The 48,815-nt window shown below is 36.1% G+C and carries 46 protein-coding genes; 19 read left to right on the plus strand and 27 right to left on the minus strand.

Annotated features, from left to right (window positions below; genetic code table 11):
• Positions 1–457: 457 nt before the first annotated feature.
• The 6 genes from I5M32_RS14750 to I5M32_RS14775 form a co-directional block, all read right to left on the minus strand.
• Positions 458–607: a lmo0937 family membrane protein gene (locus I5M32_RS14750; RefSeq protein ID WP_200587713.1), complete on the minus strand. Its 150-nt coding sequence runs from the start codon at positions 605–607 to the stop codon at positions 458–460.
• A 179-nt stretch (positions 608–786) separates the two neighbouring features.
• Complete coding sequence (locus tag I5M32_RS14755) at positions 787–1,008, minus strand: DUF2795 domain-containing protein (RefSeq protein WP_017258669.1); 222 nt, start codon at positions 1,006–1,008, stop codon at positions 787–789.
• A 78-nt stretch (positions 1,009–1,086) separates the two neighbouring features.
• Positions 1,087–1,635 (minus strand): cob(I)yrinic acid a,c-diamide adenosyltransferase, encoded by a 549-nt coding sequence (locus tag I5M32_RS14760; protein WP_200587788.1) that lies wholly within the window; start codon positions 1,633–1,635, stop codon positions 1,087–1,089.
• Positions 1,636–1,901: 266 nt separating this feature from the next.
• Entirely contained in the window at positions 1,902–2,624 is a 723-nt protein-coding gene (locus I5M32_RS14765; protein WP_200587715.1) for an ABC transporter ATP-binding protein, read from the minus strand.
• A 64-nt stretch (positions 2,625–2,688) separates the two neighbouring features.
• On the minus strand, positions 2,689–2,979 hold the full coding sequence (gatC, locus tag I5M32_RS14770) for an Asp-tRNA(Asn)/Glu-tRNA(Gln) amidotransferase subunit GatC (RefSeq protein WP_200587717.1): 291 nt from the start codon (positions 2,977–2,979) through the stop codon (positions 2,689–2,691).
• A gap of 109 nt (positions 2,980–3,088) precedes the next feature.
• Positions 3,089–3,817, minus strand: coding sequence for a lysophospholipid acyltransferase family protein (locus I5M32_RS14775; protein WP_200587719.1), 729 nt, complete (start codon positions 3,815–3,817; stop codon positions 3,089–3,091).
• 41 nt (positions 3,818–3,858) lie between these two features.
• On the opposite strand from I5M32_RS14775, the gene trpS reads away from it, so the two are divergent.
• The 3 genes from trpS (at position 3,859) to kdsB (ending at position 6,314) form a co-directional block, all read left to right on the plus strand.
• Complete coding sequence (trpS, locus tag I5M32_RS14780) at positions 3,859–4,854, plus strand: tryptophan--tRNA ligase (protein WP_200587721.1); 996 nt, start codon at positions 3,859–3,861, stop codon at positions 4,852–4,854.
• 96 nt (positions 4,855–4,950) lie between these two features.
• On the plus strand, positions 4,951–5,565 hold the full coding sequence (locus I5M32_RS14785) for a deoxynucleoside kinase (protein WP_200587723.1): 615 nt from the start codon (positions 4,951–4,953) through the stop codon (positions 5,563–5,565).
• 8 nt (positions 5,566–5,573) lie between these two features.
• On the plus strand, positions 5,574–6,314 hold the full coding sequence (kdsB, locus tag I5M32_RS14790; RefSeq protein WP_200587725.1) for a 3-deoxy-manno-octulosonate cytidylyltransferase: 741 nt from the start codon (positions 5,574–5,576) through the stop codon (positions 6,312–6,314).
• 116 nt (positions 6,315–6,430) lie between these two features.
• Here the strand turns inward: kdsB and I5M32_RS14795 are convergent, their stop codons facing one another.
• From I5M32_RS14795 to I5M32_RS14805, 3 genes are all read right to left on the minus strand, one after another.
• Entirely contained in the window at positions 6,431–6,925 is a 495-nt protein-coding gene (locus I5M32_RS14795) for an FKBP-type peptidyl-prolyl cis-trans isomerase (protein ID WP_200587728.1), read from the minus strand.
• Between the two features lie 30 nt (positions 6,926–6,955).
• On the minus strand, positions 6,956–8,962 hold the full coding sequence (locus I5M32_RS14800; protein WP_200587730.1) for a thioredoxin domain-containing protein: 2,007 nt from the start codon (positions 8,960–8,962) through the stop codon (positions 6,956–6,958).
• Between the two features lie 278 nt (positions 8,963–9,240).
• The gene (locus tag I5M32_RS14805) at positions 9,241–10,461 is read right to left on the minus strand and encodes an ABC transporter permease (RefSeq protein WP_200587732.1); all 1,221 of its coding nucleotides are present in this window, start codon (positions 10,459–10,461) and stop codon (positions 9,241–9,243) included.
• Between the two features lie 64 nt (positions 10,462–10,525).
• On the opposite strand from I5M32_RS14805, the gene I5M32_RS14810 reads away from it, so the two are divergent.
• The gene (locus I5M32_RS14810) at positions 10,526–11,764 is read left to right on the plus strand and encodes an exo-beta-N-acetylmuramidase NamZ family protein (protein ID WP_200587734.1); all 1,239 of its coding nucleotides are present in this window, start codon (positions 10,526–10,528) and stop codon (positions 11,762–11,764) included.
• A 43-nt stretch (positions 11,765–11,807) separates the two neighbouring features.
• Here the strand turns inward: I5M32_RS14810 and I5M32_RS14815 are convergent, their stop codons facing one another.
• Together I5M32_RS14815 and I5M32_RS14820 are read right to left on the minus strand one after the other, a co-directional pair.
• A complete protein-coding gene (locus I5M32_RS14815) occupies positions 11,808–13,604 on the minus strand; it encodes a MutS-related protein (protein ID WP_200587736.1) in 1,797 nt (598 codons plus the stop codon).
• An 83-nt stretch (positions 13,605–13,687) separates the two neighbouring features.
• The gene (locus tag I5M32_RS14820; protein WP_200587738.1) at positions 13,688–14,287 is read right to left on the minus strand and encodes an OmpA family protein; all 600 of its coding nucleotides are present in this window, start codon (positions 14,285–14,287) and stop codon (positions 13,688–13,690) included.
• A gap of 185 nt (positions 14,288–14,472) precedes the next feature.
• Between I5M32_RS14820 and I5M32_RS14825 the strand changes: the two genes are divergently transcribed.
• Both I5M32_RS14825 and rlmH read left to right on the plus strand, forming a co-directional pair.
• Positions 14,473–14,841: a response regulator gene (locus tag I5M32_RS14825; protein WP_200587740.1), complete on the plus strand. Its 369-nt coding sequence runs from the start codon at positions 14,473–14,475 to the stop codon at positions 14,839–14,841.
• Between the two features lie 57 nt (positions 14,842–14,898).
• Positions 14,899–15,372 carry a 23S rRNA (pseudouridine(1915)-N(3))-methyltransferase RlmH gene (gene rlmH / locus I5M32_RS14830; RefSeq protein WP_200587741.1) on the plus strand — a complete coding sequence of 158 codons (474 nt, stop codon included), beginning with the start codon at positions 14,899–14,901 and terminating at the stop codon, positions 15,370–15,372.
• A 317-nt stretch (positions 15,373–15,689) separates the two neighbouring features.
• On the opposite strand, the gene I5M32_RS14835 is transcribed toward rlmH, so the two are convergent.
• The 6 genes from I5M32_RS14835 to I5M32_RS14860 form a co-directional block, all read right to left on the minus strand.
• Positions 15,690–17,567: a DEAD/DEAH box helicase gene (locus tag I5M32_RS14835; protein WP_200587742.1), complete on the minus strand. Its 1,878-nt coding sequence runs from the start codon at positions 17,565–17,567 to the stop codon at positions 15,690–15,692.
• A gap of 625 nt (positions 17,568–18,192) precedes the next feature.
• On the minus strand, positions 18,193–19,188 hold the full coding sequence (gene bioB, locus I5M32_RS14840) for a biotin synthase BioB (RefSeq protein WP_200587743.1): 996 nt from the start codon (positions 19,186–19,188) through the stop codon (positions 18,193–18,195).
• Positions 19,189–19,266: 78 nt separating this feature from the next.
• On the minus strand, positions 19,267–20,616 hold the full coding sequence (gene mgtE / locus I5M32_RS14845; RefSeq protein ID WP_200587744.1) for a magnesium transporter: 1,350 nt from the start codon (positions 20,614–20,616) through the stop codon (positions 19,267–19,269).
• A gap of 164 nt (positions 20,617–20,780) precedes the next feature.
• Positions 20,781–21,236: a 50S ribosomal protein L27 gene (rpmA, locus tag I5M32_RS14850; protein ID WP_200587745.1), complete on the minus strand. Its 456-nt coding sequence runs from the start codon at positions 21,234–21,236 to the stop codon at positions 20,781–20,783.
• Between the two features lie 54 nt (positions 21,237–21,290).
• Positions 21,291–21,602, minus strand: a complete 312-nt coding sequence (rplU, locus tag I5M32_RS14855) for a 50S ribosomal protein L21 (RefSeq protein ID WP_200587747.1) — start codon at positions 21,600–21,602, stop codon at positions 21,291–21,293.
• Positions 21,603–21,697: 95 nt separating this feature from the next.
• Positions 21,698–22,144: a hypothetical protein gene (locus tag I5M32_RS14860; RefSeq protein ID WP_200587749.1), complete on the minus strand. Its 447-nt coding sequence runs from the start codon at positions 22,142–22,144 to the stop codon at positions 21,698–21,700.
• Between the two features lie 181 nt (positions 22,145–22,325).
• Here I5M32_RS14860 and I5M32_RS14865 point away from each other — a divergent pair, with 181 nt between their 5' ends.
• The gene (locus tag I5M32_RS14865) at positions 22,326–22,529 is read left to right on the plus strand and encodes a hypothetical protein (protein WP_200587751.1); all 204 of its coding nucleotides are present in this window, start codon (positions 22,326–22,328) and stop codon (positions 22,527–22,529) included.
• An 80-nt stretch (positions 22,530–22,609) separates the two neighbouring features.
• Here the strand turns inward: I5M32_RS14865 and I5M32_RS14870 are convergent, their stop codons facing one another.
• The gene (locus I5M32_RS14870; protein ID WP_200587753.1) at positions 22,610–22,831 is read right to left on the minus strand and encodes a hypothetical protein; all 222 of its coding nucleotides are present in this window, start codon (positions 22,829–22,831) and stop codon (positions 22,610–22,612) included.
• Positions 22,832–23,065: 234 nt separating this feature from the next.
• Here I5M32_RS14870 and I5M32_RS14875 point away from each other — a divergent pair, with 234 nt between their 5' ends.
• The 3 genes from I5M32_RS14875 (at position 23,066) to nhaA (I5M32_RS14885) (ending at position 26,477) form a co-directional block, all read left to right on the plus strand.
• Positions 23,066–23,692, plus strand: a complete 627-nt coding sequence (locus I5M32_RS14875; protein WP_200587755.1) for an L-threonylcarbamoyladenylate synthase — start codon at positions 23,066–23,068, stop codon at positions 23,690–23,692.
• Positions 23,693–23,830: 138 nt separating this feature from the next.
• Positions 23,831–25,018, plus strand: a complete 1,188-nt coding sequence (gene nhaA / locus I5M32_RS14880) for a Na+/H+ antiporter NhaA (RefSeq protein ID WP_200587757.1) — start codon at positions 23,831–23,833, stop codon at positions 25,016–25,018.
• 217 nt (positions 25,019–25,235) lie between these two features.
• The gene (nhaA, locus tag I5M32_RS14885; protein WP_200587759.1) at positions 25,236–26,477 is read left to right on the plus strand and encodes a Na+/H+ antiporter NhaA; all 1,242 of its coding nucleotides are present in this window, start codon (positions 25,236–25,238) and stop codon (positions 26,475–26,477) included.
• Here the strand turns inward: nhaA (I5M32_RS14885) and trpA are convergent.
• The 5 genes from trpA to trpD are packed head-to-tail and all read right to left on the minus strand — an operon-like array spanning position 26,467 to position 31,186.
• Entirely contained in the window at positions 26,467–27,240 is a 774-nt protein-coding gene (trpA, locus tag I5M32_RS14890) for a tryptophan synthase subunit alpha (protein ID WP_200587761.1), read from the minus strand. The genes nhaA (I5M32_RS14885) and trpA overlap by 11 nt on opposite strands.
• A gap of 6 nt (positions 27,241–27,246) precedes the next feature.
• Complete coding sequence (locus tag I5M32_RS14895) at positions 27,247–28,359, minus strand: PDDEXK nuclease domain-containing protein (protein WP_200587763.1); 1,113 nt, start codon at positions 28,357–28,359, stop codon at positions 27,247–27,249.
• Positions 28,360–28,370: 11 nt separating this feature from the next.
• Positions 28,371–29,552: a tryptophan synthase subunit beta gene (gene trpB / locus I5M32_RS14900; protein WP_200587765.1), complete on the minus strand. Its 1,182-nt coding sequence runs from the start codon at positions 29,550–29,552 to the stop codon at positions 28,371–28,373.
• Complete coding sequence (locus I5M32_RS14905) at positions 29,553–30,188, minus strand: phosphoribosylanthranilate isomerase (protein WP_200587767.1); 636 nt, start codon at positions 30,186–30,188, stop codon at positions 29,553–29,555. It lies immediately after the preceding gene.
• The gene (trpD, locus tag I5M32_RS14910; RefSeq protein WP_200587769.1) at positions 30,188–31,186 is read right to left on the minus strand and encodes an anthranilate phosphoribosyltransferase; all 999 of its coding nucleotides are present in this window, start codon (positions 31,184–31,186) and stop codon (positions 30,188–30,190) included. The genes I5M32_RS14905 and trpD overlap by 1 nt, the downstream gene beginning before the upstream one ends.
• A gap of 198 nt (positions 31,187–31,384) precedes the next feature.
• Between trpD and I5M32_RS14915 the strand changes: the two genes are divergently transcribed.
• A complete protein-coding gene (locus tag I5M32_RS14915) occupies positions 31,385–32,356 on the plus strand; it encodes an ion channel (RefSeq protein WP_200587770.1) in 972 nt (323 codons plus the stop codon).
• Between the two features lie 144 nt (positions 32,357–32,500).
• Here I5M32_RS14915 and I5M32_RS14920 read toward each other — a convergent pair whose 3' ends face one another.
• The 4 genes from I5M32_RS14920 to I5M32_RS14935 form a co-directional block, all read right to left on the minus strand.
• Entirely contained in the window at positions 32,501–34,093 is a 1,593-nt protein-coding gene (locus I5M32_RS14920; RefSeq protein ID WP_200587771.1) for a peptide chain release factor 3, read from the minus strand.
• 104 nt (positions 34,094–34,197) lie between these two features.
• The gene (locus I5M32_RS14925; protein WP_200587772.1) at positions 34,198–34,833 is read right to left on the minus strand and encodes a response regulator; all 636 of its coding nucleotides are present in this window, start codon (positions 34,831–34,833) and stop codon (positions 34,198–34,200) included.
• Positions 34,834–34,857: 24 nt separating this feature from the next.
• The gene (locus I5M32_RS14930; protein WP_200587773.1) at positions 34,858–36,840 is read right to left on the minus strand and encodes a tetratricopeptide repeat-containing sensor histidine kinase; all 1,983 of its coding nucleotides are present in this window, start codon (positions 36,838–36,840) and stop codon (positions 34,858–34,860) included.
• Positions 36,841–36,881: 41 nt separating this feature from the next.
• On the minus strand, positions 36,882–42,752 hold the full coding sequence (locus tag I5M32_RS14935) for a T9SS type A sorting domain-containing protein (protein WP_200587774.1): 5,871 nt from the start codon (positions 42,750–42,752) through the stop codon (positions 36,882–36,884).
• Between the two features lie 612 nt (positions 42,753–43,364).
• On the opposite strand from I5M32_RS14935, the gene I5M32_RS14940 reads away from it, so the two are divergent.
• The 8 genes from I5M32_RS14940 to I5M32_RS14975 all read left to right on the plus strand — a co-directional run bounded on the left by I5M32_RS14940 (position 43,365) and on the right by I5M32_RS14975 (position 48,744).
• On the plus strand, positions 43,365–44,597 hold the full coding sequence (locus I5M32_RS14940; RefSeq protein ID WP_200587775.1) for a nucleoside recognition domain-containing protein: 1,233 nt from the start codon (positions 43,365–43,367) through the stop codon (positions 44,595–44,597).
• An 8-nt stretch (positions 44,598–44,605) separates the two neighbouring features.
• Complete coding sequence (locus tag I5M32_RS14945; RefSeq protein WP_200587776.1) at positions 44,606–44,974, plus strand: methylglyoxal synthase; 369 nt, start codon at positions 44,606–44,608, stop codon at positions 44,972–44,974.
• Between the two features lie 326 nt (positions 44,975–45,300).
• Entirely contained in the window at positions 45,301–46,347 is a 1,047-nt protein-coding gene (locus I5M32_RS14950; RefSeq protein ID WP_200587777.1) for a tyrosine-type recombinase/integrase, read from the plus strand.
• Positions 46,348–46,495: 148 nt separating this feature from the next.
• Positions 46,496–47,110, plus strand: coding sequence for an RDD family protein (locus I5M32_RS14955; protein WP_200587778.1), 615 nt, complete (start codon positions 46,496–46,498; stop codon positions 47,108–47,110).
• A gap of 45 nt (positions 47,111–47,155) precedes the next feature.
• Complete coding sequence (locus tag I5M32_RS14960) at positions 47,156–47,350, plus strand: hypothetical protein (protein ID WP_200587780.1); 195 nt, start codon at positions 47,156–47,158, stop codon at positions 47,348–47,350.
• On the plus strand, positions 47,347–48,198 hold the full coding sequence (locus I5M32_RS14965; protein WP_200587782.1) for an SDR family oxidoreductase: 852 nt from the start codon (positions 47,347–47,349) through the stop codon (positions 48,196–48,198). Before I5M32_RS14960 ends, I5M32_RS14965 begins: the two co-directional genes overlap by 4 nt.
• Position 48,199: 1 nt before the next feature.
• A complete protein-coding gene (locus I5M32_RS14970; protein WP_200587784.1) occupies positions 48,200–48,598 on the plus strand; it encodes a (R)-mandelonitrile lyase in 399 nt (132 codons plus the stop codon).
• Complete coding sequence (locus I5M32_RS14975; protein WP_200587786.1) at positions 48,595–48,744, plus strand: hypothetical protein; 150 nt, start codon at positions 48,595–48,597, stop codon at positions 48,742–48,744. Before I5M32_RS14970 ends, I5M32_RS14975 begins: the two co-directional genes overlap by 4 nt.
• Positions 48,745–48,815 lie beyond the last annotated feature (71 nt).

Consider the following 48,815-nt stretch of genomic DNA (forward strand, 5'->3'; position numbering starts at 1 on the left):
TTCTAATAAAATTAACCCTGTTTGTTTTTGGTTTGCAATTAAGCAAAGCAATTAACTAGCAACTTGAATTAATTATATAAAAAACCAGAAAAGCCATCATGCTAAAAAAACATTTGAAAATGAATATAATGGTTTATTGAAATTAAATGGTTTGGTTTAAAATCCTAAAAACGTTGACACATAAAACCCCAAGGTTGGAACCATGGGCTATGGTCGCTTTGCAATTAATAACCCATGGCTTTAGCCGTGGGTTATGACATATAAAACCCAAGGTTGAAACTTGGGCTATGATCGCGTTGCAAACATAACCCAAGGCTTTAGCCTTGGGTTATGACATATAAAACCCAAGGTTGAAACTTGGGCTATAATCGCCCTGCGATTAATCTACAACAGGTTTGACTTGAGCAAAAAAAACCCATGATCTAACAACCATGGGGTTCTAAATAAATTAAATAGCCTAGGCTCCTTTGATCACTCTTAATAAAATTGCGATGATTGCAATTACTAAAAGGATATGGATTAAGCCGCCACCAAAAGGTGTAACAAAAGCTCCAAAAATCCAGACGATAATTAAGATTACTGCGATTAAATAAAGTAAGTTTCCCATGATTGATATAATTTTAAGATTTAACAATTAATTTAATAAGGTTATTCCTAAAATTGCACCAAAGATGAAAAAATGCCCCAAAATAGTTTAAATGACTGTTTTACGTTAATACTTAAAATTTTAACCGTATATTAATTAAGACAAAAAAAAAAGACCCAAAGTAATTTCGGGTCTTTTCTCTAATATTCATCTTCATTAAAGAAGAAATCATCCTTGGTAGGATAATCAGGCCAAATCTCTTCTATGTTCTCATAAGGCTCGCCATCATCTTCTAACGCCTGTAAGTTCTCTATAACTTCAACAGGTGCGCCAGAGCGAATTCCGTAATCAATCAATTCATCTTTGGTAGCTGGCCAAGGGGCATCTTCTAAGTGAGATGCTAATTCTAACGTCCAATACATAATCTTAGAATTTATTTTTTTATATTTTGCAAAAGTATATTAATATTCAATCTTTACTAAAAAAGTTTTCAACAATTTTTAAACCCTTGGAATCCAATTATTTTCCTCGTTTTTATTGTCGAAAATCACTTTTCTGCTTAGCGTAAAAAGATAATCTGATAGTCTGTTCAAATAGATAAGCACATTTTCATCCATCGGGTTTGTTTCTGCCAAATGTACGGTATTACGTTCGGCCCTTCTGCAAACACACCTTGCAATATGGCAAAAAGAAGCGATCTGATTTCCTCCCGGCAAAACAAAGTGCTTTAATGGGGGCAAAACTTCGTTCATTTTATCCATCTCTTTTTCTAGCAAGATTACGTCTTCTTCTTTTAGATCGGGGATTTTCATTCTGGATTTTTCTGGATCAGATGCCAAAACAGAACCTATCGTAAACAATCGGTCCTGTATTTCTTTTAAAACCAGTTTATCGTTTCCAGAAATCTCTTGGTCTCTGATTAAACCGATATAAGAATTTAGCTCATCAACTGTTCCGTAAGCTTCTATCCTTAAATTATATTTCGGCACTCGTGTTCCTCCTATCAAAGAAGTTTGGCCTTTGTCGCCGGTTTTGGTATATATTTTCATTGATATTTTAACGATGTTTTTGATGAAAGTTTGGGAAATAATATTTGGTAAGAATAGTTTTGCGTTAACGATAGCAGCGACATCCTTTTTGCTCTTTTTTGCCATCCATGCAAATAGCAAAAAAGATATAGCGAATAGCGTGTTAAAACGCCCAAATAAAAAAATTAATCTATAAAATTTTAAATGAGATGATTTTAATATTCATCATTATCATAATAAAACATACTATTTGATTTAAATTTCTAAATTTTAATAAAAAGCATTTCTTACATGGCTTCTAACTTAGAAGAAACCGTTTTAATATCTTGGTTTTGATAATCTTCCTCGATCAAACCATCACGCATACGCACAATCCTATGAGCGTGTTGTGCAATATCCTCTTCGTGGGTTACAATAATGATGGTGTTTCCTTTAGAATGGATTTCCTCTATCAAGCCCATAATCTCGATGGATGTTTTGGTATCTAGGTTACCCGTGGGCTCATCTGCTAAAATGATAGATGGATTATTGATCAATGCCCTGGCAACTGCCACTCTTTGCCTTTGCCCGCCAGAGAGTTCATTTGGTTTATGATGGACCCTGTTCCCCAAACCTACATTTTCTAGGGCTTGCACCGATCTTGTATCCCTATCCTTCTTTTTAATACCGGCATAGATAAGTGGTAAGGCAACATTATCTTGTGCAGAAGACCGTGGCAAAAGGTTAAAAGTTTGAAAAACAAAACCGATTTCTTTGTTCCTTACGGTTGCCAATTCGCTATCCGTCATTTGGCTAACATTGATGCCGTTTAGAATATATTCGCCTTTTGTTGGGGTATCTAAGCAACCTAAAAGGTTCATCAAGGTAGATTTTCCAGAGCCAGAAGGCCCCATCAATGCAACAAACTCTCCTTTATTTATAGTTAGAGAAACCGATTTTAACGCATGAATAGTTTCTGCACCAATTACATATTTTCTTCCTAGATCATTAATGGTGATGAGTGGTTGCATATTGTTTTTCTTGTAAGACCTTAAAAAGCATTGTTTTGTTACAGCTTAACCTAAATTATTTCACTCACTTTTGGATAACCTTAGAAACTTTAAAGTATTCGTGATTTTTTAGCGGTGCATTGGATAAGGCTTCTTCCCTTGTCATTTCTTGTATTACCTCATCCTTACGTAAAACATTTACCGCATCGTTCATATAAATCAAAGGTTCTACGCCTTCTGTATCAAGCTCATTAAGTTTCGCCATAAAGCTTAATATTTCACTTAGCTCTTCAATAGAGCGTTCTTTCTCGGCCTCGGTTAATTCTAAACGAGCCAAATGAGCAATTTTATCTACCGTTTCTTTATCTATTTGCATTTTTTAAGTTTTAAGTTTTGGGTATGTGAGCTTCACATCTTAAATATCTGAACTAACTAACCACCCACAAAACAAGTAATAATGAACTAATGACTAATTAATTAACTAACTAATAATCAAGTTTAGAAGCAATCTTATCGTAAACCATTTGTTTCAAAACCTCATCATCCTTTACATCCATCCCGATAGTTTCAATAGGTTTGTGGATACAAATATGCGAAACTCCCGGCTTGCATCCATATTTAATTCCATCATCCCAAAATAATTTCCAGTTATCTTTTATGGTAACTGGTACAATTGCTATTTGATGTTCTATCGCTAACCTAAAAGGGCCACTCTTGAAGTGGTGCAAGATCGGTGGGTATTCTTCCCCAATCTTTCCTTCGGGGAAAATTATCGGAGACATTCCTGCCTCTATCCGTTCAGAGGTTTTTTTAAAGGCCCTAAAAGCAGAAATATTGCTCTCTCTTTTTAAAGGAATATCAATGGTCTCAAAAAATATCTTCGTAGCTGGGTTTTTCAATAATTCATCTTTACCTAAAAAAAAGAAATTGTTTTTAATCACTACGCTCATGGTAAAAATATCCAAGTTTGATGCGTGGTTGGGGCAAAAAATATAAGTTTTACCCCAATCAATGGGTTCCTCGTATTGCACCTTATATAAAAACCCACTTAAAACCGATGGGAAAAGCGCACATATTCTTCTTACCTTGTTCAATAACGGATACCTACTTTCTTTTCTAGAGAAATAATAAACAAAGGGATAGGTAAAGACAAATATCAATCCCACCATCGCTAAATGCCAATATCTTAAACCTTGCTTTAAAATTGCTTTCATCTTCAATCAAAAATAGAAATTTTCTGTACTTTCGCCACAATATGGAAACTGTTGTTAGCGGAATCCGGAGTACCGGAAAATTACATCTTGGAAATTATTATGGAGCGGTAAACAATTTTGTGAAGATGCAAAACGAATATAATTGCTTCTTTTTTATCGCCGATTATCATTCATTAACTACGCACCCTACCCCACAAGATCTGCATGGAAACATCAAACAAGTTTTGGTAGAATATTTAGCCGCAGGTTTAGACCCAGAAAAAACCACGCTTTACATCCAATCTGATGTACCAGAGATTGCCGAGCTATATTTATACATGAACATGAACGCTTATGTAGGCGAGCTGGAACGTAGCGCATCTTTTAAAGATAAAATTAGGGCAAACCCCAACAATGTTAACGCAGGTTTATTAACGTACCCTGTTTTAATGGCTGCCGATATTTTGATCCACCATGCTACAAAAGTGCCCGTAGGAAAAGATCAAGAACAGCATTTGGAGATGAGCCGTACCTTCGGCAATCGTTTTAACCATTTATACCAAACAGAATACTTTAGAGAGCCTTATGCCTTCAATTATACCAATGATCTAATTAAGATACCGGGTTTAGACGGAAAAGGTAAAATGGGCAAATCTGAAGGAGAGATGAACGCGGTTTATCTTTCTGATTCTCCAGAAACCATCAGAAAAAAGGTAATGAGGGCGGTTACGGATGCCGGGCCAACCCAAGAAAATCAGGAAAAACCGCAAGAGATACAAAATCTTTTTGATTTGATGAAAGTGGTCTCGCCCGCCGATACTTTGAGCCATTTTGATGATCTTTACGCAAAGTGCCAGATAAGATATGGCGATTTTAAAAAGGCTTTGGCCGAGGATATGATCATCGCAACGCAGCCTATCAGAGAAAAAATCGAAGATATATCTAAAGATAGCAAGCTATTAAGGCAAGTGGCCAAGCATGGAGCTATTAAAGCAAGGGAAAGCGCTCAAAAAACAATTAAAGAAGTTAGGGAAATAATTGGCTTTAAATCTTTTTAATAATTAGATTTAAAAATCATAAAGTTTTTAAACTATCATTTTGAAACTTATTGTTCAAAACTTTCTACTTTTAACCTTATACTTTAACTCACAAAAATGCACATAGCAATTGTAGGAAACATCGGAGCGGGAAAAACAACCCTTACAGAACTTTTAGCCAAGAATTATGGCTGGGAAGCCATGTATGAAGCGGTTGATCAAAACCCCTACCTAGAAGATTTTTATAGCGATATGAAAAGATGGAGCTTTAACCTTCAGATCTATTTTTTAAATAGCCGTTTTCAACAGATTAGGGAAATCCAAAGTGGGCAAAAAGACATCATTCAAGATCGTACAATTTATGAAGATGCGCATATTTTTGCAGAAAACCTACATGAAATGGGGTTAATGACCACCCGTGATCATGATAATTACAGGGCTATTTTTGATAACATTACTTCTTACATTAACGCCCCGCATTTATTGATCTATTTAAAAGCATCGGTACCTACTTTGGTAGAAAATATACAACGCAGGGGAAGAGAGTACGAGGCGGGGATAAGGATTGATTATCTGCAAAAATTAAACGAAAAGTATAACAACTGGATCAAAGGTTACCAAGAAGGTAAATTGTTGATCTTGGATAAAGATAAATTAGATTTTGCCAACAATCCTGAAGATCTGGGTTTTGTGATCGATAGCATAGAGAGAGAAATAAACGGATTGTTTTAAAAAAATAGATGAAAATACTGGGAATTATCCCTGCTAGATACGATTCTACCCGATTTCCGGGTAAACCCTTGATTGATCTTGCAGGAAAAAGCATGATCCAAAGGGTTTACGAACAAGCAAAAAAAGCATCTTCTTTGGCCGATGTAGTTGTGGCCACTGATGATGAGCGTATTTTTAAGGCCGTAAAGAAATTTAAAGGCAACGTGATCATGACTTTGCCAAGCCACAAAAGCGGTACAGACCGTTGTGCAGAGGTTTCTAAAAAGATGATCGGTTTCGATGCGATCATCAACATACAAGGCGATGAACCCCTTATTGATCCCAAACAGATTAATTTATTGGCCAATTGTTTCAATGATATATCTACAGAACTGGCCACTTTGGTAAAAAAGATTGAAACCGATGAAGAGCTATTCAATCAAAACACCCCAAAAGTGATCATCAATAAAAATTCTGAGGCTATTTATTTTAGCCGACAGGTTATCCCTTTCATTAAGGGTGTATCCACTGATCAGCTCTTAAAGACCCACATTTTTTATAAACATATAGGCATATACGGTTACCGCACCACCACGCTAGGTATTATTTCTAAGCTTAAATTAGGGAATTTAGAGCAGTCAGAACAGCTAGAACAATTGCGTTGGATAGAAAACGGTTATACCGTTAAGGTTGCGCTAACCAAAAAAGAAAGTTTGGCAATTGATGTACCAGCCGATGTGAACAAGGTATTAGAAGCCCTAAAAAAATAGTTTATAAACCCCAAAAGCAAATCGGGTTTTATCAAAAACGGCGATCTAAATATTCATAAAATAATATTTGATGTCGATTTGATATTTCGCAAACCAACATCAAACATTGATTTATTTTAGTGTTGGTGGCCACCTTCGCCATGTACATGGCCATGTTCTAATTCTTCTTTTGTTGCTGGGCGTACATCTTGGATGGTTCCGTTAAAATGCAACTCGTGGCCAGCCATGGGGTGGTTTAAATCTGCCAGAACAGCATCTTCTGTAATAGAAACAACCCTAGCTTGAAACTGACCCCCGTTGTTATCTTGCAAAGGCAAAATAGTGCCTATTTCTGGTAAAGGCTGGTCGCCAAACATATCTTTTGGAAGCGGCGCAACCGCCTTTTCATCGTATTCCCCATAGCCTTCTTCTGCAGAAAGAGAGAAAGAATAATCATCTCCAATGGCCAAACCGCTCAAATGCTCTTCAAACTTGGGCAACATCATGCCTACACCATATAAAAACACCAAAGGTTGTTCTGTTGTGGCACTTTCTACGTGTTTTTTTTCCCCATTTTCTGTTACGTACAAATCGTAAGTTACACTTACTACATTATTATTGTCAATTTTCATGTTTTGTTTTTTCAGAAACCAAATCTGTTTCTATTCAAAAATTTGTTTAATTACTTCACTAACATCACTCACTGGCAGTTTACAACTTTTATCTTTACAAACAAAAATTTTAGTCTCTCCAACAAACTTGTCTTGCAACAAAGGTAAATTTCCATCCTTACCCCCCAAAATTATCTTGTTAGGAATGTAAAGTTTTTCTATTTCTTTACGTTTAAGTGAAGCTTCGGGGCCTGTAATGGCAATTTCAAAGCTCCCCGTTATCTCTTCCAATAATAATGATGCCCAATTTGAATAACCAGACGCATAAGATTTTATCTTTGGGAATACCATCATCAGCATTTTTTGATAAGTTTTTTGATAATGTTTATTATCGAAAAATAAACCCAGTTTTTTAAGGTTCCATGCCATTACAGAGTTTGAAGCTGGGATTACATTATCTAAAACTTCATATTTCCTGGCAATTAATGCTTCGTCTTGGTTAGAGGTGTAGAAAAACATTCCAGAACTTTCATCTGTAAAATGATCTAAAACGTAATCTGTTAAGGCCTTCGCCGATGTTAGGTAGGTTTGGTTAAAAGTGGCTTCGTATAAACTGATGAGTGCATCTATCAGCAAGGCATAATCATCCAAAAAACCGCTGATGCTGGCCTTTCCGTCCTTATAATTTCTATATATTACGCCATCTTCTTTCATCAAATTATTTTGGATGAAACTGATGTTCTGCAAAGCTAGATCCAAAAATTTTTCATCGGCGAAAGCCTGATAAGCATTTACCAAACCTTTTAACATCAAGGCGTTCCAAGATGTTAAGATCTTATCGTCCAAACCCGGATGTATCCTTTTATTTCTTACTGTCAAAAGTTTATCCCTGCAGTTCTTGAGCAAACGGTTAAGATCATTTTCTGTTAGATCAAAGGCACCGGCAAATTCTTCCTTTTCTTTTCTTACCCACAAATTATTGATGTGTTCTTCGTCCCAATTTCCTTCGTCTGTTACCTGATAAAAAAGATCAAATATCTCTGCATCTTTTCCTAAGATTTTATCAATTTCCTTTTTATCCCAAGTGTAAAACTTGCCTTCAACACCTTCGCTATCTGCATCTAAAGCAGCATAAAAACCACCTTCAGATGATGTCATCTCTCTTTTTAACCAATCGTAGGTTTCATAAACTACCTCTTTATATCGCTCTTCTCCGCACCATTTATAAGCATCAGCATAAAGCGAGATTAACTGCCCGTTATCATAAAGCATTTTTTCAAAATGTGGGATATGCCATTTACCATCAACAGAATAACGGGCGAAACCACCGCCCAAGTGATCATAAATACCCCCTGCCGCCATTTTATCTAAGGTTAAGCGCACAATTACGTGGGCGGCTTCATCTTTTAAGATATGTGCGGTTTTCATTAAAAAGCTCCAATTGTTTGGCATCGGGAATTTTGGCGCTCTGTTATGGCCGCCTTCGGTAAAATCGAAAAGCATTTTCCAAGGCTCTAAAATATCTTTTAAATCTTTTTCAGTATAAGCTTCTTCTTTATTTATAAAATTCAATTTATCCGATTGTTTGATGCCATCGGTAAGTTTTACCGCATAATCTTCTGCTTCATCTGGCTTGGTTTCATAGAAATGCGCCAGATTGGTCAGCAGGTTTATCCAATCTTGTTTGGGGAAATAAGTTCCTCCGTAAATAGGGCGTTGATCTGGTAAACAGAAACAGTTTAGTGGCCAGCCTCCTCTTCCTGTCATCAACTGAACGGCCGTCATATATATTTGGTCAATATCCGGGCGTTCTTCCCTATCAACCTTTATACAAACAAAAAATCGGTTCATCAGTTCTGCAACTTCTTCGTTTTCAAAGCTTTCATGCTCCATTACGTGGCACCAATGGCAAGCAGAATAGCCAATGCTCACCAAAATCAATTTGTTTTCTTTTTTAGCTTTTTCTAAAGCTTCTTTACCCCAAGGAAACCAATTTACGGGGTTGTTTGCGTGTTGTAAAAGGTAGGGAGAGCTAGAATTTTTGAGTTGATTGGACATATTACCTAATTAACCACCAAAATTATGATGTGTTTTTATTTTGTTTAAATGGGTTTTGGACAAAGGTAAAATACTAATTAAAATTTAGCCACTAATTTACCAATGCTCACAAATGTTATTGAAAAGATTGATCACAAAAATATTTGTTAAGCTAAAGATCATAATTTAACATTAGGGCATTAAGAAAAATGAAGCTTTTAATGATTCAATAATTTAAAACTGCTTAAATTATTGAAATTACAGCCTTTGAAGATTTAGAGAATTGGCGGCAAAAAAACCTATTTAAAAGCAATCGCTTTTATTGGGGTAATCTTGGTAACCAACATAGATGGTATTAACAAAACCAACAAACAAATAGCCAATGTTCCTGCGTTTATTAAAAGAACATCAACAATATTAAATTGAACTGGTATAAACTTCATGTAATAAGAAGCTTCGTCCAGTTTAAAAAAATGGGTTTGTTGCTGTAAAAAACCTAAACCCAGGCCAAAAATATTGCCCAAGAGCATCCCCACCCCTACCAAATAAAGGGCATTGTAAAGAAAAATTTTTCTTACACCCCAATTGGTCTCTCCCAAAGCTTTCAATAAACCTATCATATTGGTGCGTTCTAAGATCATGATCAATAAAGCAGAAATCATGTTGATAACGGCAACCACCAGCATTAAAATTAAGATGACCTGCGCATTTACATCCAACAGGGAAAGCCAATCAAATATGAGCGGATAATTCTCTTTAACAGAAACGGTTTTGATTTGTGGCGGTAAATAATTACCGAGTTCTACGGCAAAATGGTCTAATCTGGCAAAATCAGAAATCTTTATTTCATAACCTCCAACTTCGTCCTTTTTCCAATCGTTTAATCTCCTTATCAAAGAAATATCGCCAACTACGTAGGTTTTATCAACTTCTTCTACTCCGGTGTTGTAAATCCCAACTATTTCAAATTTCCGCTTTCTTAAAGCTTCTTGTATAAAATACATCAGAAAATCGTCGCCAATTTTAAGATTTAAACGTTTAGCTAATTTTTCTGAAATGATGATCTGTTTTGAAGCGGCCGTACTATCAGAAAAATCTATGGTTTTGCCGGCAACCAAGATGTTTTTAAAATAAGACCAATCGTAAGTAGGATCAACACCTTTAAAAACCACGCCTTCAACCTCGTTATTTGCCTTAATGATTCCGGGTTTTGTGGCAAACGGCACAATATGCTCTACTCCTTTTTCTTTTTTTGCAGCCAGTAAATTTTTGCTCTGCAAGGTAAAGGGAGAATTTTCATAAGACGAGTTTAAATCGTATTTAATAAATTGAATATCACCGCTAAACCCCCTAACTTTTTCCCTTATTTCACTTTTAAAACCTTTAACAATTGCTACCGATAAAATCATTACGCCCAAACCTAACATAATGCCTACAATGGCAATGCGCACAATCAATTTAGAGAAAGTCCGTTCTGCTTTTAATGAAATCCTGTTTGCTATAAATAATCCTAAATTCAAAAGCTTTTTGTTAATTTGATAATCGCAAATATGCAATCAATTCTATAAAAACATTCTTTAAAAGATGATAAATATAAAGTTTAATCTGTTCTTTTTGTTGATAATGACTTTAACAATGGCCTGCAACAGCTGTAATACGGCAAAAGTAGAGACCATAAAAAGGGATATAAGGCCAACAAACAACATTGGGTATGATCATAAGATACTTACGGGAGCCGATCAAACCAATAAGTATCTGCAAATTTTAAAAGGAAAGAAATTAGGATTAGTAGTAAACCAAACCGCAGAAATAAATGGTATTAATTTGGTAGATTCTTTTAAAAACTTAGGCCTAAACATCAAAGCTATCTTTGGCCCAGAGCATGGTTTTAGAGGAACAGCAGATGCCGGAGAAAATGTTGGGAACTACATCGATAAAAAAACCGGCATTCCCGTTATTTCGCTTTATGGAACTAAAAGTGCGCCCTCAAAAGAAGATTTGAAAAATATTGACCTGATGATTTTTGATATTCAAGATGTGGGTGCAAGGTTTTACACTTTTACCATTACCATGGCTAAAATTATGCAGGCTTGCGCCGATAACAACATCCCATTGATGATTTTAGACCGACCAAACCCTAACGGGAATTTAATTGACGGGCCGGTTTTAAATCCCAATTTTAAATCTGGAGTTGGGATGCACCAAATACCAATTGCCCATGGACTGACCGTTGCCGAATTTGCCCAAATGATCAATGGGGAAGGTTGGTTAAATGGCAATAAAAAATGCAAGCTAATCATCATAAAAAACGCTAATTATAAGCATAACGATGAATATATTTTACCTGTAAAACCATCTCCAAATCTTCCAAATAACCTTTCTATTTATTTATATCCAAGTTTATGTTTGTTTGAAGGGACGGTAATAAGCCAAGGAAGAGGAACTTTATTCCCTTTTCAGGTTTTGGGCCATCCGCTTTTAAAAGGGAAATATAATTTTACTTTTACCCCCAAAAGCATTGATGGGATGAGCAAAAACCCACCATTAGAAAATCAGGTTTGTTATGGTATCGATTTTAGAAAAATGGATGTAGAAAAAATCAGGAATGAGAAAGAGCTAAATATTAAATTGTTAATCGATGTTTACAATGCCTTTCCCGATAAGGCTCATTTTTTTAATGCTTTCTTTAATAAATTGGCAGGAAACGATATTTTGATGCAACAAATTAAAGATGGTAAAACCGAAAAAGAAATTAGGGATAGTTGGCAACCAGCCTTAAATAATTATAAATCGATGAGAAAAAAATATCTTTTGTATAATTGATTCGGGTGCTTTTTGCTTTCAGCCTTGAGCTTTTAGCTTAATTCTATTCTTCAATTTCGATCCCTATCGCTTTTAAAAGCATAGATGCGTTAAACGTTTTGCACTCGCCAATTTTAATTTTGTAATCAAAATACATCTCTTGTTTTTCTACCGTAATATCGAAATGGTAGTTTCTTAATTGTTTTGGGTATTCTTTTTCTAAGTCGGCAATTTGTAGATCATGGGTGGCTATTAAACCTGGTGTTTTTTGAGTAATCAGTTTTTTGATCAATACCTTAGATCCTAGGTATTTATCTTTGCTATTTGTTCCACGCAGCATTTCATCAATCAAAACAAAGCTATTTTGGTTAGCTGTGGTAAAGTCTAAAATCATTTTTAAACGGTCAATCTCTGCCTTAAAAGTAGAAGTTTGATTAGCCAAAGAATCTTTGATCCGCATGTAGCTGATCAAACTAAAAATAGAAGTTTCCATTTTTTCTGCGCAAACTTTTGCCCCTGCAAAAGCCAAAACCATATTAATCCCAATGGTTCTTAAAAAAGTAGATTTACCTGCCATGTTAGACCCCGTAATTATATCAATGGTTATATTATCTGTTAAGTGAAAATCATTAGCTATACGCTTTTGATCAGTAATTAAAGGGTGCCCAATTGCAACGGTATTTAGATGATGGCTATTTAAGATTTTAGGGTAAACCCAATCAGAATGATTGTGGCCCAATGTTGCTAGGCTCAAAAGAGATTCAAAATTTACAAGAACATCAAAAGCATTTATTATTTCTAGTTGATTTTTTGCTTCCCAAACAGCTAATCTTTTCAACGTTTTTAAATCCCATTGAAAAAACAGATTAAGAAAAATGCCAACTATGGGGTTTAACCTACTATTTAAACTGTTCAATATTTTGGATAACTCAAATATTTCTTTGCTGATCAGGTTATCTCCTTTTTTTATCGATGATTTTAAATTGACCAGTAAACTACTTGCCCATTCCACCTGCTCTATCCACTTTAAGTTTTCGGCATAATTTTCTAATCCACTCACGCTTTTGCTAATTTGTTCATGTAAGGCATCAATGTCTTTTTTGTAAAACATGTAGCCAGCTCCACTAAGCAAAAGCGTTAAGCCTAAAATATTCCATAAAATCCCGTTAAAAATAACTGCAGCAAATAAAACACCCGTAGTAATTATCGGAATTGCGGCAACAAAAACCTTGGTGGGTTTTTTCTTTAAGAAATCGAGTTTATTGGGTAAATAATCTTTAAAAAAAAGTTTTAATGTTGGTATTTCATTTAAGTTTAAACCAAATAACCTAGCCCTAAAATTTAGGTTATTTTCTTGTTTTCCGCTCAATTCTTCCACAGCTTTTTGTCGCTCTTCAATAATGGTTTTCTCGGCATAAACGCTAAGCCATTTTGCCAACAAATTTTGGGCATCTAAAGTACTGCACCTATTTAAGTAGGCAAATAAAGAATGTTCACCAAAAATATCCAGATCATCTGTATAAGGATGGTTGGGGTTACAAAACCTTGTACCATCATCATAAATGTTAGTTTTACCATCTTTAACATTGATCTCATTTTTTACCAAAAGTTCTTTAGTGATCAAGAATTTTAAATGGTTTTGATGATTTGTTTGCACTTTTACCAAATACAAAAAACCTATTAACGATAAAGTAGTGATAACAATTAATGCTTCAATCCCTTGATTAAAAAATAGGTAAACCAACAAAATATCCAAACCAAACAGAAAAAGCCGGGCAAAAGAATATTGGTTGATCAATTTTTTAAAGGCCCTGATCTCTTTCTCTAAATTTTCTCTTTGTACTATATAGTCTTCTATCATTTTAAATTTTTAAGCCAATTATATTATAAAAGAAAAACCGTCTGTTTTCACATACGGTTTTCTGGTTTGGTCTTAGGGTGTTTTTAATTTTCTGGCTCAATCTCTACTCTTCTGTTCAAAATCCTACCTGCTTCGGTATTATTGTCTGCAATAGGATTAGACTCTCCAAATCCTTTGGTAATCAATCTATTAGATGCAATTCCGTTGTTAACCAAATACGCTTTAACAGCATTTGCCCTATCAATAGATAACATCATGTTCCTTTTTTCTGTTCCTTCTGCAGAAGAATTACCTTTTAATAAATATTTAGTGTCGCCAGATTTTTTAATTTGTTGTGCAATTTTCTCTAAAGTTTCATAAGACGATGTTTTCAAAACAGATGAGTTAAACTCGAATTGAATGTTTTTATAGTCAAAAGCTTTTTCTATAACCTTTGGGCAGCCGCCATTATCTGCATCACCTTTAACTTCTGGGCAATCGTCTTTATCGTCTGGTACACCATCGCCATCGGTATCAATGGGTTTAACGGGTTCAATCTTTTTTGGTGGTTCTACAACTTCTTTTACCGGCTCCGGAGCAGGAGGTGCAACCGGTTTTTTTGCTTTACAAGAAGTGTAAAAAATAGATACCGCACATAATGCGATCAAAATAACGATTTTACTAATGTTGTGTTTAATATTCATGTTCAATGATAACGAAAATTGAGAACTTAAATAAAAATCTTTAAATATATTTGGGATAATTTAACATTTATGATGTGGATAAAAAAAAGCAAGATTTTGGTCATTCTTTTTCCCCGTTTAAAATAATTCCATACATTTATTGTTTAAACCTATAATTATAAAAGAGGGTATTTTTGGTTGATATTATGAATAATATATTAATTATAGACGACGAGATTGGGATTTGCCTTATTATGTCTAAATTCTTAACCAAGAATGGATACCATACCACTACAGCAGAAAGTGGTGCCACCGCCTTTGAAGAACTTAAAAAAAAGAAATTCGACCTTGTTTTAAGTGATTTTAGGTTAGAGGATACAGACGGAAGGGAAATATTAAGAAGGATAAAAGCAGAATATCCAGAGCTGATTGTAATTATAGTGAGTGGTTTTGGAGACCCAAATTTAGCTGCTGAATTGATAAGAATGGGTGCTTATGATTTTATCAATAAACCTATTTACCCAAATGTTATCTTAGAAACCGTAGAGAGGGCCTTGGCACAAAAATCTGTGTGAGAGAAGTCTCTGATGATCTTTCAAATACCAAAACCAGGTTTAAATTATCTTTGAATCATGAAAATAACACTGTTGGTAATAGGAAAAACCGATGATGCATATTTGATAGAAGGCTTGGATAAATACCTGAAGCGTTTAAAACACTATATCAAATTTGAACTACAGGTTTTACCAGATTTGAAAAAAACAAAAAATTTAACCGAGCAAGAACAAAAAATAAAGGAAGCAGCGCTTTTTTTTAAATTTATACAACCACAGGATGATATTATACTGCTAGATGATAAAGGCTCCGAATTAAGTTCGACCCGTTTTGCAGATTTATTGAACAAGAAGATGATCGCAAATGTTGGGCACCTGATATTTCTAGTTGGTGGCCCTTATGGTTTTGACGCTTCTATTTACCAACGGGCAAACCAGAAATTATCTTTGTCTAAACTTACTTTCTCGCATCAAATGGTAAGATTATTTTTTGTAGAGCAGGTTTACCGGGCTTTTACCATCTTAAAAGGAGAACCCTATCATCATGAATAGTTAATAGTTATGGATTTATTTGGGATAAAAAGAAATTATAGGTTTAAAGGAAACCAGCCAAATAACGAAAATAGGTTATTCTGGATTTTGGCTATTTTGGTAAGTGCTATTTTTCTGCTCATTTATATTTACAGGTAACCTGTTATCTATCAAATTTTTGCAAAATTAAAATACTGGTTATTATCAATAATTTAAGCAATCTTTAATAATTGGCAACTATAAGCCCAATTATATAACCGGTAATATTAAAGAGCATAAAAGCAAAAAAAGAGGCTCCTCAAAAGTGAAACCTCTTTCTAATATATAATAAACAATACTTAATCGTTATTTCTGCGTCTTCTTCCTCCGCCACCAAAACCACCTCTATCACCACCGCCATCGCTTCTTCTGCTTCCTCCACCAGAAAAATCTCTAAAACCACTTCCCCTCTCACCGCTACTGCGTCCGCCGCTACTTCTTCTTCTCTCGCCACCGCCATAGCCGCCGCCACCACGTCTTTCGCCACCACCGTAACCGCCGCTTCTTCTTTCGCCTCCACCACGTCTCTCGCCGCCGCCGGTAGATTCACCAGAAACTTCAATCCTAACATCCCGGCCGTGAAAATCTATAGGTTTAAAGGCCTCTGTAATTTTTTCTACAAATTCTGTCTCAACTTCAAAGAAAGAGAAAACACCTTTCATATCTATTTTACCAACAGATTTACCCGAAATACCTGCATTATTGCAAATATAACCCAAAAGGTCTCCTCTGCTAAAGTCATCTACGGCACCTAAGTTGATGAACAAACGGGTAAAACCTTCGCTGGCCGATCTAGAACCTCTTTCGCCACGCTCACCTCTTTCCCTTCTATCTCCACCCCTATCATCGGCATCGGCATTAAGGTCTCTTGCGCTTTTGTAATATTCTAAAAACCTGTTAAACTCTAAAGACACAAAACGTTTGATAATATCCTCTTTGCTCATATCGGCAAATTCATCCATTATCCTTGGCAAATACTGGTCAATTTGCTTATCGTTTACTTCAACCTCGTTTACTTTATGAACCAAACCAAACAGTTGCTTTTCAACAACATCAAACCCGCTTGGGATTTCTGCCTTTGTAAATTGTTTTCCAATGGTTTTCTCTATCTGCCTTATTTTACCTACCTCCCTAGAGTTGATGATGGCGATAGAAATGCCTGATTTTCCTGCCCTACCGGTTCTACCGCTACGGTGTGTGTAATTTGCAATTTCATCTGGTAAAGAGTAGTTGATCACGTGGGTAACCTCGTTTACATCTATACCACGGGCGGCTACATCAGTTGCGATCAACAATTGTAAACTTCTATCGCGGTAACGCTTCATTACCTTATCACGCTGTTGCTGAGATAGATCTCCGTGTAAAGCATCGGCATTGTAACCGTCTTTTACCAAAGATTCTGCAATTTCTTGGGTTTCTATCTTGGTACGGCAAAAAACGATCCCAAAAATATCAGGCGTATAATCTACTATACGTTTAAATGCGGCATATTTATCACGAGCTTTAACGATATAATACTCATGTTCTATATTAACGTTACCTGTGTTTTTGGTTCCCATGGTCAACTCTTTCGGGTCGGTCATGTAGTTTTGGGCAATCGCCCTCACTTCACGTGGCATGGTAGCCGAGAATAACCAAGTTTTCTTGGTTTTTGGAGTAGTCGATAATATATCATCGATATCCTCCTGGAAACCCATGTTCAACATCTCATCGGCTTCGTCTAAAACAACGTAACTAACTTCAGAGAAGTCTATGGCTTTTCTGTTCAAAATGTCTTTCATCCTACCTGGGGTAGCAACTACAATCTGAACGCCTCTTTTAATGTCGCGTAATTGGTTAACGATGTTGGCACCGCCATATACGGCAACCACGTTTACATTAGAAAGGTTTTTTGCATAATTTTTAATGTCGTTGCTGATCTGCAAACAAAGTTCGCGGGTTGGGCAAAGAATTAAAGCTTGAGGGAAATTTTTCTTGTAGTCTATTAGTTCTAAAAGTGGAAGACCAAATGCTGCGGTCTTTCCGGTTCCTGTCTGGGCTAATCCGACAAAATCGTTGCTGCCTGATAACAAAACTGGAATGGCACTTTCCTGAATCGGAGTTGGGCTTTCAAAACCTAACTCGGTTATCGCATTAACAATATCTTCACGGATCCCCAATTCATTGAATGGGTTCATGATAATAAATAAGATTTAACAACATCGCTAAATCGGGCGCAAAGATAGCGTTTTCTTTTTATATAAGCAAAGTTGTGGGATTAATAGTTGGATGCGAGAATTTTGACGGTTACCCTGATGGGATGATTGCTTTCAAAATTGGAGGAGCTGGATCAAGCCATTCCAAATAATTTTTATTGCTTTAACATACGGAATAATCAGCTTAAGTTTTAAGCAGAATCATCGAACTTGCAACAAGAGGAAGTAAATCAATTCGGAATTTCTGACATCACAAGTCTCAAAGCCATAAAAATTGTAGATAAAAAAGCGGGAAACCTTTACAGATGATTTTTATAGAAAACGCTTCAGATGCAACGGATACCTCTTACAAACGGGTGATTACCATGCTGATGCTATGATGGGTTTTCGCTTGGAGACCAGCTTGGACGGACATAAAATCAATTATGATTATTAGCTGTTAGATAAAAGAGAACATCTTTTTAAATTCAATCCGCAACCTTCTACTAGGTTTTGATCAAACTTTTAGACAAGGTTAATCTGGCTCTTGGCAAAATAAAAAGGCCCAGCAAAAAAATGTTTACAGGGCTTTTAATTTAATATGATTTAATAAATTTTAAACAGGCTTTTATACCTGATCTAATATTTCCTTTTCTTGAGGCCTACCATTTTTGAATGCCTTACGTGGCGTTAAACCTAATAGCTCAAACATCGCCATATCATCTTTAAACTCTGGATTTGGAGTGGTTAAAAGTTTATCGCCCGCAAAAATAGAATTTGCACCAGCCATAAAGCAAAAAGCTTGTTCTAATGTGCTCATTTCGTTTCTACCTGCAGATAAACGTACAACGGTTTTAGGCATCACAATCCTAACGGTTGCGATCATCCTAACCATATCCCAAATACTTACCCTAGGTTGATCGGCCAATGGTGTTCCTTTAACAGGCACCAAAGCATTTACCGGTACCGATTCTGGATGTTGGGCCATATTGGCCAAAACTTTAATCATGGCAATTCTATCATTTACGGTTTCCCCTAAACCAATAATCCCACCGCTACAAACGGTCAGTTTTGCCTTACGAACGTTTTCTATGGTTTTTAAACGATCGTCATAGGTTCGGGTAGAGATTATGCGTTTATAATCCTCTTCGGATGTATCTAGATTATGATTATAAGCATATAAACCCGCATCGGCCAATCTCTGGGCTTGGTTGGCATTTAGCATGCCCAAAGTACAGCAAACTTCCATATCCATTCCATTAACCGCCTTAACCATCTCGATCACCTTATCAAAATCGCGGTTATCACGCACCTCACGCCATGCGGCCCCCATACATAACCTAGAAGCTCCGCCATCTTTTGCTTTTTGGGCAACGGCAATTACCTCATCAACCTTCATCATGGCCTGCACCTCCAAATCTGTTTGGTAGCGGGCGGCTTGAGGGCAATAAGCACAATCTTCTGGACAGCCTCCGGTTTTTATTGAAATAAGTGAGCTAATCTGCACTTCTGAATAATCTTTATTTTCACGATGAATACTAGCGGCCTGATAAACCAAATCTAAAAATGGTTGATTATAAATAGCTAATATTTCTTCTTTTGTCCAGTTGTGTTTTGTTTGCATTTGTTTTATTTAAAAATTATACCAACTAAGGTAAATTGTTTATGAGCTTATCTGTTGAGACATTGTTTACCGCTACAATTATAGCAATAATTTAGAGGCTAGGCCTAATAAAAGTAAGAATCCAAATACGTCGGTAAAGGTGGTTATGATAATTGATGAAGCTACTGCGGGATCTATCCCTACTCGTTTTAATATTAATGGAATTCCTGCCCCGGTAATGCCGGCAATTAATAAGTTACCTGTCATGGCGATGAAAATCACCAATCCCAAAAGCAAATTATCATCATAAAAATAAGCGAATAAAAACACTATCAATCCATTTACGGCGCCATTAATTAGCCCCACCGTTAGCTCTTTTAATACTGTTTTATAAGCCTGGTTATCAGTTAAATCACTTAAAGTTATTCTACGAACGGTTACTGCCAAGGCTTGTGTTGCGGCGTTACCTCCCATCCCTGCAATAATTGTCATGTACCCTGCTAAAACCACTATTTTTGTTACGGTAGGTTCAAAATATCGGATTACGGATGAAGCCAAAAAGGCGGTTCCTAAATTCAATATCAGCCATGGCAAGCGAGATTTAACGGCTTCTATCCAATTACCGCTTAGTTCCTCATCTTCAGATACACCAGAGAATTTCAGAATATCCTCTGTGTTTTCCTCTTGCATTACATCTATCACATCATCAAAGGTTACCCTACCCAACAGTTTCATGTTTAAATCTACCACTGGTATGCTGGTAAGGTTATATTGAGAAATTAGATCTGCTACTTCTTCTTGATCGGTGCTGGTTTTAACAAACACAAATTCTGTGTTTACTATATCGGCTATTTTGGCATTTGCCTTCGCTTTAATGATGTCTTTTAAAGAGACTATTCCTTTTAAAATATCATCATGATCTACAACATATATGGTATAAAATTCTTCTATCTCTTCGCTTTGTAGAATGATCTGGTCAATCGCCTGTTTTTTAGACATATCAGCATCAACCTTAATTACCTCGGTATTCATCAAACCACCTGCCGTGTCTTCGGCATAGGTCATTAAATTTCTGATGTTTACCGCATCCTCCTTATCTAGCTCTTGTAAAATATCATGCTGGTCTTGCTCATCCATTTGGGAGATGATGTCCGTAGCATCGTCATAATCCAGCTCTTCAACAATTTCTTGTCTTTTTTCTGGCTCAAGGTCTATTAAGAGTTCTTCTGGATGTGCCTCATGGCTCATTTCTGAAATAATCTCAGAAGCTAAATCAATCGGAAGAAGGTTGATGATTTTCTTTTGAGATTCTAAGGATATGGACTCAAAAAGAATGGCAATCTCAGAGGCATGATAATCGGCCAATAGCAACAAGAGGTCTTGATCACCGCCTTCTAAAGCTTGTTTAACTTTGAGTATATCTGTCTTATCTAGCTCAAAAGATTGCATATTGGCTAAATTAATTCTAAAGCTTTAAAATAAAGTATTTTTTGGAATATAATTTTAACAACCTATTATTTGACCAACAAAAATGTTCTTTTAAAACACGTAAAACAAAAAAGTCTCAACTTTTTAAAACGTTGAGACTTTTTTGCACTGTTGGTTAAATATTCTTATTCTGCAGCATCAGTTTTTTTTGCAGCTGTTTTTTTAACGGTAGCTTTCTTTTCTTTTGGCTCTTTAACCTCTGCCACCTTAGCTTTGGGTTTTGCCTCCTTTTTAACCGGAGTCTTATCTTCTACCACCTTTTTAGGGGCAACTTCTTTAGTTTCTACCTTTTTATTTTTTAAAGCCTCTAAAATTGGTGCAGAAAAATCTACGGGGATAATAGAAACATAAGATTTGTTATCTGCTTTTTTCCTAAAAGAAACTTTGCCATCAACCAAAGCAAATAATGTATGGTCTTTGCCTATACCCACATTTTTTTCTGGGTGGTGTTTAGTGCCACGTTGGCGAACGATGATGTTACCGGCAATTGCAGCCTGACCACCATAAATTTTAATACCTAAACGTTTGCTATGCGATTCTCTACCGTTGTTAGAGCTACCGGCTCCTTTTTTGTGTGCCATGTTTTATCTATTTAACTAGGTATAAACCCAGTATAATTAAATTAATGTAAATAATTAGATCGAAATATTATCGATTTGGATCTTAGTGAAAGACTGACGGTGACCGTTTTTCTTTTTATAACCTTTTCTTCTCTTTTTGTGGAAAACTATTACTTTTTCTCCTTTTAAATGAGACACGATCTTGGCAGAAACCTTAGCACCTTTAACAGCAGGCAAACCCACTGATATTTTACCTTCGTTTTCTATCAATAACACGTTGTCAAATTCAATACTAGCGCCTTCTTCTCCTTGTAACCTGTGTACAAAAAGATGCTGGTCTTTAGCAACTTTAAATTGCTGCCCTGCTATACTTACTATTGCGTACATTGTTTAAAAATTATTGTTTAAAAATTTGAGGTGCAAATATAGGGATAAAGTTTTGTTTATCAAATCTGATTTGTGTTTTTATCAAAGGAGAATGATCAATAATTGGGTCTGTTTAAAATAACCTGATAAATTATTGCGCTTCTAATATCAAAATCTATCCTATCATCTTCAAGTGGTGGCGGAAATTCAAATTGATGATGATGTTTTTGATGGATTAACCTACCCGCCATCACTTGCGCCGATGGCACTTCTGGATTGTAATAATCTTTTACGGCCAACTTATCTGCCTTATTTACGTTTTCGGCTTCGTTCCTCAATTTTTCCCTTTCTAAACGCCTCTGTTCTAAATAAGCCTGTACATCTGTTGTATCTTCTCTCATCTGCGGTGGTTTTGCTTCCGCAGTTGCCGATTGGGCATTTTGGGGAATATGAGGATTTTCGGAAATCCTCTTTGCTGCCTTTTCTTTTTCTTTTTTAAAGTTGAGATAAGCACTATAAAGAAAATAAGCAATAGGTAATAGAATAAATATGATTTTTTCCACGATGTAATTTATCAAAAATTAAAAAGAAACTTAAATAGCCGGCTATTATATTACCTAATAATTTGTTTATTGTTAATTATACAAATATTAATACACAATTTTATGAATTATTTATACAATTTATCGAATATTTATATATTTGGTCAAAAATTAATCAAATTAAAAAACAAAAAGTATTAGCATGAAAAATTTATTCAAATTCGGATTTTTTGCTTTAGCAATCTCATTATCTGTTGTTGCTTGTAACTCAAACAAAGCTACAGACTCATCAGCAGATTCTGCAAAGGTTGATTCTACTATGATGGATTCTACGATGATGGATTCTACCAAAATGGATTCTACGATGACAGACTCTACTAAAATGGATTCAACTGCAAAAATGTAATCGTTAGTTTTAAAGAAAAAAAATCCTGCATTTAATTATAAGTGCAGGATTTTTTGTTTTATATGATAGGGTTGATAAATTTAACTTGCTTGGGCTAGACCATGTGAGGCGTTGCAAATTTGAGATTTAAGAAAGTTTAGGTCTTCTCTAAGGATATTTAGCAATTCATTATCGTAAGCTTTGGTGGCCATACTGATGAGTTTTGCTTTCACTTTTGAACGCTGCTCTTGAATATCGCTTTTTAAAATCGATAATAGTTCTGAGTCAAAATTTGATGGTATTCTAGTTAAGTCATTTTTCATAATCGTGTTTTTTTAAATGGTTATTGAGCTTAATACCAAATAAGTGCCAAACAATTTTTGATGAGAAATAGATCTATTTTAGTAAAATACGGCAGTTTTAAAGTTAGTTTCTATTAAAACGAGATGGTTTTAGTTTCTAAATCATCAAAATATGTTCTTTTTTTAAGACAGTTTGTTGTATTAATATCATGAGGGGGATATTTATTAAGCTTAAATGTTTATTTTTGGAGTAAGATGCTCGTACGCCTTTATCCAGAAAATCCCAATGAAAAAATTTTAGAACAGATCGTTGATGTTCTTAGAAAAGGTGGGATCATCATTTACCCAACCGATACCATTTATGGTTTGGGTTGCGATATCACCAACCAGAAAGCCATTGAGAAAATCGCAAAATTAAGAGGCTTAAAACCCGAAAAAGCAAATTTTTCTTTTATATGTTATGATTTGAGCCACATATCTGATTATATTAAGCCCATTGATAACAGCATATTTCGAGTTTTAAAAAAGGCTTTGCCCGGGCCATTTACCTTTATATTTAACGCTAGTAATAATGTTCCTAAATTATTATCCAAAAACAAAAAAACGGTGGGCATCAGGGTCCCTGATAATAACATAGCAAGACAAATTGTTAAAATGTTGGGCCACCCTATTTTATCTACATCTATACATGATGAAGATGAAATTATAGAATACACCACAGATCCCGAACTGATCTTTGAAAAGTATGAAGACCGTGTAGATTTAGTTATTGATGGAGGTTATGGCGATAATGTACCTTCAACCGTGATCGATTGTACCTCTGGCGATTTTCAAGTTTTAAGGGAAGGGAAAGGAAATATTGAAGATTATATTTCATCATAATACTGTTTAGGTCGATAATCTAATTTTAAATAAAGCATACCAGCCAAACAAAAATTATTGATGGATAACCAAACTCGGCCTATTTTTATTTACAGTTTCTAAATCTTTTAGGCTAAATTTTTTCTTATTTTAGCGAATATGGCCAAAATAATCAACTTAAAACCTTATAAAGACTTTTTCAAATCAGAATCTACCGGGGGCATCCTTTTAATGCTTTGTGTAGTTGTTAGTTTGATCATTGCCAATTCTGGTATTGGCAATAATTTCAATAATTTATTATCTACAAAAATAGGCTTTGAAAACTCTGTTATTGATCTAAGATACAGTATTTTATTATGGATAAACGATGGCCTAATGGCCATCTTCTTTTTGATGGTTGGTTTAGAGATAAAAAGAGAATTAGTAGAAGGAGAGCTATCTAGTATCAAACAAGCCAGCCTACCAATTATCGCGGCAATTGGAGGTATGCTTGTTCCGGCCTGTATATATATCATCTTAGATTCATCGGCACAAACAGGCCATGGCTGGGGTATTCCTATGGCCACAGACATCGCTTTTGCTATTGCTATCCTTTCTATATTGGGCAGCAAAGTTCCTAATTCCTTAAAAGTTTTTTTAACAGCTTTAGCCATCGTTGATGATTTGGGTGCCATCTTGGTGATTGCATTATTTTATTCTAATGAGATACATTTTGAATACCTTTTATATTCTGGTGCCATCATGGTTTTATTGATAGCTTTCAATTATTTTGGCGTAAAGAAGCTTGCATTTTATATCATCCCGGGTATTTTGATGTGGTATTTTATCCATCATTCTGGCATACATGCCACAATTGCTGGTGTTCTTACCGCCTTAACGATCCCAACTAATGCAACTGATAATGCCTCTCCATTAGAAAAATTAGAGCATTTGCTGGTAAAACCCGTCAATTTTATCATCATGCCCTTATTTGCGATCGCAAATACAAATATCAGGTTTGAATCTGAGATGTTGAACAACATTACATCGGGCTTGAGCATTGCCATTATTTGTGGCTTATTAATAGGCAAGCCCCTGGGCATATTATCCTTTTCTTGGCTTTCTGTAAAACTAAAAATCAGTAAACTCCCGCAAACGGCAACATGGGCACAAATTGGAGGGCTTGGCTTATTAGGCGGCATTGGTTTTACCATGTCGATATTCATAGCGTTGCTCTCTTTGCCCCAACCAGAGTACCAAACACAGGCAAAGTTCTCTATTTTAATTGCTTCTGTTTGTGCAGGTATTTTAGGCTATTCGGTATTGAAATTCTTAGGGAAATCAAAAAAAAGAATGATTTTAAAATAAATTACCTATTAAAAACCTCAAATTCCCTAGAATTAAAACCATTTACATTAAATAATCTTTAATTATCTTGTGTTTTTCTAATATCATTTTAATAATTTGATATTTTAAGCTTTATTATTCTATTTTTATTCTAAAAAATGCTTTAAATCATTTTTTTGTTTATTTTTATTCAAATAATATTTAATTTTATGTTAATTATTAGAAAATAACAATCAAAATGAGAGAAATAAGCAAAAAAGTATATAAAAAGTTTTTAAAAACAGAATCTAAGGCAGGTATTATTCTAATTTTTTGTGTACTAATTTCAATTCTTGTTGCTAATTCTTCTTTAGGGGGTTATTTTAATGAATTATTAAATTTTAAGTTAGGCATAGCAACTAACGGAATTGATTTAAACTTTAGTTCTTTAAGTTGGATAAACGATGGCTTAATGGCCATTTTCTTCTTATATGTTGGTTTGGAAATTAAAAGGGAAGTAATTGATGGAGAGTTAAAATCCATTAAGCAATCGTCATTACCGATAATTGCCGCATTGGGCGGTATGTTAATGCCAGCATTGCTCTTTGCATTAATTAACATTGGGTCTGTAACATCTAAAGGTTGGGGAATTCCGATGGCAACTGATATTGCTTTTGCTATTGGTATTTTATCTGTTCTTGGTGATAGGGTCCCAAAATCTTTAAAGGTGTTTTTAACCGCCTTGGCCATTGTTGATGATTTAGGAGCTATTTTAGTTATTGCCGTCTTTTACACCTCAGATTTACATTTTACCTATTTGATGTTGGCTGCCGGGGTTTTTGCGTTTCAGATGGCTTTAAATTATTTTGGGGCTAAAAAACTTATCTATTATATTATCCCGGGTATGGTTTTATGGTATTTGATCCACCACAGTGGGATACACGCTACCATTGCCGGTGTTTTGACGGCTATTGCCATACCTGCAACAAGCGAAAAGAGGAAACATTCTCCATTAGAAAAATTGGAAGGTTTATTAAGCAACCCTGTAAGTTATATCATTATGCCATTATTTGCTTTGGCAAATACCAATATAAGGTTTGAATCTGAAATGATCAAAGGATTAACCAACCCTTTAGGCTTGGGAATTTTAGCAGGATTATTTTTGGGAAAACCACTTGGAATAACATTAGCCACATGGATCGCCATTAAATTTAAAATAGCCAAAAAACCTAGGTTAGCTAGTTGGAAGCAAATATCTGGGGTTGCGATGTTGGGCGGCATAGGTTTTACCATGTCTATATTTGTATCGATACTTTCTTTTGGCGCACCTATATTTCAGTTGGAGGCTAAATTCTCTATCCTTATTGCATCAATTATCTCTGCAACTGCAGGTTATGTTTTCTTAAATTATTTGAGCAAAAAACATTCTCCGGTTATAATTAAACAAAAGGTTAAAGAAGAAACATATTCTGGCAAAGAAAAACTAGAGCTTAGTCTCTAATTTTTCTGATAAATTGTGGGATATGACTTAAATAATCTTTTGCATTTCCAATTGTTTTAACAAAAGCAGAACCTACAATGGCTCCATTTGCATACTGATTTGCTCTCATAAAACTATTTTTATCAGAAATACCAAAACCTATAATGAGTGGGTTTTTTGGGTTTAAGCTTTTTACTCTTTCATAATATTCTCCAATTTCATCAGATACGTTTAAACTTTTACCCGTTGTAGATGACGATGATAACAAATAGATAAAGCCGTTAGAAAGCTCATCTATTTTTTTTATCCTTTCATTAGATGTTTGAGGGGTTACCAAAAAAACATTACTTAAGCCGTTTTTAATAAAATCATCTTGATAGATCTCTTCATATTCATTAAGTGGTAAATCTGGTACAATTACACCATCCACGCCAGCATCGGCGGCAGCCTTACAAAAATTAGCTACACCGTATTGGATCATTGGGTTTGCGTACCCCATCAGCAAAACTGGGATAGTAACCCTAGTTCTTAAATCTTTTAATTGCTGAAACAAAAGCTTTAAAGTCATGCCGTTTTCTATCGCAACTTGCGAGCTGTTTTGGATAACGGGGCCATCTGCCAAAGGGTCTGAATAAGGGAAACCTATCTCTAAAAAATCGGCCCCAGCTTTTTCTAAAGCTTCGGCAATTTTTATGGTAGCGCCAATTTCTGGGTAACCTGCCGTAAAATAGATGGATAAAATATTGTTTTTCTTTTTCTCAAAGAGTTGTTGTAATCTGTTCATTTGGTTCTAATCTTCTAATTTCTTAAGTTCATCTTCTAATTCTTGAATAGTAGGCAGACTGCTTTTTAAATTATCTGGTAAATTTTCTACTAATCTCAATTCGCTAATTCCCATAGGTTTATTCATATCACGTAGTGCAAACTCTGCCTCTATATTATTTTTATCTTTGCATAACAAAATGCCAATAGATGGATTATCACTTTTATCCTTGATCATGCTATCTACCGCCGATAAATAAAAATTCAGTTTTCCGGTAAATTCTGGAATAAATTTGGTGTTTTTTAATTCTATAACCACATAGCATCTAAGTTTTATATGATAAAAAAGTAGATCTAGGTAATAATCATTATCCGCAATTTGTAAATGATACTGATTTCCAATAAAAGCAAAACCTTTGCCCAATTCTAAAAGAAACTTTGTAATATGTTCTATCAATTGCCTCTCAATGTCTAGTTCCCTATATTTTACATCTAAACTTAGAAAATCAAAAATATATGGATCTTTTAAAGTTTGATTAGCTAAATCTGATAGTGGCTTTGGTAAAGTGTTACTAAAGTTATTTATCGACTTTCCTTGGCGTTTATATAAATCAGATGATATTTGGATTTCTAAAATAGCCCTACTCCAATTATTTTCTAAGGTTTGATTTAAATAGAATATTGCCATATCAATATTATTAGCTTTTGTGAAAATAATAATATGATGGCCCCATGGGATGTTAGTCAATAATTTTTGTAAATTAAATACACCCTCTATTTCAGGTAATTCTAATAGTCCAATAGATTGTTGGACTGTTATATTTTCATTAGAGTCTATTTGTCCAACAACTTGTTGGACAATTTTACTTGAATAAAATTCATAAAATTTTTTACAATAAAATAGATTGCTTCTAGAAACCCCTTTTATATCTGGAAATTCATGTTTTAGATCTTTTGAAACTTGCGCAATCAACTTGTTTCCCCAAACATTTTCCATTTCAGAAATGGATTTCCCTAATTCCCAATAAAAGCCAATTAAAGAACTATTAACGGCTAAAGCAGCTTTAATTTGGGTAGAACGTATTTTACTTTTAAGCTCTATTAACCAATTCTTATATTCTGGATTTAGGAGGCTTTGCATCTTTTATAACATTAAAGTTTAAAGTATTTCATAAAAGTATCCAAATCTTTGTCTCCCCTTCCGGATAAGCAGATAACCACCACATCATCAGGCTTGAAGGTCATTTTTTCTAATTGAGCCAAAGCATGTGCCGATTCTATTGCGGGGATGATCCCTTCCATTTTAGACAATAGCAAACTAGCTTGCATGGCTTCATCATCAGTAATGCTCACATATTCTACTCTTTTAACTTTATGCAAATGAGCATGTTGTGGACCAATGCCCGGGTAATCTAAACCTGCCGAAATAGAATAGGGTTCTACAACCTGTCCGTCTTCTGTTTGCATCAAAATGGTTCTTGAGCCATGCAAAACACCTTCTTTTCCTAAAACGGATGTTGCGGCAGAATGGCCAGAATTTACGCCCAAGCCAGCTGCCTCGGCGGCAATCAGTTTTACGTTTTCATCATCCAAAAAATGATAAAACATACCCATTGCATTACTCCCACCTCCAACACAGGCCAAAACATAATCTGGTTGATCATTTCCGGTTTGCTCTATCAATTGTTGTTTTGTTTCTTTTGATATGATGGATTGAAATAAGGAAACCATCTCTGGGTAAGGATGTGGCCCAACCACAGAACCTATGATATAATGCGTATCAACCGGGTTGTTGATCCAATCCCTCATTGCCTCATTGGTGGCATCTTTTAGCGTTTTACTGCCCGAAGTTGCCGGAATTACGGTTGCCCCCATCATTTTCATACGGGCAACATTTGGGGCTTGGCGTTCAATATCAACCTCGCCCATGTAAATCACACATTCTAAACCTTTTAGAGCGCAAACAGTAGCGGTTGCTACACCATGCTGCCCTGCCCCCGTTTCGGCAATTATCCTTTTCTTCCCCAGTTTTTCGGCCAAAATAATCTGACCGACCGTATTATTTACCTTGTGCGCACCGGTATGGTTTAGATCTTCCCGTTTGAGATATATTTTTGCTCCGTATTTTTCAGAAAGCCGTTTTGCTAAGAACAAAGGCGAAGGCCGGCCTACATAATTCTTTAGCAGATCTTCAAATTCTGCTTTAAAATCTGGTTGGGCAATAATGTTTAAATATTGGTTTTTTAACTGTTCTATGTTGGGATAAAGCATCTCTGGGATGTATGCTCCCCCAAAATCTCCGTAATATCCGTTTTCGTTTACACGATAGTTCATTTATATATTTTTTATAAGTTCAAATGCTGATGATAATTTTTCGATATTCTTTGAGCCTGGTTCAAACTCAAATTTCGAGTTTAGATCCACACCATAAAAGTAAGGGTTTTCAATTTCTTTTATGGCCGATAAGTTTTCTAAACTTAACCCACCGCTTAAAAAGAAAGGTTTTTCAAAATTATATTTATTCAATATATCCCATCCGAAAGTTTTTCCCGAACCTCCGTGATGCTCGGTTTTTGTATCGAACAGAAAAAAATCTACTTTATCCACGTAAGGTTCCAAAACTTTAAAATCAAAATCATCATCAACACCAAAAGCTTTGATGATTATAAAACCTAATATTCTCAATTCTTTACAAAATTCTGGGCTTTCATCACCATGTAATTGAAGGGTTTTAAATCCGTAAATATTACTAAATTCAATTATCTCTTGTAATTGGGCATTTACAAATACCGCTGTTTTATCGATTTCTTTATCAACCCCGTTTAAATCTGATTTTTGAAAATCGGGGCCTACAAATCTTTTTGATGGCGGATAAAATATAAAGCCCATATAATTGGGTTTTAGTGCAGATAATGAATTGATATTATCCGGATATTTCATCCCACAAACCTTAATTTTTAAATGCTTCATCAATTGTTTAAAGCTATTAGTTTTTTAAATGCTGTTTTTGCCTTTCCTGCTGTTAAAGAATTTTCTGCTTCGTAATAGCAATCGGCGAAAGCCTTATTCGGATTTATGGTTTTGATGGCCAAAGCCGCATTGCACAAAACCACATTATTCTGGTTTTCTGTAGCTTGGTTGTTTAAAACATCCATAAAAATTTTAGCAGATTCTTCTACCGTATTGCCACCAGTAATGGTATTTGCTGCTATCTTATCAAAGCCTAAGCTCTCTATGCTGGTAATTTGTTCTCCCTTGTTTGAGAAAGTCTTAAAATCGCAAGTTAAAGAGACCTCATCATAACCTTCCAAAGCATGTAAAATGGTGTAGTTTTTATCTGATTGTTGATACAAATAGGCATACAATCTTGCTAATTCTAAGCTAAAAACACCTACAATTTGGTTTTGGGGTTGTGCGGGATTAACCATTGGCCCCAACATATTAAAAAAGGTTTTTACGCCCAGTTCTCTTCTTATGGGGGCAACGTTTTTCATAGCGGGGTGAAATAAAGGGGCATGAAGGAAACAAATACCAGCTTGATCTAAAGACTTTTTAAGCAAATCTTCTCGATTGGTAAATTTATGACCCAAATATTCCATCACGTTAGAAGAGCCACAACCAGAAGAAACGCCATAATTACCATGTTTTGCAACATGGTATCCCGCTCCAGCAACTACAAATGAAGCTAAAGTAGAAATATTGAAAGTATCCTTTCCATCGCCACCTGTACCACAAAGATCTATTAAATCAAATTCTGATGTTAAGTTAATGGGGATGCAAAGTTCTACCATGGCATCTCTAAAACCTTCCAATTCATCAACCGTGATGTTTCGCATACAGTAGGCCGTCATGAAAGCGGCCATTTGAGACGGGTTGTATTTACCCAAAGAAATGTTTTTTAATATTTCTTTAGATTGTTCTTTAGAAAATGTTTTTTGCTCAAATAAATGATTTAAAATCGCTTTCATTAATATTGTTTAAATAAATAAAAAAAGGGCTACCAAATGGCAACCCTTTATATCTTGTGATAAAATAAAAAACGAGGTTTGCCTTACGAATTATCGTAATGCCACCACCAAATTTTATTTAAGTTTAAAGTTTTCATGTTTGTTTAGCAAATATGGTAATTTTTTGAATATTGAGAAAATTAAAAGCATTTTTAGTTGATGATAAAGATCAAACATAAATCGAGAATTGATGAGGATATGGGTTTTGGGAAAAATCCTACTCAAAATAACCAAAGACTATTAAACAAAGACGGTAGTTCTAACATCAAAAGAAAAGGTTTGCCATTTTTTAAGCCTCATGAAGCTTACAACTCGCTTATTTTTATGAGTTGGAGCAGGTTTTGGATAACCATTTCATTGGCCTATGTTTCTATAAACCTGTTTTTTGCGATGGTTTATTTTGGCATAGGTATGCAACACTTAACAGGCTCTGTTTCTCACAATAGCTTGGATAAATTTTTGGATGCTTTCTTTTTTTCTGCACAAACCATAGCTACGGTAGGTTATGGCCATTTAAGCCCGTCTGGGTTTTTAACCAATATAGTTGCCGCTTTTGAATCTTTTTTAGGCTTACTAACCTTTGCATTGGCTACGGGTTTATTGTATGGGCGGTTTAGTAGGCCAACCGCAAAAATAATTTACAGCAAAAATATGGTAGTTGCGCCTTATCAGAACGGGAAAGGATATATGTTTAGATTGGCTAATTTACGCAGTAACCAATTGATAGAACTGAGCATTGAGGTGCTGTTGAGTATCAACGTTATGGAGAGCGGTAAAACCACCAGAAGGTTTGTGCCTTTAAAATTAGAGCGCAGCAGCATTAATTTATTAACCCTAAGTTGGACCGTTGTACATCCCTTAGAAGAAGATAGCCCTTTGATCAATTTAACACCTGAAGATTTGATGGGTGCCGATGCCGAATTTATTGTGATGCTTAAGGCTTTTGATGATGCTTTTTCACAAACCGTACACTCTAGAACTTCTTATAAAGCAAGTGAAGTAATGTTTGATAGCAAGTTTGCACAAATCATAAAAGCCGATGAAAACGGTATTTATGAGATCGATATTTCTAAAGTGAGCGAATATGAAAAAAGTTTTGAGAGCGAAAAGCCTGCATTCAAGCAATCATAGCAATAAGTGGGTTTATTAACGGCTTGCACCAAGAGGTAACAAAACATCTTGATTCTTTACCTCCTAAAGCAAAGCGTCTTGATTCTTGGCTCTTTCAGCGAAGCGGTCTTGGTTCTTATCTCTCTCAGCAAAGCCATCTTGGTTCTAACTAAGCATTTCCCATTCAGAAGTCTCATGAAACGTAATTGCCGGATATTCTTTGGCCGCATACTCGATATCCCAAGCAGATGAAGCCAAGAAAACAGGTTTATTTTCTTTATCAAAAGCTATTTTTTGAGCATAACGACGGGTAAATTTCTCCAGTTCTTGTGGGGTTGTGGCAGAAATCCATTTGGCTTTTGAGATATTGACAGGCCTAAAATGACAAGATGCACCATATTCGTTTTTCAACCTAAATTGGATAACTTCAAACTGCAACTCCCCTACCGTACCAATAATTTTTCTATTGCCTGGGTTTTGAATAAACAATTGCGCTACGCCTTCATCACTCAATTGATGGATCCCTTTTTCTAATTGCTTGGTCTTAAAAGGATCGCTGTTTTCTAATTCCCTAAAAATTTCTGGCGAAAAACTTGGGATACCGATAAACTGTAAGCTTTCTCCTTCGGTTAAGGTATCGCCAATTTTAAAGTTTCCAGAATCGTACAAACCAACCACATCGCCTGGGAAAGCTTCTTCAACCAAACTTTTGTTATCTGCCATAAAACTGGTTGGCGATGCAAATTTCAGTTTTTTATTGAGCCTGTTGTGCTGGTAAAATGTATTACGCTGAAAAGTACCCGAGCAAATCCTGCAAAATGCAATCCTATCACGATGGTTGGGATCTAAATTGGCGTGGATTTTAAAGATAAAACCCGTGAATTTATTTTCGTTAGGTTCTATTTTGCGGGTATCTGTTTCTCTGCCTTGCGGCGATGGCGCAATTTTGATGAAGGTTTCTAACAATTCTTGCACCCCAAAATTATTGATGGCACTACCAAAAAACACGGGTGCCAAATAACCCGAAAGGTAAAGGTCTCTATCAAAAGGCTCTGCAACGGTTTCGATCAGTTCTACATCGTCTTTTAACTTATTTGTTAAGCGTTGGCCCAAAAGTTCTTCTAATTTTGGATCATCTAAACCGTTAATGGCTATACTATCATCTGCAATATGTTTTTTGCTGGCACTAAAAAGGTTTAATGCCTTATTGTTTAATTGATAAACACCTTTAAAAGAACCTCCAATACCTATTGGCCAGCTTAATGCCCTTGTAGAGATGTTCAGTTCTTTTTCAATTTCTTCTAACAGATCAAAAGGGTCTTTCCCTTCCCTATCCATTTTATTCACAAAAACAATAACCGGCGTGTGGCGCATTCTACATACCTGCATCAGTTTTTTGGTTTGTTCCTCTACACCTTTTACACAATCTACCACCAAAATAACAGAATCCACAGCGGTTAAGGTACGGTAAGTATCCTCGGCAAAATCTTTGTGCCCAGGCGTATCCAAGATATTGATCTTGGTGTTCAAATACTCGAAACCCATTACAGAGGTAGCCACAGAGATGCCACGTTGCTTCTCGATCTCCATAAAATCTGAAGTTGCCGCCTTATCTGCCTTATTGCTTTTTACCGCACCTGCTTTTTGTATGGCACCTCCAAATAACAATAATTTCTCGGTTAAGGTTGTTTTACCTGCATCGGGGTGACTAATGATACCAAAGGTTCTACGTTTGGCAATTTCGCTCTGTAAACTCATAATAATTTATCGCTAAAATAAATTTTAGCTATGGGTGTTTTTTTTTGAAGGTGCAAATATAGGGTTTTAATCTATTTTGAGGATAACGGCTTTTGGGGCGGTTTTTAAATGATCTGCTCGCGGTAAGCAAATTTGATCAAGCCTACAATATTTTGAGTCCCGGTTTTTCTGAAGATATTTTTTCGATGTGTTTCTACCGTTCTTTCGCTGATAAATAATTTATCTGCAATCTGTTTATTGCTCAACTCTTTTTCAATCAATTTAATGATCTCTATTTCACGGTTGGTCAATCTTCCGGCTTCAGAATTATCGCCAAAAGTACTCATCATCTCTTTGGTAATATCTTGGCTAAAATAATTATTACCCTCATAAACTTGGGTGATGGCGTTTATCAGCTCTTCTTTACCGGTACTTTTTAAAATAAAACCAGATACGCCGGCTTTTATCATTTCTGAAATGATGAATTTATTGCCCAACATAGAAATGCAGATTACCTTAACATTTGGGTACTTGCTCTTAACCAATTTGGTTAATTCTATCCCACTTAAACCCGGCATCTGAATATCTGTTATCAAAATATCAACCGAGTAATTTTCTATTCTGCCGATTACTTCTAAGGCATTATTGGTATAACCGCAGATATTTGCTCGGGGAAATGTCTGCAATAAAGACATCAACCCATCAAGCACCATTTGATGATCATCTACCAAGAACAGGTTTATTTTTTGAGGTGCATCCATGGTTAAAATTATGAATAAAAACGGTTAAGCCAAGGGCACAAAAATACTGATGACCGTCCCTCTGTTTGGGGCAGAATCAAAATCTATGTTTCCCTTTAGATAGGCTACCCTGCTTTGGATATTTTGTAAACCGATACCTTTAAATTTCCCCATATCATCAACATTGAAACCGATGCCGTTATCTTCAATGATCAAAGTGAGCTCTCCTTGTTCTTTAAGTAGTTGGATATCCAGATTAGAGGCTTTAGCATGTTTGATCGTATTGTTAACACTTTCTTGCACCACGCGATATAAAACCGTTTCTATATTAGATGGTATTCTGTCATTTATCCCAATAGATTGAAAGTTGACTTTAAGTTTATTTTGATCAATATTTTGGATAAAATCTCTTATTGCAGCAACCAAACCCAATTTTATTAAAACATCAGATGCCATTTGATGGGAAATAGTTCTTAGTTCTTTACAACTGTGGTCTACCAAATTTATGGTCTTCAAAAAATTGTTCTTGATGTTATCGTCTTTAAAATAAACATCGTCTTCAAAACTAGAAAGGTTTAGTTTAACGGTAGAAAACATTTGCCCCAAACCATCATGCAAATCACTGGCAATGCGTTTCCTTTCATTTTCTTCTGCTTTTAAAATCGCTTTTGAAGCTAAATCTTGCTGATTGATAATAGCCGATTGTAATGATTTTTGCTGCTTTAATTGATAACTATAATATAAAAAACCGATGATTATGAGGGCAACAAGAAACGATATGATCATGATGGTAATGCTTAAATTTTTACTTTTTATCGTTAATTTTTGGATGGTATTCTCTTGGTTTAACCGGGAGATTTTTTGTTCCCTACGATCGGTATCGTATTTAGTCTGCAATTCGGCGATTTCTGTTTTGTTACTGGTTTGGGTAATAGAATCCTTAACCTCGGTATAAGACTTAAAAAAAGTATAGGCTTTATGATAATCTTTAAGGTTGCGGTAATTTATAGAAAGCTCTAACAAAGCATCCATCTCCATATCTTTATAAGATATTTTCTTGCTTAATGCCAATGCCTTATCCTGATAAGAAACCGCTTCTATAAATTCATTTTTATAACGGTGCAAATGCCCCAAAGAATTTAAGATGTTTGCCTTGTTCATATCATCTCCCAATCTATTGGCAAGCAACAAAGCTTGTTGATAATAATTTTCAGATTCGGTAAAATCCCCTAAAGAACTGCACACATCGCCCAAGGAGTTTAATGTAGTAACCTCACCGGTTTTACTATTTGTTTTTCGCTTGTATCGTAAAGATTTTAATAGATAATATTTGGTATGCTCATAATCGTTTTTATCATAAAAAACGCCAGCAATATTGTTGTATAATTTCCCTAACTCTATTTCTAACCCAAGTTTGTTTGCGTAATAAAGTGCCTTTTTATAATATTGGAGTGCCTTTTCATCATCTAAGATCGCAAAATAAACATTCCCGATGTTGATATAACTTGTTTCTAAATCAACTTCGTTATTTAACTTTTCTCGTATTTTTAAAGCTTCTAGCTGATATTTTAATGCTAAAGTGTTTTTTGATAATTGTAGATGAGAAACACCCAGATTATTATAAACCTTGGCTTCTTCCTTTAAATATTTATTAGATTTTGCAATTTCTAAAGCTTTAAACAATAAAGAATTAGCCGTTTCCATTTTGCCATAAACAATTAAAAAACTGGCTTTAGCCGATAAATAATAAACTTCTTGTTTTTTTGTTTTTACCAACTTTTCTGCCCTTAAAATATAATCTGAAGCCTTAGCAGAATCTATATTTTTATAACCATCAACCAAATTTATGGCAAGGTTAAATTTGGTTGTATCTGATTTTTCTTGATCAAAAACTATTTCTAAACTATCTAAATGGTTTTGGTTTGTTTGGCCTTTTATAACCGCAACAAAAAGCATCAAACAAAACAACAACACCATCTTTTTTAAGACGGTGTTGTTAACATAAACATGAATTTTTTTATAATTCATTTATAATTTCTTTGCTTAACAAATAATAAAATTAAATAAAACTACTTATTTAAAGTCAAATTTTTGGTTATAGATTCTTCGCCACAATTAATCTTCAAAACGTAAACCCCATTTTGCAAAGTGCTAGGTATCTTTAGGCTTTCGCCGATGATTGACTTACTGAAAACCAAGCTACCGTTTAGATCGAAAATATAGATTGATTTTTGGGTATTAGAGAAACCCGTAAAATGAATTTCGTCTGTTACAGGATTGGGATAAAAAGAAAGCTGCCCATCATTACCTAAATTAAATTTTACGCTTCTAACCGGCGAATATTCAAAAGCATCATCGTTATCAACCTGTTTTAAACGGTAATAATTATTTTCATTAGCTGGCAAAGCATCCCTAAAAGAATAATTCTTAAGCTGATAGTTGTTTCCCGCACCTTTTACCTCTCCAATCTTAACCCAACTATTCCCATCTAAACTACGTTCAATCTCAAACCTATCATTATTGATTTCTGTTGCGGTTTGCCAAGTTAGCAGAGCAGATTTTCCATCGGCCTTAGCCAAAAAATTAACCAGTTTTACCGGAAGCGTGGTTGGCACATCTCCGTTGGCAATACCAATTGCAAAATCAGAAAAACCGGCAATATTTCCCGCCGTTGCGGTTGCTACACTTCCACTTTGGGAAGAAGTTCCATTATCGCCGTAAAATGCCCAGGCCGACGAGGAATTTGCTCTTTTAACCACCACATAATCTGCTGCTTGTGCGTCTGTAACTCCATTTGTATAACCTCGGCCTTCTAAAGTTACCGAGTAATTTCCGCCTGTTAATGCAGTATTTGGGGTAATTGTCCAGATACCGTTATTTAATAATGATGTTATCGTTCTGCCACCCGCAGAAGTATTTGGTACCGAGCCATTAATGGTGGTGCTAAAAGATGCGATGATATTCTGCGGGCCAACTATATTCTTCAACTGTAAAATTGCGGGCGCAAATCGGTTGCTCGCTCCTACCGGGAAAGCATAATTCCCAGAGCTATTTACGGTACGCTTTAAAGTACCGGAGATGTATGCGGTTGGCGAATAAGTTATCGTAGCAGACGGATTGGTCATGATCACAGAGCCACTTACAATTCCGTTAGTCATAAATAAAGAACCTCCCAAGGTTACATTACTCATGGTAAAAGTACCACCTTTGGTAATTTCCATATCTTGATTGATGGTAGTTGAACTTGCTATCCCAGCAGGGCCATTTGTTCCAAAAAGTAGTTTTCCTGTGCCAGATAAAGGAGGGTTTCCATGAAAGCCAGCAAAAAAGCTAGACCCCGTTACCTCTATGGTACCATTATTTATGATACCGTTTGGCGAACTAAAATCCTCAGAAAGTTTAAAACTAACACCAGAAGCAATACTTAAGGCCGCCGCAGTATTTGAGGAGGAAACGCTGGTTGGATAATTTGGTGAGCCCGCTATGAATTTGGCAAAGTAACTAGAATTTGGCGCACCACTGTCCCAATTAGCGGCAGTAGCCCAATTTTGGTCATTTGCAGCCCCCGTCCAGGTGGTAGTTAATCCCTTAACCCCTATATAATAATCTGTAATGTAAGCAGGCGGCGTAACACCTGTAATATTTGCGTTGATCACACCCGCATTTTCGGTAAATGTACAATTGCTTAAAGCTTCATAACCCAAGGGGCCACCTTGCACTTTTCTTATCAACACATATCGAGATACATCCACACCGCCACCGTTATAATTTCTTCCCTCAAAATTAATATTTAGCGCTCCGGCGGTTGCGGCAGCATTAGGATAAACAGCCCAATCGCAGTTTAGAAGCCCTAAAACAGGTACTCCATCAGCAAAAATCTGAGGGTTATCGGGATTGGTAATCCGACTATAAAAAACGCCATAACTTGTAGTACCGGTAATGCCATTTGTTGTGATAGTTATCGGATTATATTCTAAAGCGTTATCCCCAACAGGGAAAAAATAAGAACCACTAGCATTTACATTCCTTACTAATTTATTCTGAAAAGCATTGGCAGAAGAAGCAAGAGTAATGCTTGCGTTAGGATTGGTCAACGTGATTTCATTACTTAATGGAGGAATTACAAATCCGTTAACTATATTAATATTTCCATAAACAGAACCATGGTTTGATATTAAATTACCAGACCTGTTTATTTCAACATTATTATTGATTAAGCCACTAAAAGTAGCCGGACTACTAGCAGAAAACAAAATTGTACCGCTTCCGCTGATGTTGGATATAGTGGTTGTGCTTCCAAAACCAGAGAAAGTCCCAACGCCGATAGGCTCAATTGTTCCATCGTTAACAACGCCCAAAGGAGCTGTCATATCATAAGCTAATTTAACGTTAGCACCAGATGCTACGCTCACTGCTTCAGTAGCGGGCGCAACCGGAAAAGTTTGGGGATAGCTAGATAAACCAGGTAAAAAAGCAGCTTTAATGCTTTTGTTCGGAATGCCATTGTCCCAATTTGCAGCATCTGCCCAAACACCATTGGTGGCAGCCCCTGTCCAGTTTGAAACTATTTGACCTATAATACCGATACCGTATTGGCCAGTTGCTGTTAAACCCGCAACGCTTGCCGATGAAACACCCGCACCTTGAGAGGATGTGCCTGCCGTACCATCAAATTTCCAAGGGTTATTTAAACCAGTTCGGTTAATCAATAGGTATTTAGAAGCATCTAATATAGTATTGGTTGCGTTTTTTTCTTCTATGGTTAAATCATAATTACCAGTTGTGATTGTATTTGGGGTAACGGTAAAATATGCCCCATTCAAATATTTATTGATAGTTTCTGAATTATAAACAAAATTTGGGGCAGAACCACCTTGCCCTATGTTTTGAAATACATTGATGTATTGGTTAGCGTTTAAACCATTAGATTTTACAATAACGTTCCCGTTGGTAAAAGGGAAATTATAAGTACCAGTTGGGTTAACATATCTGGTAATACCAGATGTAGCATAAGAAGTGGCATCTACACTTAAAACAGCATTTGGGTTATACATGGTAAAACCTTGTAAAGTTGTTCCGTTAGAGAGCGTTACGTCTCCACCAAGGTAAACGTTGCTGTTCATATTAAAATAAGGAGCACCTTTTATTTCAACACTATTGTTAATGATGTTAGCCAAACCAGAAGTATTTATCCCCGATGGCCCTGTTGAAGTGAACAACAAAGTACCAGAACCAGAAAGCGGCGAATAACCATTGGTAGAATTTCCAAAACCTAAAAAAGAAGATGTTCCGGTCAGTTCTAATGTTCCGTTATTAACAATACCTGCGTTTGCAATAAAATTATAAGGAATTTTAATGTTTACGGTGGCATCTATCTGTAATTTAGCAGCTGTATTTGTGGCGGTTATATTGTTAGGATAAGTAGTTTTTCCGGCAGTAATAATAGCATTTGTACCAGATGTAGGAACGCCATTGTCCCAGTTTGCAGCATCTGTCCATAAAGAATTACCTGCGTTTCCTGTCCAGTTGGTATTGCCATTTTCTGTTCCATTTGGGATAGCTGCAGAACCTACCCCAATAGCAAAATCATTAAATTCTGTAAGGTTTTCTGATGATAGATCTAATAAACCGTTACTCAATGTAGAACCACTAATTGTACCTCCCGTTTGTGTTGAACTTAGTTTTTTACCGTTTAAGGACCACGATGCAGTAGAATTATTTCTTTTGATGATCAAATATCTGGTTGGGTCTGTTACACCATTTGTATATTTGGCTGCTTCTAGATCTAATGTATATTTTCCAGAAGTTATGGTAGTGCTTGGCGTGATGGTCCAAAAACCGGTGTTCAGTAACGTAGAAATTGTTGAGGCACCAAAATTAAGGTTTGGTGTGGTACCGTTTATAGAAGTGCTAAAACTAACCGATAAGTTTTGTGGCCCAACTACATTTGTAAGATGAAGAGTAAGTGGGTTAAATTGGCCGCTCCCACCCATTGGGAAAGTATAATCGCCATTGCTATTTATTGATCTTTTTAAAGTACCTCCAGAAATGTAACTTGTTGCAGAATAGGTTAAACTCGCATTTGGATCTGTCATGTTCAGGCTTCCTAAAGCAATGCTCAATTTTCCGTTGGTAAGGTAAAGAGAACCTCCTAAAACCCCGCCATAGCTAGAAACAGTACCAGATGGGAAATTGATTTCTAAACTTTGCGTAATATCGGTAAAAATGGTATTTGGGCTGCTTGCCGTAAAAATCAATCTTCCAGATCCAGAAAGCGGTGTTGAACCGGTGTTAAATCCCTGAAAAAAACCAGTACCAATTACTGTCGCATTTCCATTATTGGTTAACCCGCCTTTGGCGTAAAACTGAACCGGCAAAGCAGCATTTGCGCCTGCATCAATCTGCAACCTTCCGGTAATTGCGGTTGTTGGTACATTGCTTGGGTAAAAAGTTAATCCACTTGGAATAATAGATTTTTCATTACCGTTCGGTACGCCGTTGTCCCAGTTGCCGGCATCTGTCCAATTACCATTGGCTGCTGCACCCGTCCAATTAGTAACGGGCGGAAGGGTTACATTTGCGCCATCAAATTGGGCTAAAAACAAATCGTAAGGGTTACTGCCGTTTGCCGTAGCAGTATAGGTATTTGCGCCAGCTTTTATTGAACTCACAAAATTACCGCCAGCAATCACTTTACCGCTTGCCGATGTTTCAAAAGTGGAGATACCGCCGGCTACATAAGCCGAAGTTCCATTGGTTTCAATACTGTTTGCCCAAACCACTTTATCGTTATCGGTGGGGTTGTATTTGATAATAATTCCTAAATTTTTGGTGGTTGCGCCAGCTGCTAAAGAAAAAAAATAATCACCAAAAACCTCGGTATAAGCTTGCGTTGTTCCACCTGCATTTTCATATCCATAAATGCCATCGGGTTTAACCCTAAAAATGCCTTTGTATGGGCTAAGTGGTAAATAGCGAGTTAATGTACCGGTATTATCCAACTCCAAATACCTGTTTCCGCCAGATGAAGCCGTTGAAACTCCTTGAAAAGTGCTACCAAAACCTCCACCCAATTGGATATAACTTTTGCCATTTGCATCTACCGTATAACCCAATTGTACTTGTACAATCGGGATAATTTGCGACCAGCGCTTTACCCCGTTATTATCTACCGAAGCAATAAAAGTGTTGGCATCAAAACTACCTCCTGTTGTTGTGTAGGCATCGCCCAAAATATTCACATTGGCACTTCCTGTATTAAAACAAGTAAAATAAACGTTCCCTGCATTATCGGTAAAGTCTTTATAATAAGTGCCGGCATTAGAACCTGCTCCGTTACAACTGGCCGTCCAAACTATGTTTCCATTGGTTTTATCAATCTTATAGATATTCTTTGCGCCAGCCGTACTTTCCATCACTAAGGGGTTACCATCTGGCCCAATATTTACGCCGTTGACCTCATACAAGGGGAAATCTTCTTTTTTCCACAAGATATTTCCATTGGTATCATATTTAACCAAATAAGCGCTATTGGAGGTATAAATACTAAGCCCGTTACCGCCAATATAAACGTTACCGTTGTTATCTAATGTAATTGCATTTACATTTTGGTTGGTGGCCGGGGCATTCCCGGCATAACGTTTTAACCAAAGTACGTTGCCAGAAGCATCGTATTTAGCAATGAAAACATTTTGCGCCTCTGTTGCTCCATTCATTTCTGAGGTAATGGTTATACCTCCTAAAGTTAAACTTCCGTGAAAGAAACCTGTGGCGTAAACATTCCCTGTTGCATCGGTGGCAATTTGGTTTACTTTTCTGCCCGGTAAAGCATTGGAAGTCCCGGAAATGGAAGCCCATTCCCAACCAGAACCAGATTGTGCTTTCGCTGATACATTCATCAGCAAAAAGATGATCAATGATAATAAAGAGAATTTTCTCATGTTCTTTTTTTACCAAATATCTGCTCAAAACCGTTTGGATGAAATACCGTTGCAGGGGCATTTTTATATACCCACCAGTACGTATAGAGCGGTAACTCGAATAGCCTATCGTATTTCGATATGGCGATACAAAGTTTATCTCTAGGTTAAGAGAGGTCTCACCAAAATGAAAACAAATTTTATACATGAAACTCATTTGTTCTAGGGATCAGCTATCTCCTCGTAGTTGATATGCCGGTGCTTATAGGTTGCCGTTAAGCATTAAAACGGCATCCTATTTTCCATTATTCAGAGCCTTTTCAGCCTTAATCGTCTCTCCGAATTGTCTCTCCATACTTTCTCTCCGCATTGTCTCTCCATACTTTCTCTCCGCAATGTCACTCTGCATTGTCACTCTGAGCGAAGTCGAAGAGGAAGTCGAAGAGGGAGTCGAAAAGGAAGTCGAAGAGGGAGTTGAAGGATAAGACAGAAAAGATATATCCGGCAGCTGGCAAACGGTTAAAACGCCCAAATCATTTTATATCTACAGCTGCAAATAAAAATATTTGGGTTAAACCGATAAACCTTTGATTTTATCAAAATCTTTATAACCTTTATCAACAAAACAAATAAATGGCATTAAACTACGTTTGGATAGCTTTTTTTCTAGTCTCTTTTGTGGTGGCCTTGGTAAAACTTATCTTTTTTCAAGACTATCAAATCTTTACCACCATTGTTAATAGCACTTTTGATATGTCTAAAACCGGGGCCGAAATTTCTTTGGGTTTAATAGGCCTGATGACATTTTGGTTGGGCATTATGAAAATTGGCGAAAAAGGTGGGATGATCAATATTTTCGCTAGAATAGTAGGGCCTTTTTTCGCCAAGATTTTCCCAGAGGTACCGCGTAACCACCCCGCTTTAGGTTCTGTACTGATGAATTTTTCTGCCAATATGTTGGGTTTAGATAATGCCGCAACGCCTCTGGGCTTAAAGGCAATGAAAGAATTGCAAGAGCTAAACCCCGATAAGGAAACTGCCTCTAATGCACAGATCATGTTCTTGGTACTCAACGCATCAAGCTTGGTGCTTATCCCAACCAGTATTATGGCATTTAGAAAAGCCGCCGGTGCGGTAGATCCATCAGATGTTTTTGTACCTTGTTTGTTGGCCACCTTTTTCTCTACCTTGGTAGGCTTGGTGGTTACCTGTATCTATCAAAAAATAAACCTTTTCCAAAAGGTAATTATGCTTTATTTGGGTACGGCGGCGGTACTCATTTTTGGTTTATTGTACTATTTCACTACGCTAGATCAAGATCAAATTGGTTTGGTTTCTGGTGTGGTGGGCAACCTATTGTTATTCGGCATTATTATTTCTTTTATAACATTGGCACTTTTTAGAAAGATAAACGTATTTGAAACCTTTATAGAAGGCGCCAAAGAAGGCTTTGAGATTGCCATAAAAATTATCCCCTATTTAGTGGGAATTTTGGTTGCCGTTGGCGTTTTAAGAGGATCTGGAACGTTAGATTTTATTACCCAGGGCATTGGAAGTATAGTAGCTTTTTTTGGTTTAGACACCAGTTTTGTGCCAGCGTTGCCCGTTGCTTTTATGAAGCCTTTGAGCGGTAGCGGCGCAAGGGGCCTAATGGTAGAGTTGATGAAAAATAGCGGTGCGGATAGCTTCGCATCTAGGGTTGCCTGTGTGATACAAGGATCTACCGAGACCACGTTTTATGTTTTGGCCATCTACTTTGGGTCGGTTTCTATCAAAAAAACCCGCCATGCCTTACCCGCCGCATTATTGGCCGAAGTTGCCGGTGTAATTGCGGCAATTATAATTGCTTATATATTTTTTAAATAACAGTAAAGATGAGAAAAAGATTAGCCTTGATAGCCCACGACGGAAAAAAAGCGGAAATGGTTGGATTTGTAAAAGACCATTATGAAGCATTATCGCAAATGGAATTAACCGCCACGGGAACCACCGGAGGTTACGTAGAGCAAACCGGTTTAAGCGTAGATAAAAAATTGAGTGGCCCAAAAGGAGGCGATGCACAAATTGCCGCCATGACCGCCGAAGGACTTTTAGATGGCATCATCTTCTTTAGGGACCCATTGGGCAAACACCCCCACGAGCCAGATGTACAAATGTTGATGCGGATATGCGACGTAGCCAATATCCCTATTGCCACCAACCCCGCAACCGCCAAACTCATTTTAACAGGCTTATCTATTTGAGGTTTTAGGTAAAAGCATCAGCCCTTGGTTTAATCAAGATGATTTGGGCGGCAATCCTCGCTGTTCAGGGGTGCCGTTAAGCTTTTGAAAAAAAAGCTTAACCAGTCGTTTCACTCCTGCCCTTACCATCAAGGCCGCAAAAAAAAAGAAATAAGACCGCTGCGCTGTAAAAACACCAGAAGCGATAACGCTGCGCCGATGGATCGGAGAATCCAAAAATGATCCATGTTTTTTATTTCGGGAATAATTGTTAATTTTAATTGTGCCTTTACCAAAACGAAAATAATTTTTTTGCGCAACCATTAAAAAATACCCCAATACCGTAAATGACCTATACCGCCGAACTGATTACGCATAAAAACAAAAAGCGAATTGCTGTTTGGTATCCCAACAGTAGAGAATTGATCAATAGGTTTAAGAAATTAGAAGATGCCAGGTGGAGCGCAACCTTAAAAGTTTGGCATTTGCCAGATAACAAAGAAAACAGGTTAAAATTTGATCTAGAACCAGAACCCAAAACGCCACATATAAAATTTGATAAGATAGAAGAAATAGAGAATTTCAAAAAATACCTCAATACCAAGAGGTATAGCCCAAATACGGTAAAAACCTATTCAGAAGCATTACAGATATTCCTGCTTTTTTATAACGATAAAGAAACAAAGAGCATCAACAATAATGATGTCATCAATTTTTACAACAATTATATCCTACAGAAAAAACTATCCATATCTTTCCAAAACCAAGTAGTTAACGCCATAAAGCTTTATTTTAAAACAATTAAAGAAACCGCTATTATTTTAGAGAAAATATACCGGCCAAAGAGAGAGAGGCTATTGCCAAACGTATTGAGCAAAGAAGAAGTGAAGAAGATTTTAGGGGCGCACAGCAATATCAAACATAAAACCATGCTATGTTTGATCTATAGCTGCGGCTTGCGCAGAAGCGAACTCATCAACCTAAGGCCCAATGAGATTGATAGCAAAAGAAACGTGGTGGTGATCAAACAAGGTAAGGGTAAAAAAGACAGGATAGCCCCCTTATCGCCAAGTGTGTTACTTCTTTTAAGAGATTATTATAAAACATACAAGCCCCATACCTATTTATTTGAAGGACGAGAACCTGGCACCAAATACGATGAGCGAAGTTTAAGTGAAGTGCTAAAGCAAGCACTAAATAAGGTAAACATCAAAAAATCTGTAAGCTTGCATTGGTTAAGGCACAGTTACGCCACCCATCTTTTAGAAAGCGGCACAGATTTAAGATATATACAAGAAATACTGGGGCATAAGAGCAGCAAGACCACCGAGATTTACACCCATGTAAGCATTAAAAGTTTACAAAATGTTAAAAGCCCTTTCGATGATCTATAAAATTTTTATCTTAGAGCAATTATGCAACAAAACCCCCACAAGCCAACCAAAATCACTGGTATAATAGGGGGTTTATTGGACATATATATAAGTTATGTGTAATTGTAAAACACGAACCTAACGACAATTTAATTTTATAGAAATCTATATGGAAAATCAGTTTTCAAAAGTTATGTCAAAATTGACAGACAAGGAATTAATTGATATTTTAACGATTAAACGTAAAGATTATCAACCTTTAGCAATAGAAGCAGCAGAAAAAGAAATAGCAGAACGAAAAATAGATGTTGTGAATTTTGAAGAAATCAAATCTGAGTTAACAAATGAACTTACTGAAAAACTACAAATTGAAAGAACTATATTAAATAAACGAACGACCAATTCCATTCAAGCTTTTAGCTTAATAATAGACATTATTGCAATTTTTTTAATTATCTTATTTTTAGCATATCTATTAGATTGCGCAACTCCATATGTGAATGAGAAAGCTGTTAATAAGCTGGCATACTTCGTTTTCATTCTTCCTTATTTTCTATATTTTATTATTCTCGACCTAATCTTTCAAAAAACATTAGGGAAATTTTTGACAAAAACTAAAGTTGTAAATTTAGACGGTAATAAATGCACTTTAGCTCAAATTGCAGGTCGAACTTTTTTTAGAATTATACCGATTTTTTTAACTAGACCTTTTATGAAAAAAGATTATAGTTTGTTTACCTATTTAGATTCCTTTACTAACACTATTATTATATCCGAAATTTAATACAGACCAATAAACAACTACACATAACCACAAATTTGCATTATAATGGCTGAACTACTTTACGTTATTTCATCGCAATTAATTCAATTTATACGGGCAGACAAGTTTTTGCTTTCTATGCCATTACAACACAAATTCGCCAAACGTTACCAGCCATTTTACAGCGACACACAACAACGACAGCGAGACTGGCAACAAAATGTTGAACGTACAATTGATATAGTAAAATATTTACAATGAACACAACAAAAGACATCATCGTATTAACAGGAGCGGGTCAGCTCGGAATGGCGATTGTAAGAAGAATGGCTTACGGTAATAAAATTTTTGTTGCCGACTGGAAATTTGAAAATGCACAAACTATTAGCAAGACATTAGTGGAAGCGGGTTTTGACGCAGTTCCTTTTAAAACAGATATTTCATCAAGAACTTCTGTTTTGGAATTGATTGAAGCAGCACAAAAGGAAGGCGAAATCTCAATGTTTATTAACGCAGCAGGTTTGTCGCCAAGCCAATCCACGAAAGAACATATTTTGGCGGTTGACCTTTACGGGACGGCAGTATTGTTAGAAGAGTTTGGGAAAGTGATTAAACAGGGCGGAACTGCAGTAACCATTTCAAGCCAATCTGGACACAGAATGGCTGCATTGACAGCCGAAGAAGACAGGCTGTTAGCAACAACGCCAACTGATGAATTATTACAATTAGAAATACTAAAATCTGAAAACATTAAAGACACATTGCATGCATACCAAATGGCGAAGCGTTGCAACGTAAAACGTGTAATGGCAGAAGCCGTGAAATGGGGCGAAAAAGGTGCAAGGATAAATTCCATTTCACCTGGCATCATCATCACGCCATTGGCATTAGATGAAATAAACGGACCAAGAGGCGATTTCTATAAAAATATGTTTGCAAAATGTCCGGCAGGTCGCCCCGGAATGGCAGATGAAGTAGCGAATGTAGCAGAGTTGTTATTGTCTGATAGAGGAGCATTTATTACTGGTGCAGATTTTTTAATTGATGGTGGTGCTACCGCTTCATATTTCTACGGAACATTACAACCTACAAACAATTTAACAAAATAGAATGAACACAACAGAAATATTTCCTAAAGGACAGCAATTACCTAATGAATGGTTTAGCGGAAATGCTTTCCTCACGCCATTGGTCGCAAAAGACAAGAACAACGAATTTTCGGCAGGTAGCGTAACGTTTGAACCAAAGGCAAGAACAAATTGGCATACGCATCCAAAAGGACAAGTGTTACTTGTGATTGAAGACAACGGTTTTTATCAGGAAAAAGGTAAACCTACACAAGCAATTAAAAAAGGCGATGTAGTAAATATTCCCGAAAATGTAGAGCATTGGCACGGTGCAACTGCAACAACCCAAATGACACACATAGCTATTACAAACTTCAAAGACGATATTCAAGTAACTTGGTTACAACCTGTAACTGACGAAGAATACAAAAGTGTAAAATGACAGACAAAAAAACGGCTGGTAACATCGGTTTGGCAATATGGCGGCTGCAGTGCTTCTATGAAACATTTGTGCAAGGTTCAACATTAGGTATTCTAATGAACTTTGGTGCTAAAAATCCGCCACATCGCCAAGCCGCAAAACGTTAGCGGCAAAAATAAGAAACGACCGAAATTCGCAGATTAAAGGGTTTCAGGAATTAAATAAAGGCGGATGTTTT

This window comes from Pedobacter segetis, assembly GCF_016623585.1.
GTDB lineage: Bacteria > Bacteroidota > Bacteroidia > Sphingobacteriales > Sphingobacteriaceae > Pseudopedobacter > Pseudopedobacter segetis.

Bases quoted from the DNA above. Each gene is read 5' to 3' on its own strand.
- I5M32_RS14750 (WP_200587713.1), bottom strand. From the start codon at position 607: ATGGGAAACTTACTTTATTTAATCGCAGTAATCTTAATTATCGTCTGG.
- I5M32_RS14755 (WP_017258669.1), bottom strand. From the start codon at position 1,008: ATGTATTGGACGTTAGAATTAGCATCTCACTTAGAAGATGCCCCTTGG.
- I5M32_RS14760 (WP_200587788.1), bottom strand. From the start codon at position 1,635: ATGAAAATATATACCAAAACCGGCGACAAAGGCCAAACTTCTTTGATA.
- I5M32_RS14765 (WP_200587715.1), bottom strand. From the start codon at position 2,624: ATGCAACCACTCATCACCATTAATGATCTAGGAAGAAAATATGTAATT.
- gatC (WP_200587717.1), bottom strand. From the start codon at position 2,979: ATGCAAATAGATAAAGAAACGGTAGATAAAATTGCTCATTTGGCTCGT.
- I5M32_RS14775 (WP_200587719.1), bottom strand. From the start codon at position 3,817: ATGAAAGCAATTTTAAAGCAAGGTTTAAGATATTGGCATTTAGCGATG.
- trpS (WP_200587721.1), top strand. From the start codon at position 3,859: ATGGAAACTGTTGTTAGCGGAATCCGGAGTACCGGAAAATTACATCTT.
- I5M32_RS14785 (WP_200587723.1), top strand. From the start codon at position 4,951: ATGCACATAGCAATTGTAGGAAACATCGGAGCGGGAAAAACAACCCTT.
- kdsB (WP_200587725.1), top strand. From the start codon at position 5,574: ATGAAAATACTGGGAATTATCCCTGCTAGATACGATTCTACCCGATTT.
- I5M32_RS14795 (WP_200587728.1), bottom strand. From the start codon at position 6,925: ATGAAAATTGACAATAATAATGTAGTAAGTGTAACTTACGATTTGTAC.
- I5M32_RS14800 (WP_200587730.1), bottom strand. From the start codon at position 8,962: ATGTCCAATCAACTCAAAAATTCTAGCTCTCCCTACCTTTTACAACAC.
- I5M32_RS14810 (WP_200587734.1), top strand. From the start codon at position 10,526: ATGATAAATATAAAGTTTAATCTGTTCTTTTTGTTGATAATGACTTTA.
- I5M32_RS14815 (WP_200587736.1), bottom strand. From the start codon at position 13,604: ATGATAGAAGACTATATAGTACAAAGAGAAAATTTAGAGAAAGAGATC.
- I5M32_RS14820 (WP_200587738.1), bottom strand. From the start codon at position 14,287: ATGAATATTAAACACAACATTAGTAAAATCGTTATTTTGATCGCATTA.
- I5M32_RS14825 (WP_200587740.1), top strand. From the start codon at position 14,473: ATGAATAATATATTAATTATAGACGACGAGATTGGGATTTGCCTTATT.
- rlmH (WP_200587741.1), top strand. From the start codon at position 14,899: ATGAAAATAACACTGTTGGTAATAGGAAAAACCGATGATGCATATTTG.
- I5M32_RS14835 (WP_200587742.1), bottom strand. From the start codon at position 17,567: ATGAACCCATTCAATGAATTGGGGATCCGTGAAGATATTGTTAATGCG.
- bioB (WP_200587743.1), bottom strand. From the start codon at position 19,188: ATGCAAACAAAACACAACTGGACAAAAGAAGAAATATTAGCTATTTAT.
- mgtE (WP_200587744.1), bottom strand. From the start codon at position 20,616: ATGCAATCTTTTGAGCTAGATAAGACAGATATACTCAAAGTTAAACAA.
- rpmA (WP_200587745.1), bottom strand. From the start codon at position 21,236: ATGGCACACAAAAAAGGAGCCGGTAGCTCTAACAACGGTAGAGAATCG.
- rplU (WP_200587747.1), bottom strand. From the start codon at position 21,602: ATGTACGCAATAGTAAGTATAGCAGGGCAGCAATTTAAAGTTGCTAAA.
- I5M32_RS14865 (WP_200587751.1), top strand. From the start codon at position 22,326: ATGAAAAATTTATTCAAATTCGGATTTTTTGCTTTAGCAATCTCATTA.
- I5M32_RS14870 (WP_200587753.1), bottom strand. From the start codon at position 22,831: ATGAAAAATGACTTAACTAGAATACCATCAAATTTTGACTCAGAACTA.
- I5M32_RS14875 (WP_200587755.1), top strand. From the start codon at position 23,066: ATGCTCGTACGCCTTTATCCAGAAAATCCCAATGAAAAAATTTTAGAA.
- nhaA (WP_200587757.1), top strand. From the start codon at position 23,831: ATGGCCAAAATAATCAACTTAAAACCTTATAAAGACTTTTTCAAATCA.
- nhaA (WP_200587759.1), top strand. From the start codon at position 25,236: ATGAGAGAAATAAGCAAAAAAGTATATAAAAAGTTTTTAAAAACAGAA.
- trpA (WP_200587761.1), bottom strand. From the start codon at position 27,240: ATGAACAGATTACAACAACTCTTTGAGAAAAAGAAAAACAATATTTTA.
- I5M32_RS14895 (WP_200587763.1), bottom strand. From the start codon at position 28,359: ATGCAAAGCCTCCTAAATCCAGAATATAAGAATTGGTTAATAGAGCTT.
- trpB (WP_200587765.1), bottom strand. From the start codon at position 29,552: ATGAACTATCGTGTAAACGAAAACGGATATTACGGAGATTTTGGGGGA.
- I5M32_RS14905 (WP_200587767.1), bottom strand. From the start codon at position 30,188: ATGAAGCATTTAAAAATTAAGGTTTGTGGGATGAAATATCCGGATAAT.
- trpD (WP_200587769.1), bottom strand. From the start codon at position 31,186: ATGAAAGCGATTTTAAATCATTTATTTGAGCAAAAAACATTTTCTAAA.
- I5M32_RS14915 (WP_200587770.1), top strand. From the start codon at position 31,385: ATGATAAAGATCAAACATAAATCGAGAATTGATGAGGATATGGGTTTT.
- I5M32_RS14920 (WP_200587771.1), bottom strand. From the start codon at position 34,093: ATGAGTTTACAGAGCGAAATTGCCAAACGTAGAACCTTTGGTATCATT.
- I5M32_RS14925 (WP_200587772.1), bottom strand. From the start codon at position 34,833: ATGGATGCACCTCAAAAAATAAACCTGTTCTTGGTAGATGATCATCAA.
- I5M32_RS14930 (WP_200587773.1), bottom strand. From the start codon at position 36,840: ATGAATTATAAAAAAATTCATGTTTATGTTAACAACACCGTCTTAAAA.
- I5M32_RS14935 (WP_200587774.1), bottom strand. From the start codon at position 42,752: ATGAGAAAATTCTCTTTATTATCATTGATCATCTTTTTGCTGATGAAT.
- I5M32_RS14940 (WP_200587775.1), top strand. From the start codon at position 43,365: ATGGCATTAAACTACGTTTGGATAGCTTTTTTTCTAGTCTCTTTTGTG.
- I5M32_RS14945 (WP_200587776.1), top strand. From the start codon at position 44,606: ATGAGAAAAAGATTAGCCTTGATAGCCCACGACGGAAAAAAAGCGGAA.
- I5M32_RS14950 (WP_200587777.1), top strand. From the start codon at position 45,301: ATGACCTATACCGCCGAACTGATTACGCATAAAAACAAAAAGCGAATT.
- I5M32_RS14955 (WP_200587778.1), top strand. From the start codon at position 46,496: ATGGAAAATCAGTTTTCAAAAGTTATGTCAAAATTGACAGACAAGGAA.
- I5M32_RS14960 (WP_200587780.1), top strand. From the start codon at position 47,156: ATGGCTGAACTACTTTACGTTATTTCATCGCAATTAATTCAATTTATA.
- I5M32_RS14965 (WP_200587782.1), top strand. From the start codon at position 47,347: ATGAACACAACAAAAGACATCATCGTATTAACAGGAGCGGGTCAGCTC.
- I5M32_RS14970 (WP_200587784.1), top strand. From the start codon at position 48,200: ATGAACACAACAGAAATATTTCCTAAAGGACAGCAATTACCTAATGAA.
- I5M32_RS14975 (WP_200587786.1), top strand. From the start codon at position 48,595: ATGACAGACAAAAAAACGGCTGGTAACATCGGTTTGGCAATATGGCGG.